59 protein-coding genes (2 of these 59 only partly in view) are annotated in these 57,671 nt (G+C 41.1%); 41 read left to right on the forward strand and 18 right to left on the reverse strand.

Annotated features, from left to right (window positions below):
* From MHB69_RS03720 to MHB69_RS03745, 6 genes are all read left to right on the forward strand, one after another.
* On the forward strand, positions 1–863 hold the 3' portion of the coding sequence (locus tag MHB69_RS03720; RefSeq protein ID WP_041116177.1) for a methyl-accepting chemotaxis protein. 862 nt of this gene lie to the left of the window's left edge; the window shows 863 of its 1,725 coding nt (coding positions 863–1,725); the start codon falls outside the window, past its left edge; the stop codon is at positions 861–863.
* Positions 864–1,042: 179 nt separating this feature from the next.
* Entirely contained in the window at positions 1,043–1,429 is a 387-nt protein-coding gene (locus MHB69_RS03725; protein WP_041116179.1) for a DUF1992 domain-containing protein, read from the forward strand.
* A 168-nt stretch (positions 1,430–1,597) separates the two neighbouring features.
* On the forward strand, positions 1,598–3,034 hold the full coding sequence (treP, locus tag MHB69_RS03730; protein WP_101676698.1) for a PTS system trehalose-specific EIIBC component: 1,437 nt from the start codon (positions 1,598–1,600) through the stop codon (positions 3,032–3,034).
* Positions 3,035–3,049: 15 nt separating this feature from the next.
* On the forward strand, positions 3,050–4,750 hold the full coding sequence (gene treC / locus MHB69_RS03735; protein ID WP_041116184.1) for an alpha,alpha-phosphotrehalase: 1,701 nt from the start codon (positions 3,050–3,052) through the stop codon (positions 4,748–4,750).
* 19 nt (positions 4,751–4,769) lie between these two features.
* Positions 4,770–5,498 carry a trehalose operon repressor gene (gene treR / locus MHB69_RS03740; protein ID WP_061110564.1) on the forward strand — a complete coding sequence of 243 codons (729 nt, stop codon included), beginning with the start codon at positions 4,770–4,772 and terminating at the stop codon, positions 5,496–5,498.
* 65 nt (positions 5,499–5,563) lie between these two features.
* On the forward strand, positions 5,564–5,998 hold the full coding sequence (locus tag MHB69_RS03745) for a terpene synthase (protein ID WP_342496020.1): 435 nt from the start codon (positions 5,564–5,566) through the stop codon (positions 5,996–5,998).
* Positions 5,999–6,036: 38 nt separating this feature from the next.
* Here the strand turns inward: MHB69_RS03745 and MHB69_RS03750 are convergent, their stop codons facing one another.
* Complete coding sequence (locus MHB69_RS03750) at positions 6,037–10,329, reverse strand: multifunctional 2',3'-cyclic-nucleotide 2'-phosphodiesterase/3'-nucleotidase/5'-nucleotidase (RefSeq protein WP_342496021.1); 4,293 nt, start codon at positions 10,327–10,329, stop codon at positions 6,037–6,039.
* Positions 10,330–10,582: 253 nt separating this feature from the next.
* Between MHB69_RS03750 and MHB69_RS03755 the strand changes: the two genes are divergently transcribed.
* Positions 10,583–11,101, forward strand: a complete 519-nt coding sequence (locus MHB69_RS03755) for a type 1 glutamine amidotransferase domain-containing protein (RefSeq protein WP_041116188.1) — start codon at positions 10,583–10,585, stop codon at positions 11,099–11,101.
* Between the two features lie 107 nt (positions 11,102–11,208).
* On the opposite strand, the gene MHB69_RS03760 is transcribed toward MHB69_RS03755, so the two are convergent.
* Positions 11,209–11,424, reverse strand: coding sequence for a DUF1128 domain-containing protein (locus MHB69_RS03760; RefSeq protein WP_003214000.1), 216 nt, complete (start codon positions 11,422–11,424; stop codon positions 11,209–11,211).
* A 77-nt stretch (positions 11,425–11,501) separates the two neighbouring features.
* On the reverse strand, positions 11,502–12,857 hold the full coding sequence (locus tag MHB69_RS03765) for a sodium:alanine symporter family protein (RefSeq protein ID WP_041116190.1): 1,356 nt from the start codon (positions 12,855–12,857) through the stop codon (positions 11,502–11,504).
* Between the two features lie 173 nt (positions 12,858–13,030).
* Here MHB69_RS03765 and MHB69_RS03770 point away from each other — a divergent pair, with 173 nt between their 5' ends.
* From MHB69_RS03770 to MHB69_RS03780, 3 genes are read left to right on the forward strand one after another with little or no spacing between them, the layout of a single operon-like run.
* The gene (locus MHB69_RS03770) at positions 13,031–13,501 is read left to right on the forward strand and encodes a low molecular weight protein-tyrosine-phosphatase (protein WP_024425273.1); all 471 of its coding nucleotides are present in this window, start codon (positions 13,031–13,033) and stop codon (positions 13,499–13,501) included.
* Positions 13,502–13,521: 20 nt separating this feature from the next.
* Positions 13,522–13,845, forward strand: coding sequence for a YtxH domain-containing protein (locus tag MHB69_RS03775; protein WP_041106306.1), 324 nt, complete (start codon positions 13,522–13,524; stop codon positions 13,843–13,845).
* Positions 13,846–13,872: 27 nt separating this feature from the next.
* On the forward strand, positions 13,873–14,691 hold the full coding sequence (locus tag MHB69_RS03780) for a YhjD/YihY/BrkB family envelope integrity protein (RefSeq protein WP_024425272.1): 819 nt from the start codon (positions 13,873–13,875) through the stop codon (positions 14,689–14,691).
* 207 nt (positions 14,692–14,898) lie between these two features.
* Here the strand turns inward: MHB69_RS03780 and MHB69_RS03785 are convergent, their stop codons facing one another.
* A complete protein-coding gene (locus tag MHB69_RS03785; RefSeq protein ID WP_120208611.1) occupies positions 14,899–15,405 on the reverse strand; it encodes a GNAT family N-acetyltransferase in 507 nt (168 codons plus the stop codon).
* A 16-nt stretch (positions 15,406–15,421) separates the two neighbouring features.
* The gene (locus MHB69_RS03790; RefSeq protein WP_046314260.1) at positions 15,422–16,585 is read right to left on the reverse strand and encodes an MFS transporter; all 1,164 of its coding nucleotides are present in this window, start codon (positions 16,583–16,585) and stop codon (positions 15,422–15,424) included.
* Positions 16,586–16,660: 75 nt separating this feature from the next.
* On the opposite strand from MHB69_RS03790, the gene MHB69_RS03795 reads away from it, so the two are divergent.
* The 3 genes from MHB69_RS03795 (at position 16,661) to MHB69_RS03805 (ending at position 19,021) form a co-directional block, all read left to right on the forward strand.
* Positions 16,661–17,038 carry an OsmC family protein gene (locus MHB69_RS03795; RefSeq protein ID WP_046314262.1) on the forward strand — a complete coding sequence of 126 codons (378 nt, stop codon included), beginning with the start codon at positions 16,661–16,663 and terminating at the stop codon, positions 17,036–17,038.
* 65 nt (positions 17,039–17,103) lie between these two features.
* Positions 17,104–18,171, forward strand: coding sequence for a calcium/proton exchanger (cax, locus tag MHB69_RS03800; protein ID WP_034283700.1), 1,068 nt, complete (start codon positions 17,104–17,106; stop codon positions 18,169–18,171).
* 88 nt (positions 18,172–18,259) lie between these two features.
* On the forward strand, positions 18,260–19,021 hold the full coding sequence (locus MHB69_RS03805; protein WP_223255680.1) for a YfkD famly protein: 762 nt from the start codon (positions 18,260–18,262) through the stop codon (positions 19,019–19,021).
* 352 nt (positions 19,022–19,373) lie between these two features.
* Here the strand turns inward: MHB69_RS03805 and MHB69_RS03810 are convergent, their stop codons facing one another.
* The 4 genes from MHB69_RS03810 to yfkAB form a co-directional block, all read right to left on the reverse strand.
* Complete coding sequence (locus tag MHB69_RS03810; protein WP_024425262.1) at positions 19,374–20,093, reverse strand: YebC/PmpR family DNA-binding transcriptional regulator; 720 nt, start codon at positions 20,091–20,093, stop codon at positions 19,374–19,376.
* A 131-nt stretch (positions 20,094–20,224) separates the two neighbouring features.
* Entirely contained in the window at positions 20,225–20,626 is a 402-nt protein-coding gene (locus tag MHB69_RS03815) for a nuclear transport factor 2 family protein (RefSeq protein WP_034283705.1), read from the reverse strand.
* A 99-nt stretch (positions 20,627–20,725) separates the two neighbouring features.
* A complete protein-coding gene (locus MHB69_RS03820; RefSeq protein WP_024425846.1) occupies positions 20,726–21,562 on the reverse strand; it encodes a mechanosensitive ion channel domain-containing protein in 837 nt (278 codons plus the stop codon).
* A 7-nt stretch (positions 21,563–21,569) separates the two neighbouring features.
* On the reverse strand, positions 21,570–22,691 hold the full coding sequence (yfkAB, locus tag MHB69_RS03825; RefSeq protein ID WP_046314269.1) for a radical SAM/CxCxxxxC motif protein YfkAB: 1,122 nt from the start codon (positions 22,689–22,691) through the stop codon (positions 21,570–21,572).
* A gap of 146 nt (positions 22,692–22,837) precedes the next feature.
* Here yfkAB and MHB69_RS03830 point away from each other — a divergent pair, with 146 nt between their 5' ends.
* Positions 22,838–23,029, forward strand: coding sequence for an SE1561 family protein (locus MHB69_RS03830; RefSeq protein ID WP_012009274.1), 192 nt, complete (start codon positions 22,838–22,840; stop codon positions 23,027–23,029).
* Between the two features lie 101 nt (positions 23,030–23,130).
* Positions 23,131–23,922 carry a delta-lactam-biosynthetic de-N-acetylase gene (pdaA, locus tag MHB69_RS03835; RefSeq protein ID WP_024425844.1) on the forward strand — a complete coding sequence of 264 codons (792 nt, stop codon included), beginning with the start codon at positions 23,131–23,133 and terminating at the stop codon, positions 23,920–23,922.
* Positions 23,923–24,018: 96 nt separating this feature from the next.
* On the opposite strand, the gene corA is transcribed toward pdaA, so the two are convergent.
* Complete coding sequence (corA, locus tag MHB69_RS03840; RefSeq protein ID WP_024425843.1) at positions 24,019–24,978, reverse strand: magnesium/cobalt transporter CorA; 960 nt, start codon at positions 24,976–24,978, stop codon at positions 24,019–24,021.
* Positions 24,979–25,111: 133 nt separating this feature from the next.
* Positions 25,112–25,621 carry a hypothetical protein gene (locus MHB69_RS03845; protein WP_024425256.1) on the reverse strand — a complete coding sequence of 170 codons (510 nt, stop codon included), beginning with the start codon at positions 25,619–25,621 and terminating at the stop codon, positions 25,112–25,114.
* A gap of 434 nt (positions 25,622–26,055) precedes the next feature.
* Between MHB69_RS03845 and MHB69_RS03850 the strand changes: the two genes are divergently transcribed.
* The 3 genes from MHB69_RS03850 (at position 26,056) to MHB69_RS03860 (ending at position 28,961) form a co-directional block, all read left to right on the forward strand.
* Positions 26,056–26,925: a DNA-3-methyladenine glycosylase gene (locus MHB69_RS03850; RefSeq protein ID WP_061110570.1), complete on the forward strand. Its 870-nt coding sequence runs from the start codon at positions 26,056–26,058 to the stop codon at positions 26,923–26,925.
* A gap of 102 nt (positions 26,926–27,027) precedes the next feature.
* Entirely contained in the window at positions 27,028–28,413 is a 1,386-nt protein-coding gene (gene rlmD / locus MHB69_RS03855) for a 23S rRNA (uracil(1939)-C(5))-methyltransferase RlmD (RefSeq protein ID WP_144496697.1), read from the forward strand.
* A gap of 134 nt (positions 28,414–28,547) precedes the next feature.
* Positions 28,548–28,961 carry a DUF6508 domain-containing protein gene (locus MHB69_RS03860; protein ID WP_342496022.1) on the forward strand — a complete coding sequence of 138 codons (414 nt, stop codon included), beginning with the start codon at positions 28,548–28,550 and terminating at the stop codon, positions 28,959–28,961.
* Between the two features lie 32 nt (positions 28,962–28,993).
* On the opposite strand, the gene MHB69_RS03865 is transcribed toward MHB69_RS03860, so the two are convergent.
* A complete protein-coding gene (locus MHB69_RS03865; protein ID WP_211044034.1) occupies positions 28,994–29,875 on the reverse strand; it encodes a LysR family transcriptional regulator in 882 nt (293 codons plus the stop codon).
* A 111-nt stretch (positions 29,876–29,986) separates the two neighbouring features.
* Here MHB69_RS03865 and MHB69_RS03870 point away from each other — a divergent pair, with 111 nt between their 5' ends.
* The 8 genes from MHB69_RS03870 (at position 29,987) to MHB69_RS03905 (ending at position 37,051) form a co-directional block, all read left to right on the forward strand.
* The gene (locus MHB69_RS03870; protein WP_211044033.1) at positions 29,987–30,376 is read left to right on the forward strand and encodes a tautomerase family protein; all 390 of its coding nucleotides are present in this window, start codon (positions 29,987–29,989) and stop codon (positions 30,374–30,376) included.
* Between the two features lie 25 nt (positions 30,377–30,401).
* Entirely contained in the window at positions 30,402–30,725 is a 324-nt protein-coding gene (locus MHB69_RS03875) for a carboxymuconolactone decarboxylase family protein (RefSeq protein ID WP_111927633.1), read from the forward strand.
* 138 nt (positions 30,726–30,863) lie between these two features.
* Positions 30,864–31,685, forward strand: coding sequence for a MerR family transcriptional regulator (locus MHB69_RS03880; RefSeq protein WP_342496023.1), 822 nt, complete (start codon positions 30,864–30,866; stop codon positions 31,683–31,685).
* A gap of 26 nt (positions 31,686–31,711) precedes the next feature.
* Complete coding sequence (locus MHB69_RS03885; RefSeq protein WP_120208584.1) at positions 31,712–32,899, forward strand: MFS transporter; 1,188 nt, start codon at positions 31,712–31,714, stop codon at positions 32,897–32,899.
* A gap of 250 nt (positions 32,900–33,149) precedes the next feature.
* Positions 33,150–34,334 carry a DUF1835 domain-containing protein gene (locus MHB69_RS03890; RefSeq protein ID WP_342496024.1) on the forward strand — a complete coding sequence of 395 codons (1,185 nt, stop codon included), beginning with the start codon at positions 33,150–33,152 and terminating at the stop codon, positions 34,332–34,334.
* A gap of 225 nt (positions 34,335–34,559) precedes the next feature.
* Entirely contained in the window at positions 34,560–35,129 is a 570-nt protein-coding gene (locus MHB69_RS03895) for a hypothetical protein (RefSeq protein WP_034283720.1), read from the forward strand.
* 23 nt (positions 35,130–35,152) lie between these two features.
* Positions 35,153–36,436 (forward strand): hypothetical protein, encoded by a 1,284-nt coding sequence (locus tag MHB69_RS03900; protein WP_284384717.1) that lies wholly within the window; start codon positions 35,153–35,155, stop codon positions 36,434–36,436.
* Between the two features lie 333 nt (positions 36,437–36,769).
* The gene (locus tag MHB69_RS03905; RefSeq protein WP_024425245.1) at positions 36,770–37,051 is read left to right on the forward strand and encodes a hypothetical protein; all 282 of its coding nucleotides are present in this window, start codon (positions 36,770–36,772) and stop codon (positions 37,049–37,051) included.
* A gap of 53 nt (positions 37,052–37,104) precedes the next feature.
* Here MHB69_RS03905 and MHB69_RS03910 read toward each other — a convergent pair whose 3' ends face one another.
* The gene (locus MHB69_RS03910; protein ID WP_034283723.1) at positions 37,105–38,613 is read right to left on the reverse strand and encodes a helix-turn-helix domain-containing protein; all 1,509 of its coding nucleotides are present in this window, start codon (positions 38,611–38,613) and stop codon (positions 37,105–37,107) included.
* Between the two features lie 700 nt (positions 38,614–39,313).
* Between MHB69_RS03910 and MHB69_RS03915 the strand changes: the two genes are divergently transcribed.
* From MHB69_RS03915 to MHB69_RS03930, 4 genes are all read left to right on the forward strand, one after another.
* Complete coding sequence (locus tag MHB69_RS03915) at positions 39,314–45,466, forward strand: SpaA isopeptide-forming pilin-related protein (RefSeq protein WP_342496025.1); 6,153 nt, start codon at positions 39,314–39,316, stop codon at positions 45,464–45,466.
* Between the two features lie 17 nt (positions 45,467–45,483).
* Positions 45,484–46,086, forward strand: a complete 603-nt coding sequence (locus tag MHB69_RS03920; RefSeq protein WP_342496026.1) for a class D sortase — start codon at positions 45,484–45,486, stop codon at positions 46,084–46,086.
* Positions 46,079–46,405 carry a hypothetical protein gene (locus tag MHB69_RS03925; RefSeq protein WP_034283728.1) on the forward strand — a complete coding sequence of 109 codons (327 nt, stop codon included), beginning with the start codon at positions 46,079–46,081 and terminating at the stop codon, positions 46,403–46,405. Before MHB69_RS03920 ends, MHB69_RS03925 begins: the two co-directional genes overlap by 8 nt.
* 419 nt (positions 46,406–46,824) lie before the next feature.
* The gene (locus MHB69_RS03930) at positions 46,825–47,637 is read left to right on the forward strand and encodes a leucine-rich repeat domain-containing protein (RefSeq protein WP_342496027.1); all 813 of its coding nucleotides are present in this window, start codon (positions 46,825–46,827) and stop codon (positions 47,635–47,637) included.
* Positions 47,638–47,730: 93 nt separating this feature from the next.
* Here the strand turns inward: MHB69_RS03930 and MHB69_RS03935 are convergent, their stop codons facing one another.
* The 3 genes from MHB69_RS03935 to MHB69_RS03945 form a co-directional block, all read right to left on the reverse strand.
* The gene (locus MHB69_RS03935; RefSeq protein ID WP_034283733.1) at positions 47,731–48,045 is read right to left on the reverse strand and encodes a multidrug efflux SMR transporter; all 315 of its coding nucleotides are present in this window, start codon (positions 48,043–48,045) and stop codon (positions 47,731–47,733) included.
* Positions 48,046–48,390: an SMR family transporter gene (locus MHB69_RS03940; protein WP_034283735.1), complete on the reverse strand. Its 345-nt coding sequence runs from the start codon at positions 48,388–48,390 to the stop codon at positions 48,046–48,048.
* Positions 48,391–48,471: 81 nt separating this feature from the next.
* Positions 48,472–49,050: a TetR family transcriptional regulator gene (locus MHB69_RS03945; RefSeq protein WP_046314349.1), complete on the reverse strand. Its 579-nt coding sequence runs from the start codon at positions 49,048–49,050 to the stop codon at positions 48,472–48,474.
* Between the two features lie 176 nt (positions 49,051–49,226).
* On the opposite strand from MHB69_RS03945, the gene MHB69_RS03950 reads away from it, so the two are divergent.
* From MHB69_RS03950 to MHB69_RS03965, 4 genes are all read left to right on the forward strand, one after another.
* Positions 49,227–49,772, forward strand: a complete 546-nt coding sequence (locus MHB69_RS03950; RefSeq protein WP_342489880.1) for a VanZ family protein — start codon at positions 49,227–49,229, stop codon at positions 49,770–49,772.
* Entirely contained in the window at positions 49,773–50,237 is a 465-nt protein-coding gene (locus MHB69_RS03955; RefSeq protein WP_041116240.1) for a DUF6884 domain-containing protein, read from the forward strand.
* A gap of 152 nt (positions 50,238–50,389) precedes the next feature.
* On the forward strand, positions 50,390–51,019 hold the full coding sequence (locus MHB69_RS03960) for a rhamnogalacturonan acetylesterase (RefSeq protein ID WP_268480742.1): 630 nt from the start codon (positions 50,390–50,392) through the stop codon (positions 51,017–51,019).
* Between the two features lie 153 nt (positions 51,020–51,172).
* Positions 51,173–52,213 carry an NAD(P)/FAD-dependent oxidoreductase gene (locus tag MHB69_RS03965; RefSeq protein ID WP_034283741.1) on the forward strand — a complete coding sequence of 347 codons (1,041 nt, stop codon included), beginning with the start codon at positions 51,173–51,175 and terminating at the stop codon, positions 52,211–52,213.
* A gap of 67 nt (positions 52,214–52,280) precedes the next feature.
* Here the strand turns inward: MHB69_RS03965 and MHB69_RS03970 are convergent, their stop codons facing one another.
* Positions 52,281–52,607 (reverse strand): YnfA family protein, encoded by a 327-nt coding sequence (locus MHB69_RS03970; protein ID WP_034283743.1) that lies wholly within the window; start codon positions 52,605–52,607, stop codon positions 52,281–52,283.
* Positions 52,608–52,963: 356 nt separating this feature from the next.
* On the opposite strand from MHB69_RS03970, the gene MHB69_RS03975 reads away from it, so the two are divergent.
* The 6 genes from MHB69_RS03975 to MHB69_RS04000 all read left to right on the forward strand — a co-directional run bounded on the left by MHB69_RS03975 (position 52,964) and on the right by MHB69_RS04000 (position 56,811).
* On the forward strand, positions 52,964–53,530 hold the full coding sequence (locus MHB69_RS03975; RefSeq protein WP_034283744.1) for a sigma-70 family RNA polymerase sigma factor: 567 nt from the start codon (positions 52,964–52,966) through the stop codon (positions 53,528–53,530).
* Positions 53,527–54,273 (forward strand): anti-sigma factor, encoded by a 747-nt coding sequence (locus MHB69_RS03980; protein ID WP_342496028.1) that lies wholly within the window; start codon positions 53,527–53,529, stop codon positions 54,271–54,273. The genes MHB69_RS03975 and MHB69_RS03980 overlap by 4 nt, the downstream gene beginning before the upstream one ends.
* A gap of 100 nt (positions 54,274–54,373) precedes the next feature.
* Positions 54,374–54,877, forward strand: a complete 504-nt coding sequence (locus MHB69_RS03985) for a hypothetical protein (RefSeq protein WP_046314302.1) — start codon at positions 54,374–54,376, stop codon at positions 54,875–54,877.
* 90 nt (positions 54,878–54,967) lie between these two features.
* Complete coding sequence (locus MHB69_RS03990; protein ID WP_342496029.1) at positions 54,968–55,993, forward strand: zinc-binding alcohol dehydrogenase family protein; 1,026 nt, start codon at positions 54,968–54,970, stop codon at positions 55,991–55,993.
* Positions 55,990–56,517 carry a YfiT family bacillithiol transferase gene (locus MHB69_RS03995; protein WP_342496030.1) on the forward strand — a complete coding sequence of 176 codons (528 nt, stop codon included), beginning with the start codon at positions 55,990–55,992 and terminating at the stop codon, positions 56,515–56,517. The genes MHB69_RS03990 and MHB69_RS03995 overlap by 4 nt, the downstream gene beginning before the upstream one ends.
* 12 nt (positions 56,518–56,529) lie before the next feature.
* Positions 56,530–56,811, forward strand: a complete 282-nt coding sequence (locus MHB69_RS04000) for a hypothetical protein (protein WP_034283749.1) — start codon at positions 56,530–56,532, stop codon at positions 56,809–56,811.
* 22 nt (positions 56,812–56,833) lie between these two features.
* On the opposite strand, the gene MHB69_RS04005 is transcribed toward MHB69_RS04000, so the two are convergent.
* Entirely contained in the window at positions 56,834–57,313 is a 480-nt protein-coding gene (locus MHB69_RS04005; protein WP_024425228.1) for a MarR family transcriptional regulator, read from the reverse strand.
* Between the two features lie 168 nt (positions 57,314–57,481).
* Between MHB69_RS04005 and mprF the strand changes: the two genes are divergently transcribed.
* On the forward strand, positions 57,482–57,671 hold the 5' portion of the coding sequence (gene mprF / locus MHB69_RS04010; protein ID WP_034283750.1) for a bifunctional lysylphosphatidylglycerol flippase/synthetase MprF. It continues 2,381 nt past the right edge of the window; 190 of the gene's 2,571 nt are visible here — the first part of the coding sequence; it begins with the start codon at positions 57,482–57,484; its stop codon lies off the right edge, out of view.

Here is a 57,671-nt window from a genome sequence, read left to right on the forward strand (position 1 = left end):
AATCGAGTCAAAGTGCGCAGCAAGTATCAGAAGCCATGACGAATATGAGTGAAGGAATCAATGATTCTGTCGCAAATATTACGGATTGTACGACATCCGTTGCTGAGATCGATACGCAAATCGAAGGTGTCACAAAAGAAGTTGATGAAATGAAATCTGTTTCATCTAACGTACAAGAGCAGTCAGAATCTGGTCAAAAATTAGTGAACCATGTGCTTGATCATCTGAATATGCTACATGACAAGATGACCAACTCAAAGCAGGCAGCAGAAGAATTACAATCTCATTCAACGGAGATTGAAAGTGTCATCTCGATTATTACAGACATTTCAGCACAAACGAATCTGCTTGCACTGAATGCTTCCATTGAAGCGGCACGTGTTGGAGAAGAAGGAAAAGGCTTTGCTGTTGTGGCAGATGAGGTGCGCAAGTTAGCTGAGCAATCAGCGGATGCGGCTAAAACCGTTTCAGACCTTGTCATCGGTACACAGGAAAACAGTCAGCGCGTTCTTGAAAGCGTAGAGGAAAGCAGTAAAGCAGTGGAAGAAGGACGTGAGCAAATGGAAGGCACGTCACAAAACTTCGCTTTGATTTACGACGGTGTGTCCCAGTTTTCAAGAAGAACGAACAATTTGCTTGCTTCTATTAAGCAAGTTGAGAAAGCATATCAAACGATTTCTACATCGATTGAGCAAATTTCTGTTGTATCGGAAGAACATGCAGCCAGCTCTCAAGAAGTGGCGGCAGCAACAGAACAGCAAAGTGCTGGTATGCAGCAAATTTCAAGTGCGATTGAACAGCTCTCTGATATGTCGGATGACTTAGCACAAATGGTCTCAACCTTCAAAGTCGACAATAAATAACGAGAAAGGGCTAAAATATTTTAGCCCTTTTTCTCTTTTCAGCGAAGAAGGGACGAGCACCTGAGCGCAGGATAGACACCGAATGCGAGGGGTTGTCTAGATGCTGAAGCTGGCTCTTGTGAGAGAGCCAGCTTTTTTGCTATGCTTAATCAAATACTTGCGGCGAAAGGAGAAACGCTATGGATTTTGCGCAGAGATTATCAGAAGAACGGATCAAAAAAGCGATGGATAACGGGGCTTTTGAAGGATTATCTGGCTTTGGGAAGCCTCTGCCAAAAGATGATGCTGCTCATGTACCAGAAGAACTTAGAATGGGCTACCGCATCATGAAAAATGCCGGATTTGCTGGGGAAGAAACAGCGCTGAAAAAAGAACTCATGACTGTCAAAGAGCTGCTTCGCTCCAGTATAGACGGAGAGGAGAGAAAAAAGCTGTCTCTCATATGTGAAGAAAAACAAAAACGTCTGGATGAACTTACATCTAAGCGCCAAACTTTTGCCCGTCCAGCTTCCTCCTTTTATAAAAATAAGGTCTACGAGAAATTAACGGAGCATAAAAAAAGATGATGACACGCTGCCTCTCCCTGAGCACATTGAGGGGGCTTTTTTTATGTAAGCGCTGCATTTTGTTGTTGACTACATGTATATACAAATATAAAATAATAATCAAACATGTATATACAAGTTTTTTGGTTCTTTTTTCTTATATAAAAAAACGATCTCGGAGGGGATAGTATGGCTGATTATCAGGCAGCAGCAGATCAGATTGTGAAAGCCATCGGCGGCAAAGAAAATATTGATCAAGCGACACATTGTGTGACAAGGCTGCGCTTTGTGCTGAAAGATGAAGGTAAGGTGGATGAGAAAGCACTTGAACAAATTGAAGAAGTGAAGGGATCTTTCTCAGCGAACGGTCAATACCAAGTGGTGATCGGCCAAGGGGTCGTCAATCGAGTATATGCCGAAATGGTCAAAAGGACGGGGATTGGGGAAGCCACAAAAGAGGACGTCAAGCGTGCCTCTGATCAAAAACTAAATCCATTGCAGCGTGCTGTGAAAACGCTTGCGGATATCTTTATACCGATTCTTCCTGCCATCGTCACAGCCGGTTTATTAATGGGGATTAACAATATTTTAACAGCTCCTGATATTTTCTTCGATCAAAAATCGATTGTGGATGTGTATCCGGCATGGGCTGATTTAGCGAATATGATCAACTTAATTGCAGGCACTGCCTTCACCTTCCTGCCAGCATTAATTGGCTGGTCAGCTGTGAAGCGGTTTGGGGGGAATCCGCTTTTAGGGATGGTCCTTGGACTAATGCTTGTACATCCAGACTTGTTAAACGCATGGGGCTATGGAGCGGCTGAGAAGACCGGTGACATTCCTGTTTGGAACTTGTTTGGACTTGAAGTGCAGAAGGTAGGCTATCAAGGACAGGTTCTTCCGATACTCGTTGCCTCTTATTTACTTGCAAAGCTCGAATTATTTATTACAAAACGGACACCTGAAAGTATTCAGCTTTTAGTTGTTGCACCGATTACGTTATTAGTCATTGGATTTTTATCATTTATCGTCATTGGACCTGTTACCTTTGCAATCGGTAATGTTTTAACATCTGGACTTGTAGCTGTATTCCAGCAATTCGCAGCACTTGGCGGTCTATTATATGGCGGACTGTATGCAGCATTAGTCATTACAGGAATGCACCATACGTTCCTCGCTGTGGATATTCAATTGATTAACTCAAAGCTGCACGGCACGTTCCTATGGCCAATGCTTGCACTGTCCAATATCGCACAAGGATCAGCTGCACTGGCAATGATGTTTGTCTTAAAAGATGAAAAGCAAAAAGGACTTTCGCTGACATCAAGTATTTCTGCTTATTTAGGAATTACCGAACCGGCGATGTTTGGGGTCAACCTGCGTTATCGATTCCCATTTATTTTTGCACTGATCAGCTCAGGATTAGCCGGTATGTTTATCGCCTCTCAAGGGGTGCTGGCAAGCTCAGTTGGTGTTGGAGGCATTCCAGGAATCTTCTCCATTATCCCGAAATATTGGGGGGCATTTGCAATTGGAATGGTGATTGTACTCATCCTCCCATTCATCGGTACTCTTTTATATGCAAAACTAAAAAAGAAGAAGGATTTTTCAGAAGAACTTAACTAGTGGTGGTGAAGGAAATTGAATCAGCAATCAAATGAACCGTGGTGGAAAAAAGCGGTGGTCTATCAAATTTATCCGAAGAGCTTTTTAGATACAACGGGCTCTGGTACAGGGGATATCAATGGCGTGACGAAAAAGCTTGATTACATCAAAGAGCTTGGGGCGGATTGTATTTGGCTCACGCCAATGTATGAGTCCCCGCAGCATGACAACGGCTATGATATTAGTGATTATACAAAAATCCATGACATGTACGGCACAATGACAGATTTTGAACGCATGCTGAAGGAAGCGCATGAGAGAGGAATACGAGTCATCATGGATCTAGCCGTTAACCATACATCCATTTTCCATGAGTGGTTTCAAGCCTCGCGTGAGTCAAAGGATAACCCTTACCGAGATTATTATATTTGGAAGGAGCCAAAAGCGGACGGATCTCCTCCGAACGATTGGCAGTCGAAATTTGGCGGCCCAGCCTGGGAACTAGACGAAATAACAGGAGATTATTATCTCCATTTATATGATGTCACTCAGGCGGATCTCAATTGGGAGAAGGATGAGGTGCGCAGGAAAGTATATGACATCATGCACTTTTGGTTTGAAAAAGGAATTGATGGGTTCAGGCTGGATGTCATCAACAACATTTCAAAGGATCAGCGCTTCTTAGATGATGCCGGACAATCTGTGCAAGGCGACGGCCGCATGTACTATACGGACGGGCCGAGAATTCATGAATTTCTGCATGAAATGAACCAGGAGGTTTTTTCGAAATACGATAGCATGACAGTTGGAGAAATGTCTTCAACGAATATCGCAGACTGCATTCGGTATACAAGACCTGATCGGCAGGAGCTGGATATGACGTTTAACTTCCATCATTTAAAGGTGGATTATCCAAACGGCGAAAAGTGGGCGATCGCACCATTTGATTTTCAAGAATTAAAGTCGATTCTGTCTGAATGGCAGACGAAAATGCATGAGGGCGGCGGCTGGAATGCGCTGTTCTGGTGCAATCATGATCAGCCGCGTATCGTCTCAAGATATGGTGATGATGACACGTATCATCAGCAATCAGCGAAGATGCTGGCGACCACGATTCATCTGATGCAGGGGACTCCTTATATTTATCAAGGTGAGGAAATTGGCATGAAGAATCCTCGCTTTGAGGACATTTCGTCTTACCGTGATATCGAATCACTCAATATGTACGAAGTCATGCTTGAAAAGGGAAAATCAAAGGAAGAAGCACTCGCCATTTTACAGGTCAAGTCAAGAGATAATGCGAGAACTCCAATGCAGTGGACCTCAGAGAAGAATGCAGGCTTCTCAACAGGAACGCCTTGGATTGAGCCAGCCGATAACGACATTTCGGTCGAAGCTGCGTTAAAAGACCGGACGTCCATTTTCTATCATTACCAAGCCCTTTGCAGACTGCGTAAAGAACTTGATGTGATCACATATGGCAGCTTCTCCTTACTTTTAGCAGAAGATCCAAAGATTTTTGCTTATGTTAGAGAAAGCAAGAATGAGAAGCTCCTCGTGATCAACCACTTTTATGCAGGGGAGGCGGACTTTACGCTTCCTGATGAGCTTGTGCAGGCTGTAGATGAGATGGAGGGGCAAGTCCTGTTATCCAATTATGAGGATGTGCCGGCACATATCAAGGGATTTACGTTGCGCCCATATGAGTCAATCGTTTATCATTTAACCAAACGCTAGAAAATGGGGCGGAGGGAAAATGAAAGAGAATAAGTTTCGAGTGATTTATGATCAGCTCGCAAGACGAATTGAGCAAGGTGAATGGCAGGATAAAGGCATCCTCCCATCAGAGCATGAACTTTCTATCATGTACGACACGTCCCGGGAGACGGTGAGAAAGGCATTAAATATTCTGGTGCAAAATGGCTATATTCAAAAAATCCGCGGGAAAGGTTCTGTATTGCTGAATCGGGAGAAAATGCAGTTTCCTGTTTCAGGTCTTGTCAGCTTTAAAGAGCTTTCCCAAACGCTTGGCCGAAAGACGGTCACAACAGTTCATGAATTTGGTTTAATCAAACCGGATCAGTATATTCAGTCTCAGCTGAAAATTGATGAACAGACAGACGTCTGGAAAGTCATTCGATCTCGCAATATTAGCGGTGAAGAGGTGATTTTAGACAAGGACTACTTTTTGCAAAAGCATGTCGAAGTATTGTCTAAAGACATATGCGAAGGATCAATCTACGAGTATATTGAGGGAGAACTCGGTGTATCGATCAGCTATGCTCAAAAAGAATTTGTGGTAGAGCCATGTACAGAAGAGGACGCCAAGTACCTTGATTTGAAGGGATTTGACCATGTCGTTGTGGTAAAAAATTATGTGTTCTTAGAGGATACGAGTCTATTTCAATACACAGAAAGCCGTCACCGATTAGACCGCTTCAGATTCGTCGATTTTGCTAGAAGAGAAAGAACGGACAGAGCCTAGGCTCTGTCCTTTTCAGGTTATGGGAAAAGTAGATGACGAATAGATCACTACTTTCTGGAGGAAAGATGATGAGAGTAAATAGACCATTAAAATTAAGAGATTTAGAAATATTCAGTGTGATGAAAGATCAGCAGATTTTATGTTATGTCATCATTGAAGATACGCGAAAACCGTTTACGGCAGAAGACAGAAAGCTGGAACCTTTATGTTATATGGATGAAGAAGATATACAAGCGTATTTGAATGTTTTTCATATTTCCATTATCAATGATGAAAAATTAAGTGAAGAGGATTTAACTCTTGTAGAAGATTATTTTGCAGACTTTGTGAATAATACAAACTTAACGAATTTTATTATAAGAGATTATGTTCAAGAGGATTTATATGCCGTCGATGATGAAGATGACATCACATTCTTCAATAGAATGCTGCGTCATATAGGATCAAATGAGGTGAAACAATTTGATAAACGCAATTGGATTTATTTATCCCAAGATTGAGATGAGAAAAGACAGAGCATAGGCTCTGTCCTTTTCTTTTAGGATGATACATTTTTTCTTGTACGCTTGCGCTGGTAGTAATATAGGATACCGCCTGAGGCAAGCATGAGTACGCCAATCAATACAGCTGTATACATCATTGTTGCTGTATTCGGGAGTGTGCCGCCTGGGAGTCCGGTTCCATCTTGGTTTGGATCTGTACCTGTACCTCCGCCTGGCGCTGATGTACCGCCGTCTCCGCCAGTTTGATCTGGCGTTGTTCCAGCTGCCCCGCTTTGGTTGAGTACGGTATATTCGCTGAAGTGTTCAGTTTGACCTGATACGACACCATTTTCGAACGATCCGTTACTTGTTTTTGCATAACGGTTTTTCTTGCGGTCTACATAATATACACCAGGTTTCTTCGCCTTTTGAGGCTCATCTAATGTAAAGGATAGTGTGACAGAATCTTTAAAGGTAGAAACCTTTTTCTGATCTTGTTTGATTTGGAAATCATACGTATCCGTTAATGCATTTTTCACCTTATCCGTCTTTGTCATCCATATATCTGCGCTTTTCTCGGACAAGTTAGAGAGCGGTAATGCGAGTCCCACTTTGTCATGATAGATGGTGACGTTTGGATCTTGCTCTCTTTTCTTCAGCTCGGCTACCTGCGCTTTTGATAGGGACAATTGAACGTTTTTCGCTTCGCTCGCTTTGTCTAAATAGAGCAATGCTTTGTTTGTATGCTGCACATACGTTTGGAATTTCTCATCATCTTGAATGTCATAGGTGCCTTTTCCTTTCGCACGCGGAAGGAAGACTTCTTTCACCCTGTGATCGATGACAGGAGAAATATGCCCGCCGTCTGCCTGTTCAATTTGCTCTTTGAAGATTTCATAGTCAACATAGCCTAAGTCTTCGCCGTGAGAGGCTTCTGTAAAGACACTGTAGCCATCTCCGCCTGTGCCGACAAATGCGTTTGTCGCCACGCGGTATGTTTTCTTATCATCAATGTCTGATAGTTTGCCGTTTTCGTCTTTCAGTTTGACATCAATGAGTCTGCTGCCAGCTGGTTTACTCAGTGTAAACGTATATTCAATGCCGGCTACATGAGGGAATGCGCCGCCGCCTTCCTCAATGCCTGAAAGCCCTTGTTCGAGTGCTTTCTTAATTTGGCTGCCTTTTAGATCTGCGACATAGAGTGTGTTTCCGAATGGCATGACCGTTAAAATGTCACCTAAAGTGATATCTCCTTTTTCAATGCTGCCTCGAATTCCGCCGCCGTTTGTGATGGCAAGATCAGCACCAGCAGATTCTTGCGCTTTCTTCAGCATGCCGTCAGCAATAAAGTTCCCAAGGTTCGTTTCCTTTGCACGGACATGCTCGCGTTGTCCATCTAAGAGGACATCAGCAGACCCGACTTTTTCCGTTTTTAAATCTTGAATATCTGCCTTGTACTGATCGAGGATCGCTTTTGCATCAGCATCTTCTTTGACAGAGTCATCGATGGTGATGAGATCAAAAGAAGATTCCTTTGGCTGTACGACTCCTTTTTGATTAAAGGCCACGTCTACTTTTCCTAAAAATTGTCCGTAGTCTTTTACCTGTGCGACAATCGTTGGTTCTTTCTTATTGACGACCTTTAATTTTTCAACAAGGGTGTGCGTGTGACCGCCAATGATTAAATCAATACCATCTACTTTTTGAGCAAGCTCAAGGTCACGGTTATAGCCAATGTGTGTTAAAGCAATGATTTTGTTGATTTTTTCTTCTGTTTGAATCGTGTTAACTGTTTCTTTTGCTTTCTTGTATGCATCCTTGAATTGAATGTTGGGACCGCTGCTGGATGTAATGGCCGTGTCTTCAGTGGTTAAGCCGAATACAGCCACCTTTTCACCGTTTACATCAAGCAGGATGTATGGGTATATCCCAGCTTCTTTTTTCTCACCAGCTTTAAATGTCGCTGGCTTTTTCACTAAGCCGCTCAATTGTTTTTCCTTAGAGACATCAACGTTTGATGACACAATTGGGAATGCAGGCTTTTCAAATTGGTGACGGTTTTTCGCATCTACATCTGAAGCATCACCCGTCAGGAATTGACGAAGAACAGAAGGACCTTTGTCAAATTCATGATTACCAAACGTCATGGCATCATATTTCATTAAGTTCATTAGTTTTAGGTCGGCAAGTCCTTGCCATTTTGTGAAATATAGGTCACCAGAGAAGACGTCTCCAGCATCTAATAAAATGTTGTTTTTGCTTTCTGCTCGAACTTCTTTAATCTTTGTTGCACGTCTTGCCGCATCATCAAGGTGGGCATGTGTATCGTTTGTATGCATCACCGTTAAATTCCAGTTGTCTGATGAAGGCGGTTCTGTTGTGCCATCCTCTTTAAAGGCGAGCTTGTACACGCCAAGACCATCTGTGCTGGCGTTACGAACAAAGTCTACGCTGCTTGATTTTTCAGCAAACGGCTTAGCTAAAAGAGAAGATTCGAATGTGACTGTTGCTCCTTTGATTGGTGCAATGGACCAGTTTTGATCCGCACTTGGGTTGATGGTTTTTTGTTCGATAATATAATCCATCAGTACTTGGCGGTTCTCATCAGCTGAGGCAAGCACCACTTTATCTTGCGTCAGATGCGGGAAGCCTCCGCCGCCAGAAGCTCGATAGTTGTTCGTCACGACTAAAAATTCTTGATTGTCAGAGACTGGTTTCCCGTTGTAGGACAGGTTTTTGATGCGGTTTGCATTTGCATTGACAAGGGTGCCTGTTGTGCTGTACTTAGCAGGCTGCGTCACATCGACTTGATAGGTGATACCATCGATCACATCAAAGTTATACGAGCGGTATTCTTCGTTTAAAATAGGCTGTTCATTTGAATCGTTTGGTTTGATTTGATTAAACTGTCCGGCAGACATCTCGAGCCAGTCTTTGACTTCACTGCCTTTGAGTTTAACAATCTGCACGGTGTTATCGTAAAGGTAGAGATCGCCGATATTTTTAATCGCTAAATCACCTTTTGCGATATTCGTATAATAATTCACACCGTTTCGACCGCCGGCTTTAAACGGGGCGCCTGCAGATAAAATCGGTAAGTTTTTGTACGCGGTATCCTTCATTTTTTCTTGTGCATACCATTTTTGTGCATCTGTCACAATTTGAATAGAGGGGTCATCCATCACTTGAGCAAAAAAGCTGTTAATGTCTGCTTCTGTTTTACCGACAGGTTTTCTCACATAATCAAGTGTGTTTTGATGCGTTGTTTGAATGGCATCTTTCACAGTGCTGTTTTGAGAAGTGACTCCTGCAACAGGTTCAATCTTTCCTGTTCCGTCTGTGACCTTCCATTTGCTGCCGTCAGGCTCTAATGTTAAATCAATGACTCCGAGGTAGCTTCCCCAGTTTTTTGACATGACGACTGGAATGCCGTTGATCGTTCCTTTTGAGACATCGAATTTGTCGACGCCGCTATATTCAGCGCTTGGGAATGTGCCGTGCTGGTGGCCGGACACGATCGCATTGATGCCTTTTGTTTTCGTGGCAAGATCAAAGATCATATTTTCTGACCCTTTAGGCGAAGCGGTTTTTTCAATTCCTGTATGGGCAAGAGCGACGATGATATCTGCCCCTTTTTCCTTCATTTCAGGAATGGTTTCATTGGCAGATTCGACGATATCCTGCACTTGAACTTGTCCATCTAAATGTTTCTTATCCCACGTCATAATTTGCGGTGGAACGAATCCTATGTAACCGACTTTTACAGTTTGTGAAGCTCCGTTTGCATCTTTAAAGGTTTTATCTTGGATCACATAAGGCGTAAAACGGTGTTCTCCATTTAATTTTTTGACGTTCGCATTGACAATCGGGAAGTTAGCGCCGGCAATGGTACCATCAAGAAATGATAATCCGTAGTTAAATTCATGATTGCCAAGTGTTCCTGCATCGTACTTTAGTTTGTTGAGTGTATGAATAATGGGGTGAACCTTTGTTTGATTAATGATGCGGTCTTTCTCATTTTTGTAAACGTATTCTCCAAGAGGGGTTCCTTGAATCAGGTCTCCGTTATCAACAAGGAGTGTATTAGGATTTTGTGAACGGTGCTTTTCTATCAGCTCGGCTGTTTTTGCCAAACCAAATTCATTTGTTTCTTTGTCGCTGTAATAATCGTAATTCATCATGTTGGCATGTACATCCGTTGTGGCTAAGATGCTGACTTTTACGGCATCGCCGTTTTCTATTGCTGCATGAGTAGGTACTGCTGGGAGAATGAGACTAATCATCATAATGGAAGTGAGCAGAATAGACAGGTTTTTCCTTCGTTTAGACCTATGTGCTTGCTTCTTCACCTGATCTCCGCCTTTCTAATTTTTTTGACCACAATACCTATTGTAGAAATGTTTCGTTAACTTTTGTAGTTATTTTTTGCAGATTATTGTAAAGATAACATAAATCATACGAATTACCTTGTTGAGGGAATATAAATAAGTCTAAATGCTTATTTTCATCATAAGGGGTTTTCTGATCGGGATAGGATGTTTGATTTCAATGTACCCGGGTATAGTGTGTAATGTAACGATAATCAAGCAGGAGGGTTTCTACATGGGTAAGAAAATTGCAGTTGTATTAACAGATTACTTTGAGGATGTTGAATTCACCGAGCCTGCAAAAGCCTTTAAAGATGCAGGCCATGAGGTCACAGTGATTGAAAACGAAAAAGGAAAAACAGTGAAAGGGAAGCAAGGAGAAGCAGAAGTGAGAGTGGATGCGTCCATTGATAACGTGAAGCCTGAAGACTTCGATGCACTTCTGATTCCTGGCGGGTTCTCCCCAGACATTCTGCGTGCAGATGATCGCTATGTCCAATTCACAAGAGCATTTATGGACGAGAAAAAACCAGTATTTGCGATCTGTCACGGACCGCAATTGCTCATTACAGCGAAGACGCTGGAAGGCAGAGGCGCGACTGGCTATACATCCATTCAAGTAGATATGGAAAACGCAGGCGCAAAATTCCAAGATGAAGAAGTTGTCGTTTGTCAGGATCAGCTTGTGACAAGCCGTACACCTGATGACATTCCAGCATTTAACCGTGAATCATTAAAACTGCTCGCAAAATAAGCAGTTTTGACAGGATAAACAAAGCCAGCACCTTGCGGGGTGCTGGCTTTTTCTGCGCATGGATGGAAGAAAGCGGCGTAAACCGCAATCCAGTTTCCTTTGCACGATTATTTTCTTAAGTTTTTTAGCTCGCTTGCGATGGCTTGCATTTCACTTGGGCTGAATGAAGATTTTTTCATCACCATTTGGTGTAGAAATTCAATATCTTCGTACTTGTCTGGACTGAAGTCCTCGGCTTTGATGACTCCAATGTTCAGCATATTTAACTTTTGCGAAATGTCTTCAATCAGCTGATTGACTTCAGCCGCTTTTTGCTCTGACAAGGGCGGCACGTCCTTTCCTGCATATGTGTTGAATAATATGTCTATTTTAACAGAAATGCAAAAGAATAAAAGGGCTATTAAGACGACACCGAGATGTTTTTCTCCTTTTTCTCCTGCTTGATCTTATCAATGATTCGTTTAGATTCAAACACGACAACCCCAGATAAACCGATGAGGCCGATCAAGTTAGGAACAGCCATCAGTCCGTTTAGCATATCCGCCACGCCCCAGACGAAATCATTCTTAAACACGGCACCGAAAAAGACAGCAATAACAAACACAACACGATAATACATCACATATGAATCTTTCACCAAATATGTAAAGCATTTTTCGCCATAATAGGACCAGCCAATAATGGTGGAATAGGCGAATAAAAGTAAGCCGATTGCAACAATGATTGAGCCGATTGGACCAAGGAAATGAGCAAAGGATAACGAGGTGAGTGCATCACTTTTTTCTGTGACGTACATATCGGCCATGACAATTGTGATCCCTGTAATGGAACAAACAATCATCGTATCAATAAAGACTTGCGTCATTGACACAAGCGCTTGACGAGCAGGCATATCTGTTTTGGCAGCAGCTGCAGCGATTGGTGCAGAACCAAGACCCGCTTCATTGGAAAATACCCCTCTCGCCACACCCCAGCGGATTACGGTACCGATTGCACCGCCTGCAACGGCTTGACCTGTAAATGCATCCGTAAAAATGAGCCCGACGGCACTTGGGACAAGATCCGCATTCATGACAAGAATGATCAGTCCGCAAATGACGTAGAATAAAGCCATGACCGGTACAAAAATAGCCGTCACACGGCCAATGCTTTTAATACCGCCTAAAATCACGAGGGCAGTAAAGGCCGTAATAATAATGCCGGTGATCCATGTTGGAATTTGAAAGGTTGAATTCATGACACCAGAAATCGAATTTGACTGCACGAGATTCCCAATCCCAAAGGCAGCCGTAGCGCCAAAAATAGCAAACAGCACCCCTAGCCATTTTTGCTTCAAGCCATGCTCCAAATAGTACATCGGCCCGCCGGACATTTCCCCTTTTTCATTTTTGACACGGTATTTCACTGCGAGAACAGCTTCAGCATATTTTGTCGCCATTCCAAAGAACGCTGCAAACCACATCCAAAACACAGCGCCTGGTCCGCCGGCAATGACAGCAGAGGCGACCCCTACAATATTTCCCGTTCCAACCGTTGCAGCAAGGGCTGTCATTAATGCTTGGAAGTGAGAAATATCACCTTCTGATGTCTTATCTTGCTTTGAAAATGCCAGCTTAAGCGAATAGGGGAGCAGCCTAATTTGAATGAAGAGCACGCGAAAGGTAAGGTAAATCCCTGTCCCCACGATCAAAAACAAAAGCGGCGGTCCCCATAATACATCATTGATACTGCTGACAATCTGTTCTACCCATCCCATATGTATCCCCCTTTATTTGTTTATTTCTCCTAAAGTGTCACCTTTTTTTGTATAATGTGTCAATGCCGATGGGAGTTTTTCTTGCAAAGTTTTCAAAAGAAAAAGGGCTTGATATGATAGAGAAAAGGTTTCCGAAAGCAGTTCTTAGGGAAAAGATAGGAGGAGAATGAAGAATGATTCATGTATTATTCGTATGTCTTGGCAATATTTGCAGATCACCGATGGCGGAGGCCATGTTTAGAAAACGAGTAGAAGATGAGGGGCTAAGCGAGCACTTTGTCATTGATTCAGCAGGCATTGGCGGCTGGCATCAAGGCAGCCCTCCGCATGAAGGAACACGAAAGCTGCTTGATGAAAAAGGGATCAGCTATGAAGGAATGTCCGCAAGACAAATCATAGATGAGGACATCACAGCATACGACTATATCATTGCGATGGATGCTGAAAATGTTGGGGCACTTCGCAGTATAGCCGGCTATGGGAAACATCACTTTATTGGCCGTCTTCTTGACTTTGTTGAAGACGACGATCGAGATGATGTGCCAGACCCTTATTACACTGGAAACTTTGAGGAAGTACATGATTTAATTGAAAAAGGAATTGATCGTTTTTTGACGTATGTAAAAAAAGAGAAACACCTTTAACTGAAAGGAGATCAGACGAGATGGAAGAAAAAAATCAAATCATGCTTCGAGGAGCTGTGATAGGAGCAGCTTGCGGCGCACTGCTGACATTATTTCATCGGCCAACGAGAATCGCGCTTAAAGACAAATGGGATGACTGTCAGGAAAAGCTGGCGGAATACCGTCAGGAGCCAGCCAGAATTTCTGCTTGCATGAAAGAAAAAATGGAAGAAACGAAGCAGCTGATGCGAACAGTCTCAGATGATTTGTCATTTTTAAATGAACAAGTCAATCAGTTAAAGGAAACAACCCCAAAAGTATTAGAGATTATTGAAGAAACAAAGGATCACTTTCGATCGAAATAGAAAGATTGATCATTGGAGATGAGGCGTATGGGTTTTATTAAAGCGTTAATTGAACGCTTTTTGCTGCATGAAGGACCGGCAAAATCTGCTGAGCTTGCTTACTTCTTTTTGCTTTCATTATTTCCGTTTCTCATCTTCGTGCTGACGCTCGTTGGATATTTGCCGCTGACGTCGAAGGATGTCCTAAGCGTCATCTCTGGTTATGCGCCAGAAGGAGCGCTTTCGATGATTGAATCCATTGCCGAAGAGACACTGAACAGCCGTAACGGCGGATTGCTGTCATTCGGGATTATTGCCGCCCTTTGGTCTGCATCTAACGGGATTAATGCCGTCGTCAGAGCATTTAACCATGCTTACGAAGTTGAGGAAAATCGTTCCTTCATTCTCGTACGTTTAACATCCATCATCTTAACCATAGCAATGGTTCTTACGATTATTTTTGCCTTAATGCTGCCTGTCTTTGGAAAAGAACTTGGCTTATTTCTCGCTGAATTAGTCGGGCAGTCAGATGCCTTTCTCACCATTTGGACGGCCATGAGGTGGATCATTAGCCCGCTGATTTTATTGATTGTGTTTACAGCCTTGTACTATTTCGCCCCAAACATTAGATTGAAATTGAAATTTGTTCTGCCAGGCGCTATTTTTGCCTCGATTGGATGGATTTTGGTGAGCATGCTGTTCTCATTTTACGTAGGCGAGTTTGCTAATTACAGTGCGATGTACGGAAGTATTGGGGGAATCATTATTTTAATGATCTGGTTTTATTTAACCGGCATCATGATCATCCTTGGCGGCGAGCTCAATGCGCTTTTACATAAGCGTAAAATCGTACCAGGCAAGGTGTGAAGAAATCCGGGCATCCTAAAGAAGAACGAACATGTTCAATCTTGATGGATGGGGGAATCACATGTGTCCAAACAATCGAAAAAAGGCGGAAGCAACACGAAACAAAACAAAGGCCATCAGCCAAAGCACAAAACAAGCGGCAGTGCAAACGGGCAAAATGGTTATCATTAAATGAAAAAACTCCTCTGCATAGATGCAGGGGAGTTTTTATTTCGACAATCGTATATATCGCTTAAGAATAAAAGCTGTATCAGGTTTTGACTGGTAATGAGGATCATGCTGAAACCCTGCGTTTATCGCTACACGTTCACTTCTGACATGGCCAGCAGGACAAAAAATTTCAAATCCATCGACTTTAGGAGCAAAGGTATCTGTCATATATTTCACGATGGCTGTCACAATGCCCTGTCCCTGCGCGTCTTCATCAATCCAATAACCGATATTGCCTAATTGTTGATCAAATGTCAGACGGAACACACCGATTAATTGCTCGTTCAGCTGAATGCCAGCTTCCAACCCTTTTTGTTCATCGTAAGTGGTTTGAGTTGATTGAATAAACGTTTTGACCGCTTCTATGCTTTTGCAGTGATGAACCCAAGGCAGCCACTCCCCTAAATGGGCCTTATTCTTTTGAATAAGGCTAAATAGTGAGTCCGCATCATCTAATTGTAGAGATGCCAAAGTCAATTCATTTGTGATGTGATATGTAAACAACGATTGATCCCCCATTTTAGTGACTTTCCAGCACTGCCTGCGTTCTCCCAAATCGAACGCAGCAAAACACAAATAATATCACGATGCTGACAAGGTAAAGTAAATTCATTCCTTCAAACGTTTGCACAAAGAATCCTCCGAGTACCGGCCCGAGAATACTGCCTGCACTAAACGCCATCCCGCACATTAAATTCCCGGCGGGAAGAAGATGCTTTGGCAATAAGTCGGTCATAAAACTGATGCCAAGCGAGAAGGTAGAGCCTACAGCCATTCCAGCGATAAAGAAACAGATGGCCACAGCCAAAACGGATTGAATGAAAATCCCTGCCAAAAGGAAAAAGAATGATCCAGCGAGTGTCACACATAAAATGATGCGGCGCCTGCCAAACCGGTCACTAAGCATCCCAAGAGGAAGCTGAAAGACAATGCTCCCAATGGCAAACGCAGGTAAAATAAACGCAACTGCATCTACTGTCACACCGCTCCTGAGTGCATACACAGGGAAGTTACTATTAAGCGTCGTTTCTAAAAAGCCGTAGCAAAATGGCATCATAAAGGCGACCCAGCCAAATTGAAAGGCCTTTTTAAAGCGCTTCAAACTGTTTGTCTGCTCTGACGTTTGCACTTCGCCTGTATCTGGATATGTATTTTTTAAAACAAACACAAGCAGCCAAATACATAAACTAACGGCACCAGAAACAATAAAAGGCAAGGCTGGATTGATCTCAATGAGCGGCGTTAAAAAAGGGCCTGCGGCAAAACCGAGTCCAAATGATAATCCATACAATGAAATATTTCGTCCGCGATTTCTTGATGATGAAGCATAGGTCACCCACGTCTGTGTAGAGAAATGCAGCATATGGTCACCAATCCCGATCATGAGCCGGAGGAAGAACCAGACGACATAAGATTCAAAAAACACAAAGCTAAACAAGCTTAAAAAGACAGCAGCGCCTCCAATGACGATTAACGGCTTAAATCCAAACCGGCGAAGCGGTGCTTCCATAAAAGGAGACGCAAGCAGCACACCGAGATATAAGCCTGTGGCATGCAGGCCGTTTAACGTAGGAGAAGTACCGGCATGTTCAAAGATAATGGAAATGACAGGAAGTAATGCACCCTGTGAAAAACCAGATACGGATACCAGTAAAATTAAAATCATAAAGTGAATTCTCGACATAAGATGCTCCTTACAAGTTCATGCTTTCATCGTACAATGGAATCAGAGGGGTTTCAATAGAAAGGTGGAAAAGGAATGAAGCTGACATACGAAAAGGATCATTGGAACGCACTTATTGAGGACAGGCAGCTGCCTATTTCAGGAACAGAAGAACTGGGGTACCGCCCATCTCAATTGCTCACCTCAGCCATTGCAGGCTGCTTTGGAGAAATGCTCATTCATGTATGCCGTAAAAAGCGAATATCCTATGAAGGGATGACGATCACACCTGAAACGACAAGGGCAGGAGCTGTAAACAACATTTCCTGCATTCATTTACATATCTTATTTGAAGACATCAATACATCTGATGAACAAATCGATAAAATGATCACCCTTGCATTGAAGCACTGCTCTATGGTGCAGTCCGTGAAAGAGAGTATTGATATCACCTTCTCACACGCGCGAATCTAAAATGTATACGATGACGGCACTCACGAAAGAATAACAGTCAGACATATGTAAAGGAGAATGGCTGTATGAATCGTTTATTTCTTGTGATTGTTGCAATCGGTGTTCCGCTATCGGTGATTGGCAGTTTTCTTCATTTCCCGCAGGTCATCATGTTTACCGTTTATTGTATCGCCATTATTGGTCTTGCTAGTTTTATGGGAAGAGCCACAGAAAGTCTTGCCATCATTGCGGGACCTAGAATTGGCGGACTTTTAAACGCCACATTCGGAAATGCAGTGGAATTAATCATATCGTTTTTTGCCTTAAAACAAGGACTGACGGCCATCGTACTTGCTTCATTAACTGGATCAGTCATCGGAAATTTACTGCTTGTGGCGGGGCTGTCTTTTTTTGTTGGCGGATTAAAATATAAGCGCCAAGTGTTCAATGTCCATGATGCAAGGCACAATTCAGGCTTGCTCATGTTTGCCATCATTGTAGCGTTTGTCATTCCAGAAGTGTTTTCGATGGAGATGGCAGAGAATAAGCAGTTTGTTTTAAGCATTGGGATCAGCATTGTGATGATTTTGCTTTATGTCGCGGCGCTCTATTTCAAACTGGTCAGCCACCGCGGAGTCTATGTTGCTAAGCAGGACAGTATGCAAGGTGAAGCGGAGACGGAAGAAGAAACACCTGAATGGTCTGGAAAGTTTGCCACTGTCATTTTGCTGCTTTCGACGATTGCAGTTGCGTACATTTCAGAGCGTCTTGTTCATACTTTTGATACGGTAGGAGAACAGTTTGGCTGGAGTGAGCTGTTTATCGGTGTCATTATTGTGGCCATCGTCGGCAATGCCGCAGAACATGCCTCAGCTGTCATCATGGCGTATAAAAACAAAATGGATGTAGCAGTGGAAATTGCCTTTGGCTCCACACTTCAGGTTGCCATGATGGTCGCGCCAATCCTAGTCATTAGCTCGCTATTTTTTGATAAGCAGATGCCGCTCATTTTCTCCTTGCCAGAGCTCATTGCGATGGCATCCTCTGTGCTGCTCACGGTCATTTTATCTAATGACGGGGATACAAACTGGTTTGAAGGCGCCACATTACTCGCTGCCTATTTTATTATGGCGATTGGATTTTTCCTTTTATAATCTTTTGTGGATAAGGGACGTCTTTGCGGAAAATACTATGGAAAAATGAATGAGAAAGAGTGATGATATGAAAAAGATGCTCCGCATCATGTTTGTTGTTCTCTTATCCTTAAGTTTTCTATACAGCTTTCCAGCGGAGGCGGCAAAGCCATTTAAAGTGCCATCCTCTGTCGCCAGTATCTCCAAGGAGAATACGTATCCCAACGCGTCACAGGATCAGCCGCTGCTCCAGCCGAGCGAGCTGACGGCTGAATTGTTCAAAACAACAAGTGTACCGATTGAGAATACTCATTTGATTAAAATGCTGAATGAATCCAGCATTTCAGGGACGCCATTAGCTGTTGGATACCGTGCGACCATTTTCCTCGGAAGATGGGCGCTGAGCTACGATTCAAACGAAACGGTCGCCAACTGGGAATACAAAAAAGTGAATACGAACCACATTGATAACAGAGGCGGCAACAAAACAGCCATTGGAAAATACGTTCAAAAGCAGCAAGTGAAAGTAAGTGGCGGCCTCACAGCAAAAGTGCCGAACCCAGAAGATGTGAAAACATTGATGATGCAAAAAGCGATTCAAAAAACAAAGCTGCCCCTCGCTTTTGACACCGTGATTGGTGCAGGAACAAAACGAGATCAGTCATACCACGTCTCTCCGAAAAAAGCAGCATCGCTTCATGCCTATGCACCAGCGATTAACGAAAAAGGTAAGGTCACATACGGAGAAGTGTACCTTGTGCTAAAAGGAAATAAACGAAAACTCGTCGTAAAAAACGTGACCTCACAAGGAATCGGCGCTTGGATTCCTGTTCAGGATCACTTGACGTTTGGGTTTCAAGGGATGAATTAAAACAGTCATCTCCTCTTATCAAAAGAGGAGATGACTGTTTTTTTCTAAGAGGTTTTCTCTTTTTTTCTTTTTAGTTCATTCTTGTAAAAGTCAAAGGCGTTATATAAATACCAAATGATAAAAAGAAAGAAGATAACTTTAGTCAATATCGGTAAGTTGTTGAAAATAAGACATAGGCCAAAATAAGGGATGATCATAAATCCATAATAAGAAAACCACCATGTTTTAAAGATGAAACTCATCTCCTTGAAAATTGTAGACATTAACATCTTTATACATATATTACATTTTTTTGAGAAAAAAACCATAGTAGAAGTTGAATGAACTCAACGACTACTATGGCTTAAATTTTTTATTCCCCTAAATCCACATTATGATAAACCTGCTGCACGTCTTCAAGCTCTTCTAATACATCGATCAGCTTTTCAAATTGTGCTTTCGATTCATCGTCTAATGTCACTTCGTTTTGCGGAAGCATTGTGATTTCAGCGACAGTGAATTCTTCTACGCCGGCTTGTTTGAATGCTTCTTGTACTTGATGGAATTGATCTGGTTCAGCGTACACAATCACCGTTTCATCTTCTTCCATGATGTCACGTACATCAACGTCTGCTTCCATTAATAGCTCAAGCGTTTCTTCTTCGCTTTTCCCTTCGACACCGATGACAGCTGTTTCGTCAAACATGTAGGCAACAGAGCCGCTTACGCCCATGTTTCCACCGTTTTTCCCAAATGCTGCTCGAACATCTGAAGCTGTCCGGTTTACGTTATTGGTGAGGGCGTCAACGATCACCATTGATCCGTTTGGACCAAATCCTTCGTAGCGCAGCTCATCGAAGTTCTCTTCCGCACCGCCTTTGGCTTTTTCAATGGCACGGTCCACAATATGTTTTGGGACACTATATGTTTTTGCACGTTCTAGGACAAAACGAAGTGCTTGGTTTGATTCTGGGTTTGGCTCACCTTGTTTGGCAGCCACATAGATTTCACGCCCGAATTTTGCGTAAATACGACTTGTACTGGCATCCTTTGATGCTTTCTTTTCTTTAATGTTGTTCCACTTACGACCCATCTTATTCACTCTCTTTCACTTAGAAAATACACAGTATGAGGGTCCCCATGCTGCATGAAATCATTCTGCTATCTATTATACATGAATCAGTCAAGAGGATAGAAGTCAGAGGGCTGAAGTGAAGAAAATTGTTAGCAAATGTGCCCAAGCGTTTCAAGCATTTCATGTTTTTCGTGAGCCCGAGTCAGCTCGTCACATCGAATGATCCTGCCATCTAATAAGGTGAAAAGAGCTGTGACATCTATTAAACCCCCGTCTCCGCTTGCGAGTTCAACATGTACCGTGTAACGAAAACACGCCTGCTGCGTTTCTTCATCAAATAACACATCATGAAAGGTGGGGATCACAAGCTGTGTTGTCATTTCTTTTAATGTGGATAGATGCTTTTTAAATTCATCAAGCGTGGAAACCTTCCCATCGGTCACTTGCTGATAGTCAGGTGAAAAATAAGTCTCCACCTTTTTTACATCGAACTTGGTTAACACCTCTTGATACATCTCCTTGATGAAAGAAATTGCTTCTGTTTTTGTCATTCCATACATCCTCTCTTTTGTTAACTGATTAACTAAATAACATTATAATTAACTGGTTAACAAAAAACAAATAAAAAAATAACCCCATCATATATGAGGTTATTTTGCAGGCTGGGGATAAGCGAGATCCTCAAGCAATTTGACATCATGCTGATGAAGTTGTTTGATCATTTCTTTTCGCACAGCGAGGGCGGCGTCGAAGTATTTTTCGTCTTCGACCATTCCCTTTACTGTGATTTCAATTCCGCGATTCAGCTTATTCAGACCCATAATTCCATGAACTTGAAAGGGTTCAATGGCGTTTTGAAATTCGTCTTTTTTAAGAAAATCATGATGCATTTGATTTAAATTGTCACATGCTGTTTCAAGTGCTTGAAAGGCGATATCTGGGTTTTGATTCGCGCTAATTAACACAGATTCCGTAATCCGCATGTAGTGCATGTTATAGTTTTGGATTTGACGGATATCCCCGTTAGAAATGGTTAACAGCTTGCCGCTCCATTCTCTAATTTGCAATGAGCGGAGACCAATCTCTTCAATGGTTCCATTAAAGAGGTTATTCACGGTCACATAATCCCCTTTATGAATCTGACGTTCATAGATAAGAAAAACGCCTGCTAGAATATCACGAATCAGCGTCTGGGCGCCAAAACCGATGACGATCCCAGCAACACCAGCACCCGCAAGAATTTTCCCAAAGTCATGAAAGAACAGAGAAATGACATAGAGCACAAAGCAAATCGAAGCGGTGTATTGCGTGACCGATTTGACCAAGCTCTCGATCGTTTTCTTCTTCTTGTCCTCTATAAACTCAGTTCGTTTAAAGAAAATTTGAAGGGCTTTGTTAATCATAAAGACAGCAAGCCAAAGAATGAGTCCAACAAGGAGAATTTCAATGTATTTGTTTTTGACCACTGTCAGAAATGTATCGTCCATCTATCGGTTACCCCCTGGCTGTACGAGAAGTAAAATCAACATCTTGATAATAGCTGTTTTTCACTAAAACATTCGGACCGAGGCACTGCACGCTTGGGCAATGACAATTCAGTTCTTTTGCTAATTTTGTGTCCATCCAGCGTGTATAGGCTGATTGCAATGTATCAGTTGCAATGTTTCCAAGCGGCGGAGTATCGCCAAAGTCTGTCACAATAATATTCCCATCAAAAATATTCACATTCAACCGTGAACGTCCATCAGGGTCATTTCGTACCGTGACATTTTTCTCCTGGCGCAATCGGTTGAGGAGTCGCTGGTCTTCTTCATCTGTGCTGCATGAATAAAATGGCAGGGTGCCAAACAGCATCCATGTGTTTTGATCACGAATATCAAGCAGCTGATGAATCGCATCCCGCATTTGCGGAAGCGTCAATGATTCAAGGGCGCTGGCGAAATCACTTGGGTACATCGGGTGAACTTCGTGGCGCTGGCATTTCATTTCCTCGACGATTTGCCGGTGGATGTGTTCGATATATGGAAGCGTGCGCTTATTCAGCATGGTTTCAGCGGATACGGTCACACCCGCTTTGACAAGTGCCCGGCTATTTTCAATCATGCGGTTAAATAATTTCTCGCGCTGCTCAAAGGTTGGTTTTCGATCCATCATGGCAAAACCGACCGTTGCAAACTCTTCGACAGTGCCCCAGTTATGTGAAATGTGAAGGACATCTAAGTATGGAATAATTTCTTCATATCGCGCCAAATCAAGGGTTAAATTTGAATTGATTTGTGTACGGACACCGCGTTCATGGGCATACTTTAATAAAGGAACGACATATTCCCGTACAGATTTAAGAGAAAGCATCGGCTCTCCGCCTGTAATACTAAGTGAGCGCAGGAGCGGAACTTCATCTAAACGGCGAAGCAGTAAATCTATCGGCAGCGCATTCGGGTCTTTAGGCTGTAAGGTATAGCCGACCGCACAATGCTCACATCTCATGTTACACAGCGTTGTTGTCGTAAATTCAATATTAGTCAGCTTCATTTCTCCGTAATCCTGCACATCGAGATAGGCTTCCCAAGGGTCGTATGCAGGTGTGATCGGACGAAGTGCTGTTTTTTGATTCATGGTATCTATCTCCTTTTCATTCGGGCAAACGTAGACCCGCCAACAGTTAATTTTAAGCCTCATCACGGTTATACGCAAGAGGGACACAATTGATTTACAAAGGAAAAAAAGATAAGCTATAAACAAATGCTAAAGGGAGTGTATCGATGGGGAAGGCAGCAGACAGCAAAGAGCAGCAGGTTGATTATTTAAAGAACCGATTAGATATGTTTATGAATGTGATTGATTCATTAGATCCAGAATCAACAGACGTTGAGGATATAGACAGACTGATCCAGATGATTGACGACCTGGAAGCGAAATATGAACGGTTTAAAAATGATTGGAAGGAAGAATAGCTCGCGCGGTGCGGGCTTTTTTCTTTAAATTGGCAGGTGAATCGGTGTATGAGTCTCGGTCTTATTCTGCACAATAGAAGAAAAACCGGGAAGTGACGTAAATGAAAAAATTCATGCTGATCTGTTTATGTGCGCTTTTTGTTTCCATGCCTCTCTCAGAAGCGGAAGCCGTGTCTAATAAGCCCATTAACTGGGGATTTGCGAAAAGTAAAGAGCACAGGCCGCCGGATGCGGGCAAAGAATTGACGGCACTCTTAAAAAAGTATGATGCGTTCTATTTAGGCAACACGAAAAAGAAAGAGATTTATTTTACCTTCGACAATGGCTATGAAAATGGGTACACACCCAAGATCTTAGACGTGCTGAAAAAACATCAAGTACCAGGCACCTTTTTTGTGACAGGTCATTTTGTAAAGGACCAGCCGGGGCTTGTCAAACGTATGGCAGAGGAAGGTCATATCATTGGCAACCATTCTTATCACCATCCTGATTTAACAACAAAGAGTACAAAAGAAATCAAAGAAGAACTGGACCGTGTCAATGAAGATGTGTACAAAATCACAGGAAAACAGGATAACCTCTATCTTCGTCCGCCGCGCGGTGTGTTCAGTGAAAGGGTATTAAAAGAAACAAAACAGCTCGGCTACCAAACCGTTTTTTGGTCAGTGGCGTTTGTGGACTGGCATATCCATCATCAAAAAGGAAAACAGTATGCATACGATCAAATGATGAAGCAGGCACACCCAGGTGCCATTTACTTACTTCATACCGTCTCAAGAGACAATGCAGAAGCTCTGGATGATGCCATCACCGCTCTGAAAAAACAAGGATATTCCTTTAAAAGTCTAGACGATCTCATGCTTGAAAAAGTATGGCATCTGCCTCAGCTATAGAAAGAAGCCTGCAGAAAATCTGCAGGCTTTTTGATTATCCTTCTCTGATTTTACGCTGAAACAAAAGAGGGTGATGACGTGAAAAAGAGTCAAACATTATTTAAAAATCCTAAACCACCCTTTATGTTTAAACCACAAAAGCATCCCCGTGACGAGGAGGCCCATAAAAATCAGCACGCCAAAATAGCCATATTTCCAGTGTAATTCAGGCATGTTGTCAAAATTCATTCCGTACACCCCAACAATAAAGGTCAACGGAATAAAAATGGTCGATACAATGGTCAATGTCATCATGATCGCATTCATCCGGTTGGAATTCAGCGTCTGATAGCTGTCTCGCAAATCGGCTGTCATATCACGGTTTGACTCAACGATCTCGGTTAACTTCAAAAGATGATCATAAATATCATTAAAATAAGCATGGCGGTTTGGATCGCTTTTCATCATATTCGTGTTCACAATACGATATAAAAGGTCCCTCATTGGGATAATCGTTCTTCGCAGTTTGAGCAAATCGGATCGAATCCCAAATACTTCGTTCATCAGCGTGCCATACGTTTTATGCCCTTCTTCATCCTCAATTTCATTCAGCCTGTCTTCAATTTGATAAATAATAGGGAAATAATCATCAACAAGCTCATCAATCAGCATGTAGGCAATATGCTCAGGTCCGCTGTTTCTCGCTTTATCAGAGCCTTTGAGCTTTCGAATCACACGTTCAACGTACGGCGCTTCTTTCAAATGAAAGGTCACGATATAGTTTTCACCAACAAACAGATCGACTTCCTCAGAACGAAGCGTTTTTTGATTAAGGGCATGCAGCACGAAAAACAAATATCCTTCATAAAAATCAAGCTTGGGCCGCTGTAAATAATGAAAACAATCTTCAATCGCGAGTGGATGGAAATGAAAATATTCCTTTAAAAGCGCTGCTTCCTTTTCCGTTGGCGCATGAAAATCAATCCAATACCAGGCGATATCGGGGCTTGAAAGCTGCTGCAATGTTGCATGTTCAATCAAGTCGCCGTTTTTTGTCACTGCAAGTTTTCTCAGCATGTGCACCCCTCCAGACTTGCATTATATCATGAAGCAGCGCCGGTGAACTTATACGTTTTCTTCATAAAAAAAGCCGATCTCATTTTTGAGATCGGTTCAATGTGCGTGTATGATTGATGGATAAAACCGAGAATTAAGGGCGACGGAAGTTGACGAAACCACCATTACGGTCGAACCAGCCTCTAAATGCCCAGTTGATGTAGCCGCCGTCACCTTTGTTTGTGAAAGATCCATTTTCAAATACCCAGACTCCGTACGTAATACTTCCGTATTTCACAGTAGCAAACGTTTTGACGCCGTTGAAACGAGTCTCATAACCTTGACTTAAGTTAAATACCATGACATTGTATTTTGCGCCGGCAGCATAGAAAGCAGACTCCATTAATCCTTTGACAAAGCCTTCACGGTTTGTGTTAGCATTTGCAGCATTGATTAATGCATTTGCAATACCAAGTACATCAAAGTTAATATTAACGTTTCCTGCAGTTGTAGATGCTTTACCTTCAGCAGCTTTGTTTAAGACAGTTTGCTGAAGTGTAGTAGAAACAGGTGCTGAAGTTTTTGGCTCAGCAGCGTCAGCGAATACTGGCAGTGTCGAAGAAACAGCAGTGGCAAGGGCAACAGAAAGAATTGTTTTTTTCATTGGTCGGATCTCCTTTGTTTTTAAATTTTGGGTCTTCTTTTTTGTAAAATGTGAAACTAAGTGAAGCCGGTCATCAATGAGGTAAATATGTTCCTGCAAGATAAAACAAATGATTGCCTAATCCGCTAATTTCTTTGTTCACCTCCTTGATATGTCATAATTATACAAATATTTTTGGAATGGAAGATATCACCCAGAGGTTCTATTTCTAATTTAAGGAAAATGAGCCTAAAATGTTGCAGGATGCTGTCGAATTTTAGCTGAATTCGACTAAAAACTTTCATCTATCCAAAAGGAGAATGACCACAAATAAGGAAGATATAACTGATAAATTCTTGTACTCTTTATGTTTAAAAGTATTCAATCTAGAGAATCATTCATGCAAAATGAAACAATCACATCTGCGTATGTTTGCAGAAAGGAAGAGGACATGTATGTGGGAAAAACAGCTTGCGGTAGAGCCGCCGTATCATTTCGATCAAGTGCTTAGACGCTTATCAAGTGATCCATTAAAAGCAGTCGATTTGAGTCAAAGAGAAATAAAAGTGCCGATCAGATTAGAGCAAAAACCGTACGTGGTCATCGTTCAAGCTACTGGAACAAAAGATGCGCCTATGTTCCGTGTGCGATCAAACGGCCCAGAGGAACCCCTTCTTTCTGAGGTGAAACGGATATTTGGCATGGAGCATCAATTACACATGATTCAAGACCATTTTTCTCAAACCAATCTAGCGCCCATTTTTGAGCAGCATATCGGAACGCCGCTCATGCTGGATTTTCATTTATATCATTGTTTAATGAAATGCATCATTCATCAGCAGCTTAATCTTTCGTTTGCTTACGAGCTCACGAAACGATTTGTCCATACGTACGGCGAGCAAATAGAAGGTGTATGGTTTGATCCTTTACCAGAAACCATTGCCTCTCTTGAAACAGATGATTTGAGAAAGCTTCAATTTAGTCAGCGAAAAGCAGAATATGTCATCGATGTATCGAAACGAATTGTGAGCGGCTCACTTTGTTTAGAGGAATTACACGATTTATCTGATCTGGAGGTGGAAGAGCGATTGCTTCCGATTAGAGGGATCGGCCCTTGGACGGTTCAAAATGTGCTCATGAATGGGCTTGGAAGACCAAATCTTTTTCCGGTGGCAGATATCGGCATTCAAAATGCAATCAAACGGCACTTCGACCTGCCTGAAAAACCGACAAAAGAAGAGATGGCAGCGCTAAGCAAGGAATGGACCCCATATTTAAGCTACGCTTCTTTATATTTATGGAGAAGCATTGAGACAGATAAATAACGGAAAGGAATTTTCTCTCTTTGTCTAAGACGTGATATACTAATGAGATGGAATAAAATGAAGACAACCTATTAAGGGTTCAAATAGAACGGAGAGAATAAAGTGAAAGAAAAACAGCAAGGTGCCCTTTTGCAAAAGGGACAGCAGTTCCCGCTTACCATTAAACGCCTTGGCATTAATGGTGAAGGGGTCGGTTATTTTAAAAAGCAAGTGGTCTTTGTCCCAGGCGCGCTTCCGGGTGAGGAAGTGGTGGTTGAAGCAACGAATGTCCAAGCAAAATATGCAGAAGGCACAGTCAGAAAAGTGCGAAAGCGCTCCGAGCATCGAGTCAAACCGCCATGCCCAGTATACGAACAGTGCGGCGGCTGTCAGCTGCAGCATCTGGCGTATGAGCAGCAGCTAAATGAAAAGCGTGATATTGTCATTCAATCAATGGAGCGCCATACAAAGCTATCGGTTGAAAAGCTTGATATTAGGCCAACGATCGGCATGGAAGATCCGTGGCATTACCGAAACAAAAGTCAGTTCCAAGTAGGACGTTCTCATAGCGGAGACATCATTGCAGGACTTTATGGACTAAATTCCCATAAGCTTGTACCGATCAAGGAATGTATCGTGCAGCATCCAAAAACGAACAAAACAACAGGCGTTGTCCGCAAAATTTTAGAGAAATTCGGCGTATCGGTCTACAATGAACGGACAAGAAAAGGCGACGTACGCTCGATTGTCGTGCGTGTCGGTTTTGAAACAGGGGAAGTGCAGGTCGTTCTTGTCACATCAAAACCTGAATTTCCAAAGAAAAAAGAAATAGCCGAAGCCATTCAAAAACGTCTGCCTGAAGTGACGTCCATTATGCACAATATTAATGGTGAAAAAACGTCGGTCATCTTCGGCCATAAAACATCTCACCTAGCTGGCAACATGGTCATTCAAGAATTTTTAGGAGACGTCTCGTTTGAATTGAGTGCACGTGCTTTCTTCCAATTGAATCCGAAGCAGACGCTAAAGCTTTACGACGAAGCGAAAAAAGCGGCCAAACTGACAGGAAAAGAAAAGGTTGTCGATGCGTATTGCGGCGTTGGAACCATTGGGATGTGGCTTTCAGATGGCGCCAAAGAAGTACGAGGAATGGATGTCATCAAAGAATCAATTGATGATGCCAAGAAAAATGCCAAAAAACACGGCATGAAAAACGCGACCTATGTAACAGGAACAGCTGAACATTGGCTGCCAAAATGGGTTAAAGAAGGCTTCCGCCCTGACGTCATCGTCGTCGACCCGCCAAGAACAGGCTGCGAGCGCACCTTCTTAGACACCGTCAAACAAGTCAAACCAAAACGCTTTGTCTACGTCTCTTGCAACCCATCCACACTAGCAAAAGACCTTGAATACATGTCAAAAGACTACAAAATCGAATACTTGCAGCCAGTTGATATGTTTCCGCATACCGCGCATGTGGAGACCGTTGTATCAATGGCTAGAGTGTAAAAAAGTGAAGTGAATAAAACTGTCCGTGATTTGAATACTGGTGTCTAGCTGGTAGGATGATCACGGATTTTTTTTATACTGTTCCATAGGTGTCGATCAGAGTAAACCATATGAATGAATAGAGGAGGATAACGATGAGTCAATTCGAGAGTCTAACAAAATACATACCGATGCTTCAGGAGGATCGTATAGGAGAATGGGTGATCGACCAAGAAAATGATGGAACAGCTGAACGCCCAATCCAGATGCCTTTTGTCCATTATTCCGAAACGGTCCGTCACTTTATCGAAGATGTCTATACCTTTGCGGAACAACATCAAGAGCTGGAGCTTATCCGCTACAGAGAAATCCTCAAAGAAAATGGCATTGAAGGTGGACCGAATGATTTGGAGAATGTGGACATTTCAAATTTAAATGTGCAGTGTGTACTTGCACTCATCATGGGAGTGGTGAGAGCTGAGCGGTTTTGCGATGGTGCCGTATTCAATTCTTTTAAAAGTGGAACCATCTTAAAATGGCTTGAAAGATTGAAAAACCTAGATGTATGAAATCTAGGTTTTTTATTTCTGAAACGAGATTACTAGAATGTGAATTGCTCTGCTTCTTGACGAAATAAATCAAGCAGCAGCTGCTTGGTCTTTTCCAGAGATAGATGGGGTTCCTTATGAGTTAAGATTCCTATCGGGATAAAAGGGTCCTCCATTTCAATTGGAACTTTCACAAATTCGTCTGACAATAGAGTAGAAGAAAGGACAACTCCGACAGAGGGGAATTTCTTTAGAAATGATGGAATCGCTGAAATCTGGCTGATGGTATAAGTGAACGGCTCTACATTTACTCTTGAGAGTTCCTTTTGTAACTTTATGTGATATAAACAGCTTTCCCCGCCTATGATCAAAGGCTGTTCATAAAGATCCTTGATCAATGAAATCGGTCCAACTTGATCTGCCTGCTGTTTTGCGATAATAAAAGACATTTCCTCCTTGTACAACTCCTCAAACGGAAGTGGATTCATCACAGGTTCCCCTGCAACGGCAAAATCAATCTCACCCTTGAGCAGAAGCTTGTGAAGAAAATCTGTATTACCAATGATAAAATGGCATGTGATATTCGGTTTTTGCCTCCTGAATGTTTGAAGGACGGAAGGAAGAATAGTAGCAGCAATTGGTTCTATGACGCCTATATTCAAGGCTCCGATTTCTTCTTTTTGGAGTTTTTGTGATTGCTCTAATACAAAATGCCAATGGAGTATCAGCTGATCAATCTCTTTGGCAAACAATTGTCCTGAAGGGGTTAATTCAGCCTCCCATCCTCTTACAAACAATTGAAATCCTAACTCCTTTTCTAATCGTTTGATCTGATTCGTTATGGTCGACTGTGCATAATTCAATTTTTGAGCGGCTTTTGAGAATGTCCCTTCCTGAATGATGGCTTGAAATGCTTTTAACTCTTTTAAGTCCATTTCTAATAATCTCCATTCGATATATGAATACAATTTTATATATTATTCAATTATATAAAACGAGTATTGGGATGTAAAATGAATGTAGACAGAAAAAAGGAGATGACATTCATGCCATTTGTAAAAGTCAGCTATATGGAAAATGCGTACGATACTGAAAGCTTAGCTTCTGTTAGCCAAACGATCATGAAGGCTCTGGTGAAAGAATTTCAAGTTCCTAAAAAAGACTACTTTCAGGTATTCAGTTCACATAAGAAAGAAGAATTTTTTTATGATCCCCATTATCTTCTTCGTCATGAAAGAGATCATCGTCTTTTATATATCCAAATTACATGTGGTGCGGGTAGAACCGAGGAACAGAAGCGGTCTTTATATATGGAAGTAGCTGACCAGTTATATTGCCAGCTTCATATCCCGAAAGAAAATGTATTCATAATGCTGATTGAGACAGGCTTGGAGAATTGGTCCTTTGGAGAAGGACTTGCTCAGATGATCAAGTAACAGAACGATGAAAGGGGAAATAGTTATGCATCAACCAATCAAGTCAACTGTGAATTTAACCCTCGGAGATTTTGCTCCAGCATTTGTTGAGTACTCCGAAAAAGTTCTCTTTGGGGATTTGTGGCGAAGAGAGGAACTTTCGCTAAGAGATCGAAGTATGATTACAGTCTCAGCCTTAGTAAGTGCGGGCAGTCTGAATCAGCTGGAATACCATTTACATCTTGCCAAAGAAAATGGTGTCACGAAGAACGAATTGATTGAAGTCATCACTCATCTTAGTTTTTATATCGGATGGCCTAAAGCAGCTTCAGCACTAGAAGCGGCTAAACATATTTTGGAGGACGAATAAAATTCATCAAACAACGAGCCCTATTTGAAATAGGGCTTTTTATATGCGATAAATTGTATTTTAAAATCTTCTGTTGACTTTCCCCTTTACTGAAAGGTTTATACTGTGATCAGATCAACAGAACGGAGGAGATGCAGGATGTTCAAAATCGGCGATTTTTCTATGTTAAGTAAAGTCCCTGTCAAAACCTTAAGGTATTATGACCAAATCGATTTATTAAAGCCTAAGCAGATCGATCAAGATTCTGGATACCGGTATTATTCAGCTGAGCAGCTGCTTGAGGTCAATCGAATTTTTCTGTACAAGGAATTAGGTTTTACGTTAAAGCAAATGGGACAGCTTCTTCGTGAAGATATTTCTGTCGAGCAGATTCAGGGCATGTTTCTCTTGAAAGAGAGTGAGATTCAGCAATTGATCGAGAGAGAACAACAGAAATTAGCGCGTATTAAGGAGCGGATGCACCTCATCAAACGAGAGGGGTGTGTTGAAAAAGAGCAGGAGGTTATCATCAAATCGGTTGAAAGCAAACGTTTCATGTCTTTTCAATCCAACGGAACTGTTGACGAAATCCCTTCCTTCTTTCAAACGTTTCATCATTTGTTACATCCGCAAGAATTGAACTCTGAGCCGCAAATCGTGCTGTGGAGGGAATCAATTGCTAAAGAAAGTGAGTTCGAATTTGAGGTTGGGTATTCCGCGAAAGCGATAAGGGGCTCTCTGCCTAAAAGCATCACGATACGTACGTTACCAGCCGAAGAAACCATGGCGACGCTCTTATTTCATTCAGATTCTCCATTTGCACAAACTGCTTGTGTTGATCTGGCGACATGGATTGAACATAACGGATATCGCATGAAAGAAGATCAGCCGGGGAGAGAGATTTATTACCCGTTGGCTGAAAATGGAGAAGGAAGACTCATTGAAATTCAAATTCCTATAAAAAATGAAGTCAAATCGTAAACATTGCCCAAAGGAGAAACGTCACGATGAAAAATAAAGCCGTTGTCTATTTACTTGCTTTAGCAGCCTTTTTAATCGGAACAATCGAATATATCATTACAGGAATTATTCAAATGGTCGCAGATGATTTACAGGTCACGACATCAGCTGCTGGTTTATTGGTCACATCACTAGCACTTTCCGCAGCAATTGGCGCGCCGATTGTCATTGCACTGACCATCAATATCGACCGCAGAAAAATATTATCATGGATGCTGATCATTTTTACTTTAAGTAATATCATCACAAGTGTCAGCCATTCGTTTGAAATGGTGCTAATGACAAGGGTTTTACAAGGAATTAGTGGAGGGACGGCCATTGTGGTGGCAATGGCAGTGGCTACTCGTCTTGTCGAACGAGAAAAAAGAGGAACAGCGATTGGCATCATTTTAATGGGATTAAGCAGCTCCTTAGTTTTAGGTGTGCCAATCGGGACGTTTCTAAGCAGCATGATTGGATGGAAAGCATTATTTGCAGCCATTGGATTGATCACGCTCATTCCGCTGATTGTTGTGTATAGGCGCATCCCTTCTATGAAAGAACAAGAAACGGTGACGCTAGGTATGCAGTTATCGATATTAAAGGATAAGAGAATTTTGCTGGCAGTGACAGTGACGCTGTTCTATGTAGGAGGATACTCCACCTTATTTACCTATTTAACGCCCTTCCTGCAAGAATCAGCTAACCTTAGCATCACAGAAATCAGTGGCATTTTGTTACTAGCGGGAATATGCAGCTTTTTGGGCTCCAGTCTTGGAGGGGTTGCAGCAGATAAAAAAGGCCCAACATTCACAATTTTCTCCGGAATTATTCTACAAATCATCATGCTTATGCTGCTGGCATTTGTGACAGGGAAACTCGTGGTCATGGTGGTGGTGATCATGATATGGATGATTGCTACATGGAGCACATCGCCAGCTCAGCAGCTGTATCTCGTCACACTTGTACCCAAATCTCCTGATATCGCATTAAGTGTCAATACATCATTTATTCAATTCGGATTTGCTTTAGGCTCGGGGTTAGGAGGGCTTGTATTGAGCAGGACATCTATATTGCACCTAAGCTGGATCAGCGCTGGAACGGTTCTTCTTGCTTTACTCATGACTATCTTGATGGTGGCGTTTGACCGAATCTCTCAGCAGAAGAGTTTGAAGGTGATGGAGCAAGGTAGATAACATGATCGATTCACTAGTGAACATACAAATTTAGTATTGTATTGTGGGAACTGCTTATTTCGGGTAGTTCCTTGGCCCATTTCGTGGGCTTTTTTTATAAAAATTCTTATCTCTACAGTTCTGCTTTATTACTTCTGTAAATACCTGATCTCCTTGTCATACTTTTGAATGAAATTGACTCAATAGAATTGACGTAAGAACCATGAATAGGTGAAGATGAAATAAACTGTAAGATAAAGGGAGACGGATGATGATACATATCATATTTGGGGCGGCAGCTGCCGGTAGTTTAAAACAAGCAGTACGTGAAATGAAGCAAGATCAAATAGATGATATCATCGCTTTTGATGATATTTATTCGATTGGACCACTTCTACATTTACACGAACATAAAGGACAAGCGAACCGTATAGAATGGCTGCGTAATGTGATGTCAAATGAATTTGGCTATTTTGATGACTTGGTCAACGATCAGCATAAAATGCTTCAACAAATAAAGGAGATAAAAGCAGGCAGTCGTATTCTCATCTGGACAGGCAGTAATGCCCATGAGCAAATTGGCTTGCGATATGCCGTCTATTTATTAAAAGAAAAAAGGGTTGAATTGTCTGTAATCAATATAACGACAGCATTTGATCAGCTGTTCAATACAAATACAAGAAGAATGGATATTCGACATTCCGGAGAAATTGCATCTGGAAAATTTAAAATTTTGTACGAGAGTAAAGAGCTTATTCACACAGTGACAAAAGAAGAAAGAGAAAGATTACAAAACGAATGGCTTTCATTTGCTAAAGAAAATCATACGCTGCGGATATGGCAAAAAGGACAAACGATCAGCGTACCAGAAGATGAATTTGATGCTTATTTAGTGAAAATGGCTAAGCGGCTTCATCAGTCCGCGCCAGAAGAGGAGTACATCGTAACTCCACGCCTGATAGGGGAAGTCATTGGTCATTTAGATCAGTATATCGGGGATGATTTTATTGAGTATCGACTTAAGATATTAATTGATCAAGGGATTTTTGACATGAAAGGAAAACGAACTTCCATGCGTTATTACTCGATTAAACTGACAGAGTTTGGACAGAACTTCAAAAAGTGGGTGTGCTGTCGAGAGTTTGTGGATCATCCTTTTGTGAAAATTGAAGGAGATTACGGTAGTGAACCCTTTCATTGCGGGCATTGTCAATGTCATTTAGAAAGAGATGATGTACCAGTAAGCGATACCCTTTTCTCAAAGATTTGGAATTGGAATATACAGTATGGTCGCTGGTTTGACGAAGAAACCGATGATTTGCTGCCAAATGGCGTAGACATGGAAAGGAAGTTCAATCAAGAAGGAGAGCGTATCACGAAAGAAGTGAAACGTGAATTATCTCCTGCGTATCAAATTGAATACAGCCCAAGTGAAATGACGAGATATTTTATTTAAAACAATAGAATTAATTAAGTAAATGTAGGTTTTCTAAGAATTAGACATTCGTTGAACTGATGGGAAATGAATGTTTAATTCTTATTTTTTATTTATGAAAGAATTTAAGATCCGCAGAAAAACGGAATCTGCAATGGAAAGGGAAAATATTGAAACATTTTTTCGGTAAAATCGTAATAAAGATAGGCGTTCAACAGAAACATTTAAAACGGAGAGGAGTATTACATGGAACAAGCTGCACTGAAAAAAATGAGGACTAAACAAGTAGTTACCTCTAATTTGCTATTTGGCATGATGATCTTGATTTTTTTTGTTTTGATTCAAAAAGTTGAGATTCAATTTACATATTTCTTTCTTTGTTTAGGAATCTTCATGCTCCTTCAAGGCATTTACGGTTTGATCAAAAAAGGATCAACAAAGTCTATCATTCCCATATTTGAGCAGGTAGCCATTTATGAAAAAGAGAAATTGGGAAAAGAGTGGGAGAAAGAACAAAGAGTGGAAAACATTTGGAAATTGATATTGAGCGGACTAATGTTCTTCCAGTCATTTAGTTTTCAAACGATGCAAGATCCATTTTTTCATATAGAACCTAAGTTTCTCATTTTCTTATTTGTTATGGCTCTAGCCATTATCAATATAAGCATGCTCTTTCGCTTTAGAAAAATCGACCGATCGACGGAAGCGCATGGATTAAAAGGCTTTACAAAGGAATCAAACATGATGGCAATGGCTTTAGGATTATTATCAGTGATTGTCATATTCGGATTTATCGTCATCTTTTTTCTTCCATAAAACAGAATGTTGAGGTGAAACAAATGAATGCAAACATTCAACAACTGATCGATCAGACAAAGGCGAAATTTGGTTTAGATCTTTACTATTTAAAAAGGCACAGTTTTTATCGCTACGTCAATATGTTCAATGAAACGGTTTATACATTGAATATGGAATGGTTTCCCTCTCATGAAGCTGAACCCGAGGACGATGATCTAAACCCGGACGGCACAGCTGTGATTGACGTGAACTTAAATACAGGCCAGATTGAAACGGTCATTTTTGTCATGGACAAAACCTTCGCGAAGAATGGTGTCACATTTAAGAGGCCTTATCCAGCTCATGTCATTCAATGGATCGAAAAAGAAACAGGATTGGTCTATGGTGAGCATTTTCACATGCATCAAAAGGAGAAAGGGGAACTTTTTTTCGAAGAAGCAATAGATGGTGTGAAAGTGACGCCTTCAGGCAGAATCGAAGTGAAATGGGATGAACATGGGCAGCTCATTCACTATATACATCGAGGGCCATTTATGGCAAAAAAACGACTAAAAACTGAAGAATATGTGCTTTCCATTGATAGGATTGAGGATTTAGCCCAGCAGCAAGTGCAGCGGTTTGATTGGCCATTCTTCGAGCAGAATCGAATCCGCCCTATATATGCGTTAGAAGAAATTTATGTCAAGAACGATGGAACAGGAACAATACCGTTTGAAATTGGACGTGAAGAAACGCATTGTATACACATGTATCAGGTCATGGAGTGGAATGAACCGTTAAACAAAGCCTTTGAAAAAAAGGAAATCGATATAAACGAGGACATTACTGCTGAACAAGCCTTGTCACTGGAGCCTTCACCAGATACCTTCCCAATCTCAAAAGAAGAGCAAGCTGCGTGTATCAAAGCGGTTCGAACCTTTTTGGCGCAAAAATATTCAAAGGATACAGGGAAGTGGGTGCTAAAAACACTCCACCGTGATCATGGCTACATCCAAGCGATATTAAAAACGAATGAGCAAGAAGGCTGTGGTTTTATGGATAAGATCAAGGTCTTCATTGACGCCAGCACTTTTGAAGCCATTAATTACATAGATAAAAAAGAGATGTTTCAAGTATGCGGGATACTCAATCCATCTCAAACAGCTAGTGAAATCACCATATCTCCGAAAGAAGCCTTTGAAACATTGAGAGAACGCCTCGAACTTACACCCATCTATGTCTATGACGATGTGCAAAAACAATATGTTTTATGCGGAAAGCTCGACTGTCATGAAGGCGTTGATGCAGTGAGCGGTGAAGTGTTCTCTTTGACAGACCTTTCATAACTTCTAAAAGAACAGTGAGCAGCTGTTCTTTTTTGCCTATTTTCCTCTTTTTAGAATAAAAATGGAATTTTGTAGAAGGAAGTTGTCGTTTCATCACGAAAGAAACAGATAAGAATATGATCATAGGTCCATCGGTTGGAATTCGTATTTCATATAGTAAACGTCATACATATTGAAAACCCATTGCAGTAAAGTTGATCTACAATCTTTTAGAGGAATTCGTGTCTCTAGTAGTAAGCGAAACTAGGCGGACTAAGATCATAGGATGAGTTGAACATGTTTGTTTTTAGGTAAGCTTAAAGCCATAAATAGAAGAAAGTGAGGATATCTACCTTGAGTACATTGGAAGTGTTTCGTCAGTTTTTGGTTGACCATTATCCTGCGTTACAAGATGAGCTTTGGCTGAAAGATGTTGATACCCTTCGAATCTCTCCTATTCTTCATCCTTTTCTGAAAAGCAAGCTGCCAGAAGGAATCGAAAAATTCACTTGTGTCCTATTCACGCAGCAGACAGATCAAACCGCTGCACCGCTCAAAGTTTACCTTTTATTAGATGAATATGAGCAATCGCTTTACGCCATTGATTTGATGAATGAACAAATAGCGCTTCATTAATACAGAAGCAAAAAAGCTGCTTGAGAGCTCCTCAGCAGCTTTTCTTGTGAATATTAGTTTGTCATATCAACCAATCTTGAGTGCAAGTTGTCCAATTCTTTCTTTGTTGGAAAAGAGCTGATCAGCAGTGTAGACCGTCCTAATTGATTAGGAAGCTCAGTATCGGTCACAATCATATCAATCCCAAGTCGATCCATTGTCAGTTCATTTAATGTATTTTCTGGACTTGTGAAAATATGAATGAGAGGAGGCAATCTTAATTTAATTAAATCTGCAATCAACAAACTATGATTATAACCTAATGTTGAAATGACAAAAATGTTCAACACGTTTCTCCGATCCATTTCCAAATGAACAAGCCCCCTCCAGTTAGAAGTAATGATACGAATCAATTCTCGTTCATTTTTCACAAAAGAAGCAAGTATATCGTCTGTTTTTAACTCTTGAATGATATGAGTAATCCTCGAATAGAAGTAAGGAAGCTGTTTTTTTACCTCTGATAAATACCTCGATTTCTTTTTGAAAAGGAATCCATCTCTTACGGTAATTTCCCTAGAATACACATAGTATTGGAGAAGAATCAGTGTCATCACCTTGCGATTAGCTATCTCTTGATGAAAAATCAACTCCAATTGATTGATAAAGGAATGAATAGCTTCGAAGAGGTGTGGTGTATGCGATTGAAAGAACGTCAATTTTTCTTCGACAGTTTCAATTGATTTATAATGGCCAATAGCTGGTTCAATCAACAGTAAAAAGACAAATTCGTGACGATCCAACGTAACACCAAAAGTGTCCTTTGTCATTTGGCAAACGTGTTCTTCCAAGTTTTTGATTTGATTATAGATACCTTTAGCTGTAGCTGTTTGTTTTTCCTTATCCATTGAGTACCTATAATTGCGTCGTATTGAAAAATTTTTCCTCACTCGGTGTATGGAAACGGCGAGCCATAGGCAAAATTTATCTATAGCCACATCAGGTAGGTTGACTTCGAGCACCTGAAATAGCTTTTGTAAAAAATCAACTGCATCTTGCTTTTGAATATCATCGAATGGCCAAAGCCTGCTTCCATAGACTTCAAACAAAAATTCCACAAAAAATTGACGAATTTCCTTCTCATTTCCATGGAACTGCATACTATCTGGTCGTAACTCAATGTCATACGAGATAAGAAGCGAATTGATTTTATGAATGGTGTTATACAATGTGGATCTACTGATATTCAGTGTGTCCATCCATTCATAGAAAGACCTGTTTTGTTCAAAGAAAACGCCGTCAATCAATCGAATTTCAATCGTATCTTTTAGAATTTCTTTGATATAGTAGTCGACTCGTATCGTCTGTGTATAACAAATGGATATGCCTTGTCTTGGCTTTATGTGGATTAACGGCTCTCCGTTCTCTGTTTGGAACGACTTCATTTGTTCTAAATCGCTTTGAATGGCACGAACCGAACCGATTTGTTCATTCGATATCTCTTGTAGGCTCCACCACTTATCTTTTGATACAAGCAGTTTTAAAATGTTTATCCATCTCTTTGATTTATTATCAATAAGCTCCATTAAACAACTAACTCCTTCCCTTGGCTTGCCTCTATATGATGAAGTCACCATAAAGAACGTTTTGTTCTCAATATAGCATGAAATGATTGTAATGTTTAGCTAAAGTGTTTTGTCTTCACTTTTAATGATAAAAGAGAAAAAAATTAGACAAAAACAAATGTTATTCGTTGATTCTCCATATTTTTCTTTTAAAAGGTTATAAGTGATCCATGAATCCTATAAAAATGGATCATTTTGTTTATTTTTTTGCTGTTGAAACGGTAAATGTAAGAATAAAACGCAGCAGCTTTTTGATTACCATATGAAAGGGAGTAGAAAGGAATGCGATTTATATAATGCTGAACTGACTCACCTTACATACGATATGATACATGCTTGTTTCTTCATATGAACGAACCATATGTGAATACATGCTTATATATGCATGTACACATCGTTTATTGTTCATTCCAGTATAAATATAAAATTCACATTTAATCTTTTCACGATCCTCTCACTATTCCCCATTTCTATAGACCCCAATCCAGTTACTCTAACCACTACTCATGATGACCTTTCAAGCTCATGATTGATCAACTCATTTTATTCATAGGGTCTTAAGGTGCAATTTTTAGAAAATATTGATCAGAAGCGGAGTGATTGATCTGACAGTATACGAATGATTTTTTTTATCGTTGTTGAAAATTAATTTTAGAAAAGGGTGGATGTATTGAAAAGAATATTGTCGCTGGCACTCATTACAGTGCTAGTCATACAGTCTAGTATATTAGGAATCTTGCCTTTAGCAGGGGCACAAGCAAAAGAAATTCATGAAAACATTTATGGGGATATTGAGTTTGCTGATAGCGAAGGCAATAAGTTATCAAGCATGGAAGATCAGCAAGTAAGAAAGGCCACTGTACATTGGTCTATAAAAGGAATTGATCTAAAAAAACAATATCCGTATGTTCTCACTCTTCCTTCAGCCATCCAGGTAGAGAAGGAGCAGAAGGAACCCATTACTGTGGGTGACATAACTGTTGGCGAGTATACCGTTTCAAAAGAAAATGAAGTGACGGTGACATTTAAAGAAGATGTTGAGATCGATCCAAATTTAGAAGGATCAATTGACATCGATGTCACCAGTATAACTCAGCAAGAAGAGAAAACAAAGCAAAATAAGGGTGAAGAAAGTCTTCCAAAAGATGACTCAATCTCATCTGAGAAAGATAAAGCTTCTAACAATCAAGAAGCCGCTCAAACGAAACAAAACGATGAAGATGAATTACTAAAAAACAAAGTGAGCGTGTCCAAGCGTGCAGGGCTGCAAAGTGTTTCAAAACAAATGCTGATACAAGAAAATCTCCTCACTGATGCGAAATTAATATTTGAAGATCAGGAAGGAAATTCAGTTGAAAAGCCTGATATCAACTCACTGATTTCCATTAACTATGAGTGGGCCATCCCGAACGGTCATAGCTATAATGGCGGGGATGAATTCCATTTCAAGGTTCCAGAGGAATTAGTGATTTATGAAAAAATCGATCGTCTTGAGATGAAATTTAATCAGGCAACCATTGGTTATTTTTCTGTAGATGAAAGCGGAAATGCCTCCATCGAGTTCACTGATTTTATTAAACAATATTCAAATATTCATGGAACACTTCAAGTGTGGACGCAATTAGATAAAAAAACTGTCATTACTGAAGAAAAAGAAGTGGTCATTACCCCGATTGAAGGAAAGGATAAAATATCCATCCCGATTAAATACATTCCAAATGGCCCAAATGTCTCTAAAAAGGGAGAACCAAATCGAACTTACAATGCTGAAACCATTCAATGGACAGTAGATTTTAATATGGATTTAGAAGATGTGAAACAAGCGAAACTGTTAGATCCGATTCAAGAAGGTCAGGCATTGAAAAAAGATTCAATTAAGCTTTATCGTATTGATACAAAGCTAAATGGCGAAACATCGATTGGTCAGCTGCTTGACGAAAACCACTACACAATTGGCCAAACAGCAGATGGTCAAGATTTCACGATTGAATTTAAAGATGACGTTCATCTAGCTTACCGTTTAATGTATGAAACGGATATTACGAATCAGGATCAATCTGCATTTCGTAATAAAGCGTCCCTTGTTTCTGGTGATAAAGTGATCAGTTCAGCAGAAGGAACAGTGAATGTGACAAGAGGCAGTCCTTTAAATAAAAAAGCCGCTCACTACGATCCAGTCACACAAACAATTACATGGGAAATTCGATATAACTATAACGAAAAAAAGCTGGCTCAAAAGGACGCTTTGTTAGAAGACTACTTTAACGGCACCCAGGCGCTGATTTCTGATTCATTTCAAGTCAAAGAAGTCACAATTGATCAAAATGGCAACGAAGCAGGGACTAAAGCGTTTGAAAATTATGTAGTTCAACCTCAAAAAAAGGATGAACAAAACGGGTTTACCTTGCAATTCAATCAAGATATTCAATCAGCTTATCTCATCACCTATCAAACGAAAGCAACCGAGCGGATTTTTGAAGCTGAAGAGATTATCAATACTGTAACAGCTGGCAAAGAGAGCAAACAAGGGAAGCAAAGAATTGACCAGCAAATCCTAACGAAAAGTCATGGAACACCGAATTACAAGAACAAGACCATTCCATGGCGTATCACCTTCAACAAAGATCAACAAACGATGAACAATCTAATATTAAAAGATACGTTTACAAACGAAGGATTGACGCTGCAAAAAGATAGTTTAAAAGTAACGACAGGCAATTCAGTGCTTGAAGAAGGCACAGACTATCTAATCGTTGAACATGCAAATGGATTTGATATTCAATTTATGAAAGAAATAAACACAGAACATACCGTCACATATACAACGGCTTTTGATTATGAAAAAAGAGCAGATAAGGATCAAAAGAACCTGCGTAATCATGTAAAGCTTGAATGGGTAAATGAAGATGGCAAGGATTTGACGAAGGAAAATCAATCTGTCTTCACGCCTGACACATACACGCAGTCAAATGGATTCAAGAACGGAACTTATGATGCAAAGAAAAAAGAGATCACATGGAATATCGGTGTGAACTATAACTTGAAACATTTAGAAGAGGCGAAAATCGAGGATTTCATTCAAGGAAATCAGCGTTTGCTTAAAGATTCAATCACCGTTTACTCGCTTGATTTACAAGGCGGGGAAAATGGAGCAGAAGAAAAAGAGGTATTAGCGAAAGAACATTATGACATCAAATTCCTTGAAAATGAAAAGGGAGAAACAGGCTTCGAAGTCATTTTCAAAAAAGCCATTGATTCCCCATACAAAATCACGTATCAAACAAGTGTTGAAGGAATGGATTTAGTACAGAAAACCTACGATAATAAGGCGACCCTTTATGATGGACAGACAAAAGAATCAGACGTGAATGCTGTAGTGTCCATTCCAAATGGAGGGAAATACACGAGCAAATCAGGAAATCAACAAGGGAAAGTCATTGATTGGAAACTGAATATCAACTTTGGTCAATCAACCGTCCAAGATGCGACGATTATAGATCATCCAAGCAGTAACCAAGCCATAATAGAAAACTCATTTCATCTCTATTCGACGACAATAGATGAAAAGGGGCAAGTGGCAAAAGGAGAAGAGCTGGAAAAAGGGAAGGATTATGAGCTAGACCTTGAATTCGATCCAGATTCTTTTCAAATTAAATTTAAAGAAGAAATCACGAGACCATATATTTTAGAATACCAATCTCTCATTTTAGATAAAGTGGGAAGTACACTTCAAAACGAAGTAACGTTTAGAGGTGAAAATGTAAAAGAAATCAAAAAGGAATCCGAAGCCTCAATTGTGGTCAAACGCACAGCTGGCATGGGAGATGGCACAGGAGCGATTGGTGCTTTAACCATTAAAAAGGTAGATGCAAGTACTGGAAAAGCGCTAAAAGGAGCAAGCTTTTCTCTGACAGATGCTGCGAGTGGTATCGTCATTGGAACAAAGGCAACAGATGAAGAAGGAGCTCTTCGATTTGATCGTCTTCTGTATGGTGACTATATCGTGACAGAAGAGAAAGCACCTGATGGTTATATTAAGACGAAGGAACCGATCCATGTAACGATTGATCAGCCTTACGAATCAGGAGATCAAGCGAAAACAGGAAATAGCATGACGGTGCAGAACCAAGAAATACGCCAGCATGTCAAATTAATGAAAAAAGACAAAGAGACAGGTGCTGCATTAGAGAATGCAGAATTTGAACTGAAAAATGAATCTGGAGAGACCGTCCAAACCCATTTGAAAACGGACGAAAAAGGAGAAATTCTTTTCAAACATCTTGAGCCAGGTTCCTATTATTTTGTGGAGACAAACGCACCGAAAGGCTATCAATTAAATCAGCAAAAATGGCCGTTCACCATTAAAGAAAATCAAACAGAAACAACAACTGTAACCGCCGTAAATGACATCATCAAAGGCTCTGCAGAATTGAGCAAAATAGGTGAAGGCGGAGAGAGACTAGAAGGTGCACAGTTCAAGCTATTAGATCAAGACGGGCATGAGTTAAAAGGTTCGCTTGTCACAGGAGAAAATGGCAAGATCACGATAAACGAACTAAGACCGGGTACGTATCAGCTCATTGAAACAAAAGCACCAGATGGTTATGTGTTAGATGAAACACCAATCAAATTTGAAGTACCACTTGATCCAAAGGAACCAGTCGTCATTTCGCAAAAGAACCTATATGAAACAAGTGCATTAGAAGTGATGAAAGAAGGGGAAGATGGCGAGAAACTTCAAGGTGTTCGATTTGAAGTCAGGGATCAAAATGACGAAGTTGTGCGTAAAGATTTGACAACAGATGAAGATGGGAAGCTTTTGGTCGATAACCTCAAACCGGGCAAATATCAGCTCGTAGAGACAGAGAGTATTGATGGTTACGAAAAGAAAAATAAACCTTATCCGTTTACCATCGAAGTCGCACAAAAAACACCAGCAGAGATCAAAGTGATCAATGATCTTAAAACTGGAGCTGTCCAGCTCACAAAGCTCGGTGAAAAGGATGATGTGCTTGAAGGAGCCGAATTTAAGCTTGTAGATGCAAATGGAAAAGAGATAAAAACAGGTCTCGTCACTGATCAGAACGGGAAGATCATCGTCAACGATCTGAAACCTGGAACCTATCAGTTTGTTGAAACGAAGGCTCCATTCGGTCATGAACTTGACGAAACACCTGTCACTTTTGCTATTCCATTTAATCCTGAGAAGCTGGTCAGTGTGACAAAAGAAAATAGCCGCACTACAGGCGGAGTGCTGTTACACAAAAAAGGAGAAGATGGGAAATCATTAGAAGGAGTTGTCTTTGACCTATCTGATGCTAAAGGAAAGAAAGTGGCAGGAGGAGAAGGGATTACAACCAATCAGGATGGAAAGATCACCTTCACAGGTTTAAAACCTGGAACCTATCAATTTGTTGAAAGAAAGAGTCTTGAAGGCTATGAATTGAGTACGAAACCACTTGCCTTTCAAGTTGAATTAGGTCAAAAAGAATTGATTCAAGTGGAGGCCATCAATCAGCTCAAGAAAGGTTCTGTAGAACTCACCAAAATAGGGGAAGAAAAAGAGAGATTGAAAGGCGCAGAATTTGCCCTTTTCAATGACGATGGTAAAGAATTGATGTCAGGTTTAACAACCAATGAGAAAGGCATTATCAGTGTCAACGATTTGAAACCAGGCGCTTACCAATTGGTTGAAACGAAGGCTCCTTTTGGACATAAACTTGATGCAGAACCAGTAGACTTTAAGATTGATTTCAATCCTAAACAACTGGTGAAAGTGACAAAAGAAAATATTCGGACGACAAGTGCTGTGCAGCTTCAGAAAAAAGGAGAAGATGGTCAGTTGCTCAATGGAGTGACCTTCGATCTGCTTGATGAGCACGATCAACGTATAAAGAAAGACTTAAAGACAGATAAAAACGGTCAACTAACAGTCGATCAACTGAAGCCAGGCACCTATCGATTTGTCGAAACAGCAAGCATTGCCGGCTATGAATTGGATCAGACACCTGTCACCTTTACGATTCGATTAGGTCAAGACAAACCATCAAAAGTAGAAATGATTAACAAGCTGACGCCGGGAGCAGTGGAACTGACCAAAGTGGATGATGAGGGACATACGCTGGAAAATGCAGAGTTTGCTCTTCTGAGTAAAGAAGGAAAAACGTTGAAGAAATCACTTGTAACGGACCAAAAAGGCAAGCTTCACATCAACGATTTAAAACCGGGACAATATCAATTCGTTGAAACGAAAGCACCTCATGGCTATCAATTGGATCATCAGCCGATCCTATTCACAATTGAGAAAAATCAGCAGAAGCCGCTTCAATTAACAGCGAAGAATCACTTGATCTTAGGAAGTCTGCGTATCATAAAGGTAGACCAGCAGACAGATAGAACCTTAAAAGGGGCAGCCTTTGACATTCGTACAAAAGCCGGGAAAACCATAAAATCTGTGACAACAGGAAAAGACGGAGAAGCGATTGTCAAAGGGCTTACACCTGGAGAATATATACTCACAGAGACGAAAGCACCAGATGGTTATGTAGCTTTAAAGAAGCCGCTCGCTTTTACAATTCAAATGGGCGAAGTGAAGATCAAGACAATGATTGTGAAAAATGCACCAGTGAAGAATGAAGAGGATCACACGAATCCTCCAGCTTCAGATAAAGGGGATCAGCATCCGCCTCATGACTCAAACGGTGAGCTGCCAAAGACTGGAGAAGAATGGCTGCGTTATATGATGTATGCAGGGATTTTACTAGTAGTGTCTGGAACTATTCTCCTTGTTCTTAGAAGAAGAACCATTCAGTAAAAGGAAGGAGTGTATTGATGAAAAAAAGAACCTTATTAGGCAGCTTTTTGGTGGTCGCGGGGCTAATGCTCATCTCCGTTCCTTTTCTATATGAGTGGCGAACATCTCAAGAGACAGCGGCAATGGAAGAGGCATTTAAGATGATTGCAGAAAATGACAGTGATGCCCTTTCTTCTATTCCACATTTAACTGTGTCAGAAGAAGACCTGCGAGATGTGATGGAGCTAGAGATCCCGTCAATTGATTTAAACGAAAAAGTGCTTCCTGTTACAACAAAAGAAAATTTAGGTATTGCACTGACTCAAATTAAATCTCATCAAATGCCAGGTGAAGGGAATTTCACGATTGCAGGGCATAGAGGGTATAGAGGCGACCGGCTTTTCAGGCAGCTGCCAGAGGTGCCGAAAGGAGAAAAGGTCGTCTTACATCATCAAGCGGAAACATACGAATATAAAATTGTCAGCTCAGCTACGATTGAACCGACGGATGTGGATGTACTAAAGGATCGCGGGAAAAATGAACTGACATTGATCACTTGTACACTTGATGGTCAGAAACGATTTGTCTTAAAAGGAATACGAATCAACGCTTCAAAGGGTGAGCAGCCATCGGATGTATAACACCAACATAATAAATGATGGATATGATGGAAAAGCAGCGCTCACGACCAGCATGTTACACCAATTGTTATCAGAGCATTATCCAACTTTAAAAAACGAACGTTGGGATGTTGATGTAGATACAATTCGGGCTTCGCCTATTCTTCACCCTTTATTAAAAAGAAAGCTGCCAGTTGGTATTGAAAAATTCACCTGTGTTTTGTTCGCGCAGCAGACAGCAGCTTTTGGAGAGCCTTTGATTGTGTACTTTTTATTGGATGAGAAAGGCGAATCGATTTACGCAATGGATTTCTTGCTTGAGCAGCAAGATACCCATTAAACGAGAAATAAAAAAAGAGGCTTTGATGAACGGGTTCGATTTTAAGGTAGAAAAATAAAATCAGTCATATCATGAGGACTCTAATTCGGATAAGAATTAGAGTTCTTTTATTTATATATAGGCATTTTACTAACTTTATTATCTACTAAAATTAGCATATCAATTGGTAGAAGTCCGCTGCCTAGCAGATAGTCTCCAATGACTGCTCCATATTTTAGATGATAAAGATTTTATAAAATGGATTGAAAACAGAGGTCATAATCACGATTGACGACCAAAGAAGATCATCTAGTTTTTATCCCTTCCCCTGTTTCTTCAGAAGAAATATCAGAAAGTGCTAAGGATAATAATGTGTTGACTCCAAAATACTGATAAAATTTATTTAGATATTCCCTAATTATAGGTGTGGAGGTAGAAGAATGCTAAAAGAAGACCCCCAATATATTTTTCATCATGATAAACGACCAGAAGTTGCTCATGATTTAGCCAATGTAGATGAAAATTCCACTGAGTTGTTAATCACAGGAAAAACAAAAAATATTGAAAGGTTGAAATCTTTTTCTAATCTGACGAAATTGTGGATTTACAAAGTGAACCAAAAGGAATTCAATACGATCTTGAGCTTAGTTAATCCCAAAATGCTCTATATGCGTGAACTGAGAGTAGAAGATTTATCAATCATCAGTTCTCTTAAAGATGTTGAGGTATTGGCACTTGAATGGAATACAAAGGCACAAAGTTTATGGGATTTATCAAAAAACACTTTTTTAAAATCTTTATCCATAACAGATTTTTCAAAGTTGAATGACATAGCCCCTTTGCAGAAAAAAACTGATTTAGAATGGTTAGAATTGTCAGGCGGTCTTTTTAATTCATTAAACTTAAATACTCTTCAACCTTTAAGATACCTCAAGAATTTAACATATCTGTGTTTATCAAATATAAAAGTGAAGGACGAGTCTTTAGAGCCGATATCGGAATTAGTGGGACTCAAGGAACTTGAAATTTCGAACCAATTCCCGACAGAAGAATATGCCAGGTTATCCGTAACCCTCCCAAATACGAAGTGTGATCGTTTTGCGCCATACATCTTTTTATCAAGTCCTATTGTAGATAAAGATGTGATGGTGATTGGAAAGCGAAAACCGAAATTAAATTCAAAAGTTGATGGGGCAAAGCTGCAAAAATACGAAGAACAATTTAAAGCGTACCAAGAAAAGTATATAAATTAACTTAAAAAGCAATGGAACATCAATTCCATTGCTTTTTCTATTGCTACTGTAATGGCTAATACCATCATAAATTTTTTCTTTCTTGTGATTCAATTACGCAAACAGCTTGAGCCCAACCACACCAATCACAATCAGCAGCAAGCTGAGTATACGAATCATGTTTTTCGGCTCTTTAAATAGAATCATATTAAACAAGACAGAGCCCGCCGTTCCAAGTCCAATCCAGACCGTGTAGGCGACGGATACTTGAACGGATGAGAACGAGGCGTATAAAAACAAAAAGGATAAGGCAAACCCGCCGACAAATAAAATGCCTGTCGTGAATTGCTTTTTCTTACTAAACATATTGAGGCCAATGGTTCCGCCGATTTCGCAGGCAGAGGCTAACAGTACAAAAAACCAGCCCATTTATACCGCTTCTCCTTTCTGCTCATGTGCATCTCCATCAGACACTTTCAGTCCGATAATTCCGAGAATTAAAATGCCCATAAATAAGAGCTTCTCTAATGAAAACGAACCGCCGAACAGCGCATAATCCATCAATGACGTACCAATCGTTCCAACTCCGGCAAACACGGCGTACACAGTCCCTGTCGGCAGCTTCTCGCAGGCCTTCATTAAAAAATAAAAATCAACCGGGATCAGGCAGATAATGACCGCCCACTCCCACACAGCATCAGCTCTATTTAAACCAAACACCCAAAGTAATTCGAATAAACAAGTGAGTGCAACATACATCCAGCTTTTTTTCATCGTATTTCCTCCTAAAACTTAAAAAATGACGAATCGTCATTTTGAAACCAAAAAAGAGCGTACAGCAAGTGCTGTACTAAGTTAAGGTGTCTCTAAGCCAAGTGCGTAAAGAAGAAATTGCTTCACCTCTCGCTTTTGAATCAGAACCTCTTCTGTATCTGTTTCCGTAAATAAATACATTTGCTCAGCAGAAGATTCAAGTAAACCGATAATGAATTTGGCTGCATATTGACAGTTCAAATTCGCACGGACCCTTTTGTCCTGCTTTGCTTTTTCTAAAAAAGCAGCGACCCATTTGTAAATTGGCTCATAAATATCTTCCCATTCCTTTAAATGCTCGGTGGCGGCTAAGCCTGAGTAGGTCAGGGCAAGGACATCACGGTATTGCCTTGTAAAAGCGAAAATGAATTCAACAAGCGCATCTGCTTGATCGAGGACATCTGCATGCTGAGTTAATTCCTTTTCGATCGCAGGCACCATCTGTGCGATCAAATGTTCAGCGATAGCAGGCATGACGGAAAGCTTTGAAGGAAAATATAAATAAAACGTTCCTTGCGCTACTCCTGCTGCTTTCACAATATCCGAAATGGTCGTCTTTTCGATTCCTTTTTCTTTAAACGCATCAATCGCAGCAAGCATAATCTTTTCTCGTTTCGACATATCATCACCGGCCTTAACTGACTGAATGTCATTCAGTTTAGCGGGAAAATGACGATTTGTCAATATGGTTTTCTCTTCATTGAATGTGAGAATAAGTGATGAATAGATGCGGGCAAGCCTGAATAAGCTGTAAATATGGTCAAGCATCATCATGTGAGAAAGGGGCAGCTTTCTGTATGACATCCAGTACTATGTTTTCCATTGCTTATTTTCTCCTGCTCGTCCCGCTCTATTTACATATGAGATACAGACAGGCAAAAAAGCACAATCGTTTTATTTATTTGCGGACAGAATTGGTTCTTGCCAGTCTGTTTATTTATACGAATGTTTTATTATATTTGACGGTCTTTCCAAATCGTTTTTCCGCCCCAAGAGATCAGGTGAGTGTTAATCTCTTGCCTTTGCAGTCCATTTATCAAAATCTTCACGCCTACCATCACGGCTATCCAAATCTTGTCTTTTTAAATTTAGCAGGCAACATATTGTTATTTGTACCACTCGGTTTTTTTCTATATCAAGCCTTTCGAACCATGCGCTGGCAAAAGGCGGTTCTTGGTGGCTTTCTCCTGTCAACCATGATCGAATTGCTCCAATGGATGTTCTCACAATCTGGTATCATTACAAGAAGCAGCGATATTGATGATATTCTTTTAAATACACTTGGCACAGCGCTAGGCTGTATCGTGTATCAGATCTATCGAAAAAGGAAGGAGAAAACCTGAGTGAAGCGAGTTTGTATCATTCCATGTGGCGCGAAGAAAATTTGGGACGTCGATCCAGAAGCAGGGAGCCAGCCGGCGAACCTCGTTTATTTAAGTCCGCTGCATCAGCGTACGAAAAGCTATGCCCAAACTTTTTTTTCAGACTGGATGATCTTATCAGCGAAGCACGGGTTCTTAAAGGCAGATGATATCATACATGAAAATTATGATGTTGCTTTTGGTACACCCCATGCTAAGCAGATCACACGAGAAGAACTGAGCCAGCAATTTCATCAAAAAAATCTTTTCGCATATGATGAATTGGTGGTACTAGGTGGAAAGAAATATCGAAAAGTGATCGACCCTTTATTACAGCCTCATCAAAAAGCAAATTATCCGCTGGCTCCATATAAAGGAATTGGCTACATGCTTCAGGCGTTACATCAAGCAGTGGAATCAAAAATAGAACTTCCGCCGCATATTTAACACATTCACATCTACCGGTAAGCAGGGTTTTGATCTTTAAAAAGAGAATAATTGAAATAGCGATGCTGATTGTTTCATATCTTTTCAGCAGCCACTAGGATGCCCGTATCGCTCGGGTGAAGTGGCTCAATGAAAAAGGGAGGCGTATGAACATGACAACCATCTATTTAGCTGGTGATTCGACCGTTTCATCATATCCAGATCGTCCTGTTCAAGGAGGATGGGGAGAGTTTTTACACCGCTATACAGCGCAAGGGGTGAACGTCGAGAACCGTGCCATTGGTGGAAGAAGCTCAAAAACATTCATTGAAGAAGGACGCCTTGATGAAATATTGGCTGACATTCAGCCAGGAGACTGGCTTTTCACACAAATGGGGCACAATGATGCTTCCAAGGAAAAGCCTGAGCGGCATACAGATCCTTTCACGACGTATAAAAGCTACCTGTCTCAATATATTCATGGAGCAAGAGCAAAAGGGGCAACACCACTTTTACTCACGCCAGTCGGCCGTTTTCATGAAAAAGACGGAGAATTTATCAATGATTTTCCTGATTACTGTGCCGCTATGAAAGAACTAGCTGATGAAGAAGAAGTCCTTCTTGTTGATTTAAATACGGTAAGCCTTCAGTTTTATCAAATTTCCGGTATAGAGAAAACGACTTCTTACTTTATGCTGTCAACAGGAATTGAGGACCGTACGCACTTTACAAAAGAAGGCGCAGATGCGATTGCAAGACTTGTTTCTCTTGAATTAAAAGACCTTGGTTTAACCATTGTGTGATGGATGACAGGACGAGTGAGCGCTCGTCCTGTTCTTTTTTTGAAGAAAGCTATTGATTCCCTTCACTAGAGTAGACTACAATAGACACATATGATAATGAGAATCAATATCACTGAAAAATAGATCATTCGATGGAAAACTGGAGGGACTCAAATGACAGATCAGCTTGAATTGTTTGACGTCACCATTATTGGTGGCGGTCCAGCAGGCATGTACACCGCCTTTTATAGTGGGATGCGGGACTTAAAGACGAAGGTACTTGAGTACAACGAAAGCCTTGGCGGGAAAATCCTTCTTTATCCTGAAAAGGTCATTTGGGATGTCGGCGGTTTGCCGCCAACAAGAGGAGAACAGCTGATACAGCAGCTGGAAACACAGGCGAAAACATTTGAACCAGAGATTGCACTGAATCAAAAAATCACGTCATTTGAGCGAGATGAACATAATCATATCCTGCTGACGGCTGAAAATGGTGATCGTCATTTGACAAAGACCCTCATATTAGCGATGGGTCACGGCATTCCAGTTCAGCGGAAACTTGAAATCGAGGATGCAGACCGCTATGAAGTGACAAACCTTTATTACACTGTCCAGGAGCTTAAGACATTTGCAGGGAAGCGGGTTGTGATTTCTGGAGGCGGCGACTCAGCGGTTGACTGGGCCAATGCTCTTGCACCGATTGCTGAAAGTGTCACCGTCGTGCATCGCCGAGACATGTTTGGCGGACATGAGAAAAACGTCGCCAACATGAAGGCAACTTGCAAACGAATTTTAACCCCGCATGAACTAACAGAGCTGCATGGTCAAGGCGACAAAATTGCTGCGGTCACCATTCAAAACATAGAAACAGGTGAAAAAGAACGAATCGAAACAGATGCTGTGATCGTCAATCACGGGATGAAAGGCGATTTAAGCGTGCTATCAGAATGGGGCCTCAAGCAAGGTGAATGGGGACTGATCGAGGTTAATGAAAAAATGGAAACCAATTTACCGGGCGTCTATGCGGTAGGCGACTTGTGTACACATAAAAGCAAGGTCCGCTTAATTGCCGGCACGTTTGTTGATGGAGTCAATGCACTGAATAGCGCAAAGCTGTACATCGAACCAGAAGCTGAAAAAGTGGCGTACGTTTCCTCTCATAACGAACGCTTTAAAGAGAAAAACAAAGAATTACAAACGGCTGGAGCTCGTTAAATCATTCAAATAACATAGCAAAAGTGCTGCCCGCATCGCATGTGGCAGCACTTTTTATATGGGTCCATTAACTGCGAGGCGCAAATAACATCACACTGACTCCAGCCAAACAAATCAAAGCACCCATCCAGTCATATAGATCAGGTGTTTTTCGATCGACCCACCAGCCCCAGAATACAGCAAGAATGACAAAAACACCGCCATAGGCAGCATAAACCCGTCCGAAAGTCGGGAACTGCTGGAAGGTCGGAATGATGCCATATGCTACCAAGATGAGGCTGCCGGCGATCCCGAAGCTGACAGGCTTTGCTTCACGCAGCCAAAGCCATACCAAATAGCCGCCGCCAATTTCTGCTAAACCTGCTAATAAAAAAAGAACAATCGTCACCATCATATACGGACACTCCAATTTCTCCAATTTACACCCTATTATGACATGAGGAAAGAATGCGTTCTACCTCAATTGAATTGAGAGGGAGACGAGAGTTTGCTAAAATCAGCTGATCAGAGAGTGGTCACACATGGATTCTTGACTTTTGTACCACGAGTCATCCAAATGGTCTGTTATGTCGTAAAGTAAGTACATTCTCATGAGGAGCACACTTCCTTTTTCAGCGCTCTTTTTTTCTCCTTGAAAAAAGAGTAAAGTACAAGGTAGGCTTATTTCAGTAAATCGAGTGATAAGCAATACGTGAAGGATTTCATGATGAATACGCATGCTCTTTCTCATGAAAAAGGAAGGAGATGACCATGGACACATTGCAAGATTTTGAGCTGTATCAAAAGATCAAATATGATCGTCACAAGCCCTCGCTTGAAGTGCTGTACGATCGCTATGAACGTGTGTTATATTCGTTTATTTATAAAATGACTGGCAACCGTGAGCTCGCGGAGGAAGTGCTTCAAGAGGTCTTCATCAAGCTCTGGCGCGGCATAGGAGAATATCATACGGATAAAGGGAAATTCTCCTCGTGGTTATTTATGATGTCACGCAACACGGCCATTGATCTTATAAGAAAGAACCGGAATGAAACGGCTTTGGAAGATGAGCAGATTGAATATTTAGCTGATCATCAAGAAGATATATCAAAAGAAGTAGAATGGAACGAGGAAAAACAAATCATACGTGAAGCAGTATCTACATTGTCAAAAGAACAGCAAACCATCATAGAAGATGTCTATTTTAAAGGGATGACACAAAAGAGCATCGCGGACAAGCTGGGCATCCCTATTGGTACGGTAAAAGGAAGGGTTCGATTGTCATTGAAGCATTTGCGATCGAAACTGTCTCGCGGAGGAAAGGAGGAAGAGGCATGACTCAGTGTAAACATCAAGTGATTGATTATTTCAACGGGCATTTACAAGGAGAAGAAAAAACGCAATTTGAAGAGCACATCAAGCACTGCTCAGCTTGCAAAGAAGAGCTTGAAGAATTAACATTGCTCATGTCTGACATTCCATTTCTAGCAGGTGACCAAACACCTCCGGCAGGGATGAAAGACCGTATTTTATCCCAGGTGTTTGAAGAAGAGACAGTCGAAGAAAAGAACAGCCATAAAAAAGAGCTCAAGGCTGCACCTGAGCCAAACGAAATCAAACCGCTGCAAAAGAAACGAAACCAGTGGCTCTTACCGCTCGTTGCGGCACTGCTTCTCATATCAGCAGCTGGAAATGTGTATTTCTTATCGAATGGAAAAGAACAGGCGGAAGAACCTGTCAGGGTTGTTGCCACAAAATCATTGGCATCGGCCGCATCACCAAAAACGACAGGTGCTTTTTCAGTAATAGAGCATAACGGTAAAAAAGAACTTGTGGTGAGTGCAGACGGCTTAAAGGGTCAGCTTGATTCATCTGCTGTTTATCAAGTGTGGCTTATTAAAGGAGATCAGCCGGTTCCAGCCGGTGCCTTTAAAACAGATAACAAGGGGGAAGGAACCGTCACCTATGCGTTATCTGAAAAAGAAGCAGGCGAATCATGGGATACCGTGGCTGTTACACTTGAACCGAAAAAGGATAACAAGCTCCCGCAAGGCCCTGTCGTACTAAGCGCTGCTTTTTAAGTTTGATTCATGAAAAGGATGCCTTCTTGGGGCATCCTTTTTTGATAGCGAAGGGGAACATTGTGGCAATTGAAACGTAGTACATACGGAGGTGAAACACATGAAAACATCTATAGAAAAAGACCTATTTCTCTTATCAGTCAGACACGCATTGATTGCCATTTATTTTCTTGTGATCCCATTTGCAGTCCCCATTTTTTATCACCCATCTCCTTTATCGATAGCGCTTATTGCACTATTTATAACTCATAACTTAGCAGAAAGTATCATTTGGTTCTACAAATCGAGAAAAATTAGAAAGCACCAGTCTGGTGATTTATTAAAACGCGGGCAGCTCCTTAGCCAGCTCGTGCAAAGAGTTGAACAGCTCATCATCCTCGGTTTTGTGATTCTTTTGATCACTGAATGGATACAAGGAAGGGCGGATCTATCTACACTCTCATTCACTCTTTTTCTATTGACCGTTGTTTTTCTCCAGCACGTCCAGTTTTATTACGTTCAGCTATTTTTTAAAACGAGCAGCTGGTTCACTTATGTTCCTTCTTTGCAAAAGGCACGTCCTTCATACATGGCGAGGGAGCGAAACGCCCTGAAAAGGTCATAAATGTGCTGTCATTCGTTTGATCCAGCCATAAACATCAGAAAATTATGATAAAATGTGGAAAGAAAGAATGGAGAAGGGGAGTGCGAATGAGTGAAAGCAGTTGGACTATTGGAGTATTTGCCGATTGAGCATGAGCAAAGCCTGATGGATCAGGAGGTCGAAAAGCCTAAAGCGTCTGGCAGAGATGTACTGGTGAAGGTAGAAGCTGTGTCCGTGAATCCAGTTGATACAAAGGTGAGATCACCGAAGGATCAGAAGGAAGAAAAACTGAAAATACTAGGCTATGATGCAAGCGGTACGGTTGTTGAAGTGGGTGAATCGTGTACATTGTTTCAGCCAGGTGATCACGTATACTATGCGGGAGATATTACGCGTCAAGGCTCGAATAGTGAATACCAGCTTGTGGATGAACGTATTGTGGCGAAAAAGCCTGCCAATCTATCCTTTGCAGAAGCAGCCGCAATGCCCCTTACAACAATTACGGCTTATGAGGCTTTATTTGACCGGATGCATATGAAGCGGAATGCTGAAGGCTCAACCTTGCTGATCATTGGTGGTGCAGGCGGTGTTGGTTCTATCGCCATTCAACTAGCTAAATTAGCGAAGGCAACTGTGATCGCTACCGCATCAAGACCAGAAACAAAAGAGTGGTGTCTGTCATTAGGTGCCGATCATATCATTGATCATCATCAGCCGCTTTTAGCGCAGCTAGAGGAAAAAGGAATCGGCGAAGTGGATTTTATTTTATGCTTAAATGATACAGATGGACATTTCAAAGGCATGGCAGAAGCCATCAAACCGCAAGGCACGATCTGTACCATTGTCGAAAACCAGCACAAACTAGACATTCAATTACTCAAAAATAAAAGTGCGGCATTTGTATGGGAATTCATGTTCACACGCCCTATGTTTGAAACAGCGGACATGATCAAACAGCATGAGCTTTTGACAGAGGCGGGTGAGTTATTTGAGCAGGGAAAAATAACGCATACTTTAACAAAGGTTCTCAGTCCGATCAATGCTGCTAACTTGAAGCAGGCACATCAAACACTTGAGCATGGAAAGATGATTGGCAAATTTGTACTTGAAGGATTTGAGAAAGGGGAGAACGTATGACGTCATTACAATATCCGATTGGCTTATATGAACCGGTTGAAACAAAAACGAAAGCACAGCTTGAAGCATGGATTGATCAGCTGGCTGCAATCCCCGAAGAGTATGAAGCGGTGACTGCACCGCTTACAGATGCGCAGCTTGATACACCTTATCGGCCGGGAGGATGGACTGTTCGTCAGCTCATTCACCACGTAGCAGACAGCCATCTGAATGCATACTTACGATTCAAACTTGCTTTGACAGAAGATACACCGGACATACGTCCATATGATCAGGAGGGATTTGCCTCACTTCCTGACAGCAAGGCGCCCATTAGTTTATCCCTGCCTTTGATCAGCAGTCTGCATCGCAGGTGGGTCACTTTACTGCGGGGAATGTCAGAGGATGACTTCAACGCTTCTTATTATCACCCTGCCGATCAACAAACGGTGTCCTTATATAATGCAGCAGGAATGTACGTCTGGCATTCAAAGCATCACCTTGCCCATATCACGGAATTAATCAAAAAAAATCAGTGGAATTAAAGGAGTAAACGCATGTCTGGTAGAAGAATTGTCGGCGCCATGTTTATCTGTATGGCGGGATTGTTTTATATAGCGAAATATGTTCTTTTTGAGATACGTTATAGTAACAGCTTAGGCTCAGAAAGAACGATTGAGGAACTTGAACAGCTGCTTCCTGGCGGTACGTGGATCAGCATCTTTTTTCTCATCATTGGCTTAGCCTATCTTTTATGGGATGACAGGGAAGTTCTTCAAAAAAATTTCGTCCTCTCAGATAAACAAGTAGAAGAAATAAAAAAGACGGACCTCAAGTGACCGTCTTTTTTCCTTTTCATATTTAGCCGCGTTCAGGACGCAGTGCTTTTTCTAAGATAGCAAGGCCTTCATTGACTTTTTCTTTTTCCTCGTCATTGAGCCGCTGCAGGGAATTTTTGATTTTTTCGTGTCCTTTTTGATAAATACTTCTGAAAATATTTTTCGCTTCCTCTGTCAGCTCTACGACAATGATTCTCCGGTCACGCTCAGAGTGCTTTCGCACGACAAAGTTAGATTGTTCTAACCTGTCAAGCAGGCCTGTCATATTGGACAAAGAAGCGCCCATTTTTTCAGCGATTTCGGATACTTTGAGAGAGCCATGGTTATTGAGCAGCATGAGCACCTTCATTTGAGGCATACTCATATCAAGCTTCATCCATTCAGAAACATCTCCAAGACCTGCAGCTGTGAGCACTTTCATATAAAGAACCCATGTCTTTTTTTCTTCTGGAGATAGAATCTCTTCTTTTAATACGGTGGTGTCATGAATATTATATTCCACGCTTGTTCACTTCCTTTAAGCGGCTCTTTTTCTTTATATTACTGATTTTTACTTCTAATTGAAAGGTTCGTCAAGCTTTTAAATGTTAAACTGCATGAATCAAGTGGTATTTGTTGTATAATAATGTTCAGTTGAAATAATGAAGCAACCTAGAAAGTTGGGAAAAACATGTGGAACAAAAAAACGGGTATGACGATCTTAAAAATGCTTTTTCCGATCGTAATTATCCTTGTCTTAATCTTCGTTGCGAAGCAGGAGCTGAGCGGACTTTCCATTAAAAAGACGTTTTATATTATTGACAGCTTGAACCGAATGGACTTGTTTATTCTTGTCTTTCTTGGACTTGTCGCGGTTTTAT

Source organism: Bacillus sp. FSL K6-0994, from assembly GCF_038630815.1.
Lineage (GTDB): Bacteria > Bacillota > Bacilli > Bacillales > Bacillaceae > Bacillus > Bacillus safensis.

Coding starts and splice junctions, on each gene's coding strand:
- MHB69_RS03725 (WP_041116179.1), top strand. CDS start 1,043: ATGGATTTTGCGCAGAGATTATCAGAAGAACGGATCAAAAAAGCGATG.
- treP (WP_101676698.1), top strand. CDS start 1,598: ATGGCTGATTATCAGGCAGCAGCAGATCAGATTGTGAAAGCCATCGGC.
- treR (WP_061110564.1), top strand. CDS start 4,770: ATGAAAGAGAATAAGTTTCGAGTGATTTATGATCAGCTCGCAAGACGA.
- MHB69_RS03745 (WP_342496020.1), top strand. CDS start 5,564: ATGATGAGAGTAAATAGACCATTAAAATTAAGAGATTTAGAAATATTC.
- MHB69_RS03755 (WP_041116188.1), top strand. CDS start 10,583: ATGGGTAAGAAAATTGCAGTTGTATTAACAGATTACTTTGAGGATGTT.
- MHB69_RS03765 (WP_041116190.1), bottom strand. CDS start 12,857: ATGGGATGGGTAGAACAGATTGTCAGCAGTATCAATGATGTATTATGG.
- MHB69_RS03770 (WP_024425273.1), top strand. CDS start 13,031: ATGATTCATGTATTATTCGTATGTCTTGGCAATATTTGCAGATCACCG.
- MHB69_RS03775 (WP_041106306.1), top strand. CDS start 13,522: ATGGAAGAAAAAAATCAAATCATGCTTCGAGGAGCTGTGATAGGAGCA.
- MHB69_RS03780 (WP_024425272.1), top strand. CDS start 13,873: ATGGGTTTTATTAAAGCGTTAATTGAACGCTTTTTGCTGCATGAAGGA.
- MHB69_RS03790 (WP_046314260.1), bottom strand. CDS start 16,585: ATGTCGAGAATTCACTTTATGATTTTAATTTTACTGGTATCCGTATCT.
- MHB69_RS03795 (WP_046314262.1), top strand. CDS start 16,661: ATGAAGCTGACATACGAAAAGGATCATTGGAACGCACTTATTGAGGAC.
- cax (WP_034283700.1), top strand. CDS start 17,104: ATGAATCGTTTATTTCTTGTGATTGTTGCAATCGGTGTTCCGCTATCG.
- MHB69_RS03805 (WP_223255680.1), top strand. CDS start 18,260: ATGTTTGTTGTTCTCTTATCCTTAAGTTTTCTATACAGCTTTCCAGCG.
- MHB69_RS03810 (WP_024425262.1), bottom strand. CDS start 20,093: ATGGGTCGTAAGTGGAACAACATTAAAGAAAAGAAAGCATCAAAGGAT.
- MHB69_RS03815 (WP_034283705.1), bottom strand. CDS start 20,626: ATGACAAAAACAGAAGCAATTTCTTTCATCAAGGAGATGTATCAAGAG.
- MHB69_RS03820 (WP_024425846.1), bottom strand. CDS start 21,562: ATGGACGATACATTTCTGACAGTGGTCAAAAACAAATACATTGAAATT.
- yfkAB (WP_046314269.1), bottom strand. CDS start 22,691: ATGAATCAAAAAACAGCACTTCGTCCGATCACACCTGCATACGACCCT.
- MHB69_RS03830 (WP_012009274.1), top strand. CDS start 22,838: ATGGGGAAGGCAGCAGACAGCAAAGAGCAGCAGGTTGATTATTTAAAG.
- pdaA (WP_024425844.1), top strand. CDS start 23,131: ATGAAAAAATTCATGCTGATCTGTTTATGTGCGCTTTTTGTTTCCATG.
- corA (WP_024425843.1), bottom strand. CDS start 24,978: ATGCTGAGAAAACTTGCAGTGACAAAAAACGGCGACTTGATTGAACAT.
- MHB69_RS03845 (WP_024425256.1), bottom strand. CDS start 25,621: ATGAAAAAAACAATTCTTTCTGTTGCCCTTGCCACTGCTGTTTCTTCG.
- MHB69_RS03850 (WP_061110570.1), top strand. CDS start 26,056: ATGTGGGAAAAACAGCTTGCGGTAGAGCCGCCGTATCATTTCGATCAA.
- MHB69_RS03860 (WP_342496022.1), top strand. CDS start 28,548: ATGAGTCAATTCGAGAGTCTAACAAAATACATACCGATGCTTCAGGAG.
- MHB69_RS03865 (WP_211044034.1), bottom strand. CDS start 29,875: ATGGACTTAAAAGAGTTAAAAGCATTTCAAGCCATCATTCAGGAAGGG.
- MHB69_RS03870 (WP_211044033.1), top strand. CDS start 29,987: ATGCCATTTGTAAAAGTCAGCTATATGGAAAATGCGTACGATACTGAA.
- MHB69_RS03875 (WP_111927633.1), top strand. CDS start 30,402: ATGCATCAACCAATCAAGTCAACTGTGAATTTAACCCTCGGAGATTTT.
- MHB69_RS03880 (WP_342496023.1), top strand. CDS start 30,864: ATGTTCAAAATCGGCGATTTTTCTATGTTAAGTAAAGTCCCTGTCAAA.
- MHB69_RS03885 (WP_120208584.1), top strand. CDS start 31,712: ATGAAAAATAAAGCCGTTGTCTATTTACTTGCTTTAGCAGCCTTTTTA.
- MHB69_RS03890 (WP_342496024.1), top strand. CDS start 33,150: ATGATACATATCATATTTGGGGCGGCAGCTGCCGGTAGTTTAAAACAA.
- MHB69_RS03895 (WP_034283720.1), top strand. CDS start 34,560: ATGGAACAAGCTGCACTGAAAAAAATGAGGACTAAACAAGTAGTTACC.
- MHB69_RS03900 (WP_284384717.1), top strand. CDS start 35,153: ATGAATGCAAACATTCAACAACTGATCGATCAGACAAAGGCGAAATTT.
- MHB69_RS03910 (WP_034283723.1), bottom strand. CDS start 38,613: ATGGAGCTTATTGATAATAAATCAAAGAGATGGATAAACATTTTAAAA.
- MHB69_RS03920 (WP_342496026.1), top strand. CDS start 45,484: ATGAAAAAAAGAACCTTATTAGGCAGCTTTTTGGTGGTCGCGGGGCTA.
- MHB69_RS03925 (WP_034283728.1), top strand. CDS start 46,079: ATGTATAACACCAACATAATAAATGATGGATATGATGGAAAAGCAGCG.
- MHB69_RS03930 (WP_342496027.1), top strand. CDS start 46,825: ATGCTAAAAGAAGACCCCCAATATATTTTTCATCATGATAAACGACCA.
- MHB69_RS03935 (WP_034283733.1), bottom strand. CDS start 48,045: ATGGGCTGGTTTTTTGTACTGTTAGCCTCTGCCTGCGAAATCGGCGGA.
- MHB69_RS03940 (WP_034283735.1), bottom strand. CDS start 48,390: ATGAAAAAAAGCTGGATGTATGTTGCACTCACTTGTTTATTCGAATTA.
- MHB69_RS03945 (WP_046314349.1), bottom strand. CDS start 49,050: ATGTCGAAACGAGAAAAGATTATGCTTGCTGCGATTGATGCGTTTAAA.
- MHB69_RS03950 (WP_342489880.1), top strand. CDS start 49,227: ATGACATCCAGTACTATGTTTTCCATTGCTTATTTTCTCCTGCTCGTC.
- MHB69_RS03960 (WP_268480742.1), top strand. CDS start 50,390: ATGACAACCATCTATTTAGCTGGTGATTCGACCGTTTCATCATATCCA.
- MHB69_RS03965 (WP_034283741.1), top strand. CDS start 51,173: ATGACAGATCAGCTTGAATTGTTTGACGTCACCATTATTGGTGGCGGT.
- MHB69_RS03970 (WP_034283743.1), bottom strand. CDS start 52,607: ATGATGGTGACGATTGTTCTTTTTTTATTAGCAGGTTTAGCAGAAATT.
- MHB69_RS03975 (WP_034283744.1), top strand. CDS start 52,964: ATGGACACATTGCAAGATTTTGAGCTGTATCAAAAGATCAAATATGAT.
- MHB69_RS03980 (WP_342496028.1), top strand. CDS start 53,527: ATGACTCAGTGTAAACATCAAGTGATTGATTATTTCAACGGGCATTTA.
- MHB69_RS03985 (WP_046314302.1), top strand. CDS start 54,374: ATGAAAACATCTATAGAAAAAGACCTATTTCTCTTATCAGTCAGACAC.
- MHB69_RS03995 (WP_342496030.1), top strand. CDS start 55,990: ATGACGTCATTACAATATCCGATTGGCTTATATGAACCGGTTGAAACA.
- MHB69_RS04000 (WP_034283749.1), top strand. CDS start 56,530: ATGTCTGGTAGAAGAATTGTCGGCGCCATGTTTATCTGTATGGCGGGA.